General features: G+C 60.0%; 55 protein-coding genes and 1 pseudogene (1 of these 56 cut by a window edge). 31 read left to right on the forward strand and 25 right to left on the reverse strand.

Going from position 1 to position 56,878, the window contains the following annotated elements; translation table 11 throughout:
- Window positions 1-178 (reverse strand): annotated as a pseudogene (locus tag BMY38_RS18700) (IS256 family transposase); the annotation flags it as partial.
- 59 nt (window positions 179-237) lie between these two features.
- Here BMY38_RS18700 and BMY38_RS07035 point away from each other — a divergent pair.
- On the forward strand, window positions 238-831 hold the full coding sequence (locus tag BMY38_RS07035) for a recombinase family protein (RefSeq protein WP_245737537.1): 594 nt from the start codon (window positions 238-240) through the stop codon (window positions 829-831).
- Between the two features lie 58 nt (window positions 832-889).
- On the opposite strand, the gene BMY38_RS07040 is transcribed toward BMY38_RS07035, so the two are convergent.
- From BMY38_RS07040 to BMY38_RS07050, 3 genes are read right to left on the reverse strand one after another with little or no spacing between them, the layout of a single operon-like run.
- Window positions 890-2,320 carry an exonuclease domain-containing protein gene (locus BMY38_RS07040; protein WP_092761315.1) on the reverse strand — a complete coding sequence of 477 codons (1,431 nt, stop codon included), beginning with the start codon at window positions 2,318-2,320 and terminating at the stop codon, window positions 890-892.
- A 12-nt stretch (window positions 2,321-2,332) separates the two neighbouring features.
- Entirely contained in the window at window positions 2,333-2,854 is a 522-nt protein-coding gene (locus BMY38_RS07045) for an ImmA/IrrE family metallo-endopeptidase (protein WP_092761317.1), read from the reverse strand.
- Window positions 2,851-3,207 (reverse strand): helix-turn-helix domain-containing protein, encoded by a 357-nt coding sequence (locus BMY38_RS07050; RefSeq protein WP_092761977.1) that lies wholly within the window; start codon window positions 3,205-3,207, stop codon window positions 2,851-2,853. Before BMY38_RS07050 ends, BMY38_RS07045 begins: the two co-directional genes overlap by 4 nt.
- Window positions 3,208-4,216: 1,009 nt before the next feature.
- On the opposite strand from BMY38_RS07050, the gene BMY38_RS07065 reads away from it, so the two are divergent.
- From BMY38_RS07065 to BMY38_RS07080, 4 genes are all read left to right on the forward strand, one after another.
- Window positions 4,217-4,696, forward strand: coding sequence for a toll/interleukin-1 receptor domain-containing protein (locus BMY38_RS07065; RefSeq protein ID WP_245737538.1), 480 nt, complete (start codon window positions 4,217-4,219; stop codon window positions 4,694-4,696).
- 191 nt (window positions 4,697-4,887) lie between these two features.
- Window positions 4,888-8,166 carry a histidine kinase gene (locus tag BMY38_RS07070; RefSeq protein WP_092761325.1) on the forward strand — a complete coding sequence of 1,093 codons (3,279 nt, stop codon included), beginning with the start codon at window positions 4,888-4,890 and terminating at the stop codon, window positions 8,164-8,166.
- Window positions 8,163-8,627 (forward strand): response regulator transcription factor, encoded by a 465-nt coding sequence (locus BMY38_RS07075; RefSeq protein WP_139204674.1) that lies wholly within the window; start codon window positions 8,163-8,165, stop codon window positions 8,625-8,627. The genes BMY38_RS07070 and BMY38_RS07075 overlap by 4 nt, the downstream gene beginning before the upstream one ends.
- Window positions 8,624-9,844 (forward strand): phosphorylase family protein, encoded by a 1,221-nt coding sequence (locus BMY38_RS07080; RefSeq protein ID WP_092761329.1) that lies wholly within the window; start codon window positions 8,624-8,626, stop codon window positions 9,842-9,844. The genes BMY38_RS07075 and BMY38_RS07080 overlap by 4 nt, the downstream gene beginning before the upstream one ends.
- A gap of 301 nt (window positions 9,845-10,145) precedes the next feature.
- On the opposite strand, the gene BMY38_RS07085 is transcribed toward BMY38_RS07080, so the two are convergent.
- Window positions 10,146-11,306: a site-specific integrase gene (locus BMY38_RS07085; protein ID WP_092761331.1), complete on the reverse strand. Its 1,161-nt coding sequence runs from the start codon at window positions 11,304-11,306 to the stop codon at window positions 10,146-10,148.
- Window positions 11,307-11,474: 168 nt separating this feature from the next.
- Between BMY38_RS07085 and dusA the strand changes: the two genes are divergently transcribed.
- A complete protein-coding gene (gene dusA / locus BMY38_RS07090) occupies window positions 11,475-12,425 on the forward strand; it encodes a tRNA dihydrouridine(20/20a) synthase DusA (RefSeq protein ID WP_245737539.1) in 951 nt (316 codons plus the stop codon).
- Here dusA and BMY38_RS07095 read toward each other — a convergent pair.
- Window positions 12,401-13,591 carry a multidrug effflux MFS transporter gene (locus tag BMY38_RS07095; RefSeq protein ID WP_342707746.1) on the reverse strand — a complete coding sequence of 397 codons (1,191 nt, stop codon included), beginning with the start codon at window positions 13,589-13,591 and terminating at the stop codon, window positions 12,401-12,403. The genes dusA and BMY38_RS07095 overlap by 25 nt on opposite strands.
- Window positions 13,592-13,738: 147 nt before the next feature.
- Between BMY38_RS07095 and BMY38_RS07100 the strand changes: the two genes are divergently transcribed.
- Entirely contained in the window at window positions 13,739-14,560 is an 822-nt protein-coding gene (locus BMY38_RS07100) for a sulfite exporter TauE/SafE family protein (protein ID WP_092761335.1), read from the forward strand.
- Between the two features lie 68 nt (window positions 14,561-14,628).
- The gene (locus BMY38_RS07105) at window positions 14,629-15,639 is read left to right on the forward strand and encodes a sterol desaturase family protein (protein WP_092761337.1); all 1,011 of its coding nucleotides are present in this window, start codon (window positions 14,629-14,631) and stop codon (window positions 15,637-15,639) included.
- A gap of 3 nt (window positions 15,640-15,642) precedes the next feature.
- Here the strand turns inward: BMY38_RS07105 and BMY38_RS07110 are convergent, their stop codons facing one another.
- The 3 genes from BMY38_RS07110 to ccmI are packed head-to-tail and all read right to left on the reverse strand — an operon-like array spanning window position 15,643 to window position 17,563.
- Entirely contained in the window at window positions 15,643-15,897 is a 255-nt protein-coding gene (locus BMY38_RS07110; protein WP_092761339.1) for a DUF1289 domain-containing protein, read from the reverse strand.
- Window positions 15,894-16,370 (reverse strand): Holliday junction resolvase RuvX, encoded by a 477-nt coding sequence (gene ruvX, locus BMY38_RS07115; RefSeq protein ID WP_092761341.1) that lies wholly within the window; start codon window positions 16,368-16,370, stop codon window positions 15,894-15,896. Before ruvX ends, BMY38_RS07110 begins: the two co-directional genes overlap by 4 nt.
- Window positions 16,367-17,563: a c-type cytochrome biogenesis protein CcmI gene (gene ccmI / locus BMY38_RS07120; protein WP_092761343.1), complete on the reverse strand. Its 1,197-nt coding sequence runs from the start codon at window positions 17,561-17,563 to the stop codon at window positions 16,367-16,369. Before ccmI ends, ruvX begins: the two co-directional genes overlap by 4 nt.
- A 217-nt stretch (window positions 17,564-17,780) precedes the next feature.
- Here ccmI and BMY38_RS07125 point away from each other — a divergent pair, with 217 nt between their 5' ends.
- The 8 genes from BMY38_RS07125 (at window position 17,781) to BMY38_RS07155 (ending at window position 24,590) form a co-directional block, all read left to right on the forward strand.
- Window positions 17,781-19,025: a sarcosine oxidase subunit beta family protein gene (locus BMY38_RS07125; RefSeq protein ID WP_092761345.1), complete on the forward strand. Its 1,245-nt coding sequence runs from the start codon at window positions 17,781-17,783 to the stop codon at window positions 19,023-19,025.
- 130 nt (window positions 19,026-19,155) lie between these two features.
- Window positions 19,156-19,323 (forward strand): hypothetical protein, encoded by a 168-nt coding sequence (locus BMY38_RS18070; RefSeq protein WP_175495799.1) that lies wholly within the window; start codon window positions 19,156-19,158, stop codon window positions 19,321-19,323.
- A 45-nt stretch (window positions 19,324-19,368) separates the two neighbouring features.
- On the forward strand, window positions 19,369-19,677 hold the full coding sequence (locus BMY38_RS07130) for a sarcosine oxidase subunit delta (protein WP_092761347.1): 309 nt from the start codon (window positions 19,369-19,371) through the stop codon (window positions 19,675-19,677).
- Window positions 19,674-22,649 carry a sarcosine oxidase subunit alpha family protein gene (locus BMY38_RS07135; protein WP_092761349.1) on the forward strand — a complete coding sequence of 992 codons (2,976 nt, stop codon included), beginning with the start codon at window positions 19,674-19,676 and terminating at the stop codon, window positions 22,647-22,649. The genes BMY38_RS07130 and BMY38_RS07135 overlap by 4 nt, the downstream gene beginning before the upstream one ends.
- Window positions 22,642-23,139 (forward strand): sarcosine oxidase subunit gamma, encoded by a 498-nt coding sequence (locus tag BMY38_RS07140; RefSeq protein ID WP_092761351.1) that lies wholly within the window; start codon window positions 22,642-22,644, stop codon window positions 23,137-23,139. Before BMY38_RS07135 ends, BMY38_RS07140 begins: the two co-directional genes overlap by 8 nt.
- Window positions 23,140-23,193: 54 nt before the next feature.
- Window positions 23,194-23,793: a superoxide dismutase gene (locus tag BMY38_RS07145; RefSeq protein WP_092761353.1), complete on the forward strand. Its 600-nt coding sequence runs from the start codon at window positions 23,194-23,196 to the stop codon at window positions 23,791-23,793.
- Between the two features lie 114 nt (window positions 23,794-23,907).
- Complete coding sequence (locus BMY38_RS07150; RefSeq protein WP_092761355.1) at window positions 23,908-24,123, forward strand: hypothetical protein; 216 nt, start codon at window positions 23,908-23,910, stop codon at window positions 24,121-24,123.
- A complete protein-coding gene (locus BMY38_RS07155) occupies window positions 24,123-24,590 on the forward strand; it encodes a host attachment family protein (RefSeq protein WP_092761356.1) in 468 nt (155 codons plus the stop codon). Before BMY38_RS07150 ends, BMY38_RS07155 begins: the two co-directional genes overlap by 1 nt.
- Window positions 24,591-24,593: 3 nt before the next feature.
- Here BMY38_RS07155 and BMY38_RS07160 read toward each other — a convergent pair whose 3' ends face one another.
- Window positions 24,594-25,130: an LOG family protein gene (locus BMY38_RS07160; RefSeq protein WP_092761981.1), complete on the reverse strand. Its 537-nt coding sequence runs from the start codon at window positions 25,128-25,130 to the stop codon at window positions 24,594-24,596.
- Window positions 25,131-25,220: 90 nt separating this feature from the next.
- On the opposite strand from BMY38_RS07160, the gene BMY38_RS07165 reads away from it, so the two are divergent.
- Together BMY38_RS07165 and BMY38_RS07170 are read left to right on the forward strand one after the other, a co-directional pair.
- Window positions 25,221-26,726: a LysM peptidoglycan-binding domain-containing protein gene (locus BMY38_RS07165; RefSeq protein WP_092761358.1), complete on the forward strand. Its 1,506-nt coding sequence runs from the start codon at window positions 25,221-25,223 to the stop codon at window positions 26,724-26,726.
- A gap of 73 nt (window positions 26,727-26,799) precedes the next feature.
- Window positions 26,800-28,614, forward strand: a complete 1,815-nt coding sequence (locus BMY38_RS07170) for an ABCB family ABC transporter ATP-binding protein/permease (protein ID WP_092761360.1) — start codon at window positions 26,800-26,802, stop codon at window positions 28,612-28,614.
- Between the two features lie 288 nt (window positions 28,615-28,902).
- On the opposite strand, the gene BMY38_RS07175 is transcribed toward BMY38_RS07170, so the two are convergent.
- The 10 genes from BMY38_RS07175 to BMY38_RS07220 all read right to left on the reverse strand — a co-directional run bounded on the left by BMY38_RS07175 (window position 28,903) and on the right by BMY38_RS07220 (window position 37,279).
- A complete protein-coding gene (locus tag BMY38_RS07175) occupies window positions 28,903-29,226 on the reverse strand; it encodes a hypothetical protein (RefSeq protein ID WP_092761362.1) in 324 nt (107 codons plus the stop codon).
- Complete coding sequence (locus tag BMY38_RS07180) at window positions 29,227-29,613, reverse strand: response regulator (protein ID WP_092761364.1); 387 nt, start codon at window positions 29,611-29,613, stop codon at window positions 29,227-29,229.
- Window positions 29,604-30,473: a CheR family methyltransferase gene (locus BMY38_RS07185; RefSeq protein ID WP_092761366.1), complete on the reverse strand. Its 870-nt coding sequence runs from the start codon at window positions 30,471-30,473 to the stop codon at window positions 29,604-29,606. The genes BMY38_RS07180 and BMY38_RS07185 overlap by 10 nt, the downstream gene beginning before the upstream one ends.
- Window positions 30,470-30,982: a chemotaxis protein CheW gene (locus BMY38_RS07190; protein WP_092761368.1), complete on the reverse strand. Its 513-nt coding sequence runs from the start codon at window positions 30,980-30,982 to the stop codon at window positions 30,470-30,472. The genes BMY38_RS07185 and BMY38_RS07190 overlap by 4 nt, the downstream gene beginning before the upstream one ends.
- Window positions 30,979-33,180, reverse strand: coding sequence for a chemotaxis protein CheA (locus BMY38_RS07195; protein WP_217638792.1), 2,202 nt, complete (start codon window positions 33,178-33,180; stop codon window positions 30,979-30,981). Before BMY38_RS07195 ends, BMY38_RS07190 begins: the two co-directional genes overlap by 4 nt.
- Window positions 33,180-33,551, reverse strand: a complete 372-nt coding sequence (locus BMY38_RS07200; RefSeq protein WP_092761372.1) for a response regulator — start codon at window positions 33,549-33,551, stop codon at window positions 33,180-33,182. Before BMY38_RS07200 ends, BMY38_RS07195 begins: the two co-directional genes overlap by 1 nt.
- On the reverse strand, window positions 33,548-33,859 hold the full coding sequence (locus BMY38_RS07205; protein WP_092761373.1) for an STAS domain-containing protein: 312 nt from the start codon (window positions 33,857-33,859) through the stop codon (window positions 33,548-33,550). Before BMY38_RS07205 ends, BMY38_RS07200 begins: the two co-directional genes overlap by 4 nt.
- Window positions 33,860-33,961: 102 nt before the next feature.
- Window positions 33,962-34,924, reverse strand: a complete 963-nt coding sequence (locus BMY38_RS07210) for a glucokinase (RefSeq protein ID WP_092761374.1) — start codon at window positions 34,922-34,924, stop codon at window positions 33,962-33,964.
- A 13-nt stretch (window positions 34,925-34,937) separates the two neighbouring features.
- Complete coding sequence (locus tag BMY38_RS07215; protein WP_092761983.1) at window positions 34,938-36,257, reverse strand: GH1 family beta-glucosidase; 1,320 nt, start codon at window positions 36,255-36,257, stop codon at window positions 34,938-34,940.
- Window positions 36,254-37,279 (reverse strand): substrate-binding domain-containing protein, encoded by a 1,026-nt coding sequence (locus BMY38_RS07220; protein ID WP_092761376.1) that lies wholly within the window; start codon window positions 37,277-37,279, stop codon window positions 36,254-36,256. The genes BMY38_RS07215 and BMY38_RS07220 overlap by 4 nt, the downstream gene beginning before the upstream one ends.
- A 235-nt stretch (window positions 37,280-37,514) precedes the next feature.
- Here BMY38_RS07220 and BMY38_RS07225 point away from each other — a divergent pair, with 235 nt between their 5' ends.
- From BMY38_RS07225 to BMY38_RS07250, 6 genes are all read left to right on the forward strand, one after another.
- A complete protein-coding gene (locus BMY38_RS07225) occupies window positions 37,515-38,864 on the forward strand; it encodes an ABC transporter substrate-binding protein (RefSeq protein ID WP_092761377.1) in 1,350 nt (449 codons plus the stop codon).
- 64 nt (window positions 38,865-38,928) lie between these two features.
- On the forward strand, window positions 38,929-39,933 hold the full coding sequence (locus tag BMY38_RS07230) for a carbohydrate ABC transporter permease (RefSeq protein ID WP_092761379.1): 1,005 nt from the start codon (window positions 38,929-38,931) through the stop codon (window positions 39,931-39,933).
- Window positions 39,933-41,069, forward strand: coding sequence for a carbohydrate ABC transporter permease (locus BMY38_RS07235; protein WP_092761381.1), 1,137 nt, complete (start codon window positions 39,933-39,935; stop codon window positions 41,067-41,069). The genes BMY38_RS07230 and BMY38_RS07235 overlap by 1 nt, the downstream gene beginning before the upstream one ends.
- Before the next feature lie 8 nt (window positions 41,070-41,077).
- Entirely contained in the window at window positions 41,078-42,724 is a 1,647-nt protein-coding gene (locus BMY38_RS07240) for an alpha-glucosidase (protein ID WP_092761383.1), read from the forward strand.
- Window positions 42,725-42,745: 21 nt separating this feature from the next.
- Window positions 42,746-43,846, forward strand: coding sequence for an ABC transporter ATP-binding protein (locus BMY38_RS07245; protein WP_092761385.1), 1,101 nt, complete (start codon window positions 42,746-42,748; stop codon window positions 43,844-43,846).
- Between the two features lie 64 nt (window positions 43,847-43,910).
- A complete protein-coding gene (locus BMY38_RS07250; RefSeq protein WP_092761387.1) occupies window positions 43,911-44,972 on the forward strand; it encodes a hypothetical protein in 1,062 nt (353 codons plus the stop codon).
- On the opposite strand, the gene hpt is transcribed toward BMY38_RS07250, so the two are convergent.
- On the reverse strand, window positions 44,963-45,514 hold the full coding sequence (gene hpt, locus BMY38_RS07255) for a hypoxanthine phosphoribosyltransferase (protein WP_092761389.1): 552 nt from the start codon (window positions 45,512-45,514) through the stop codon (window positions 44,963-44,965). The two genes, BMY38_RS07250 and hpt, sit on opposite strands and share 10 nt — an antisense overlap.
- Window positions 45,515-45,584: 70 nt before the next feature.
- On the opposite strand from hpt, the gene BMY38_RS07260 reads away from it, so the two are divergent.
- A complete protein-coding gene (locus tag BMY38_RS07260; RefSeq protein WP_092761391.1) occupies window positions 45,585-46,052 on the forward strand; it encodes a type II toxin-antitoxin system RatA family toxin in 468 nt (155 codons plus the stop codon).
- On the opposite strand, the gene BMY38_RS07265 is transcribed toward BMY38_RS07260, so the two are convergent.
- The 3 genes from BMY38_RS07265 to BMY38_RS07275 are packed head-to-tail and all read right to left on the reverse strand — an operon-like array spanning window position 46,019 to window position 48,134.
- On the reverse strand, window positions 46,019-46,504 hold the full coding sequence (locus BMY38_RS07265; protein ID WP_245737540.1) for a CinA family protein: 486 nt from the start codon (window positions 46,502-46,504) through the stop codon (window positions 46,019-46,021). The two genes, BMY38_RS07260 and BMY38_RS07265, sit on opposite strands and share 34 nt — an antisense overlap.
- Window positions 46,501-47,007 (reverse strand): phosphatidylglycerophosphatase A family protein, encoded by a 507-nt coding sequence (locus tag BMY38_RS18375; RefSeq protein ID WP_092761395.1) that lies wholly within the window; start codon window positions 47,005-47,007, stop codon window positions 46,501-46,503. The genes BMY38_RS07265 and BMY38_RS18375 overlap by 4 nt, the downstream gene beginning before the upstream one ends.
- Window positions 47,004-48,134, reverse strand: a complete 1,131-nt coding sequence (locus BMY38_RS07275) for a bifunctional 2-C-methyl-D-erythritol 4-phosphate cytidylyltransferase/2-C-methyl-D-erythritol 2,4-cyclodiphosphate synthase (protein WP_092761397.1) — start codon at window positions 48,132-48,134, stop codon at window positions 47,004-47,006. Before BMY38_RS07275 ends, BMY38_RS18375 begins: the two co-directional genes overlap by 4 nt.
- A 205-nt stretch (window positions 48,135-48,339) precedes the next feature.
- On the opposite strand from BMY38_RS07275, the gene dusB reads away from it, so the two are divergent.
- The 5 genes from dusB (at window position 48,340) to ntrX (ending at window position 55,494) form a co-directional block, all read left to right on the forward strand.
- Window positions 48,340-49,344 carry a tRNA dihydrouridine synthase DusB gene (dusB, locus tag BMY38_RS07280; RefSeq protein ID WP_281243210.1) on the forward strand — a complete coding sequence of 335 codons (1,005 nt, stop codon included), beginning with the start codon at window positions 48,340-48,342 and terminating at the stop codon, window positions 49,342-49,344.
- Window positions 49,341-50,417: a two-component system sensor histidine kinase NtrB gene (locus BMY38_RS07285; RefSeq protein ID WP_092761399.1), complete on the forward strand. Its 1,077-nt coding sequence runs from the start codon at window positions 49,341-49,343 to the stop codon at window positions 50,415-50,417. Before dusB ends, BMY38_RS07285 begins: the two co-directional genes overlap by 4 nt.
- Before the next feature lie 5 nt (window positions 50,418-50,422).
- A complete protein-coding gene (locus tag BMY38_RS07290; RefSeq protein ID WP_092761401.1) occupies window positions 50,423-51,787 on the forward strand; it encodes a response regulator in 1,365 nt (454 codons plus the stop codon).
- A 173-nt stretch (window positions 51,788-51,960) separates the two neighbouring features.
- A complete protein-coding gene (locus BMY38_RS07295) occupies window positions 51,961-54,096 on the forward strand; it encodes a sensor histidine kinase NtrY-like (protein ID WP_092761403.1) in 2,136 nt (711 codons plus the stop codon).
- Between the two features lie 3 nt (window positions 54,097-54,099).
- Window positions 54,100-55,494, forward strand: a complete 1,395-nt coding sequence (ntrX, locus tag BMY38_RS07300; RefSeq protein WP_092761405.1) for a nitrogen assimilation response regulator NtrX — start codon at window positions 54,100-54,102, stop codon at window positions 55,492-55,494.
- Between the two features lie 10 nt (window positions 55,495-55,504).
- On the opposite strand, the gene BMY38_RS07305 is transcribed toward ntrX, so the two are convergent.
- Window positions 55,505-55,933: a hypothetical protein gene (locus BMY38_RS07305; RefSeq protein WP_092761407.1), complete on the reverse strand. Its 429-nt coding sequence runs from the start codon at window positions 55,931-55,933 to the stop codon at window positions 55,505-55,507.
- Between the two features lie 176 nt (window positions 55,934-56,109).
- Here BMY38_RS07305 and trkA point away from each other — a divergent pair, with 176 nt between their 5' ends.
- Window positions 56,110-56,878, forward strand: partial view of a Trk system potassium transporter TrkA gene (gene trkA / locus BMY38_RS07310; protein WP_092761409.1) — the 5' portion only. The gene runs 614 nt beyond the window's last position; 769 of the gene's 1,383 nt are visible here — the first part of the coding sequence; the start codon lies at window positions 56,110-56,112; its stop codon lies beyond the right edge, outside the window.

A 56,878-nucleotide genomic window follows, 5' to 3' on the forward strand; every position in this document is an offset into this window, starting at 1 on the left:
GGTGGTTAAGTCGTTCGGCCGCGCGTTCATGTGCCTGGGCACCGCACAGTTGGTCCACATCCAATGCCATCAGCCGGTCGGCCACAAACCCCAGCATCTCGGCCAGGATCTGATGATCGGCAGTCTCCGAAAGAAGCGCTTTCAACGCGGCTGTTTCTGATATCGTGCTCTTGGTCATGGGTGATCTCCTTGATCGGTAGGTCAGGTTTCCAACCCAAACCCTACCGGAGAACGTCCATGGCCGCCCGGCAACCCGCGTGGGCTTCGCCTGAGCTACGCGTGGCTCCGCTCAGCCCACGCTACCGTCGGAATTACACCACCACCCGGGGCACTACCCAGATCGGTGCCTTGAACACAGCCAAAGCGGACAAGATCTTTCGTGAAGTTGCGTCGGGCCGGACAGTGAAAGGTCGTCCTCAGTTGGAACGCGCGATCGATGCCTTGGGGATAGGGGACATCCTCGTCATTGCCGAGTGGGACAGGGCGACCAGATCGATGATGGATGGGATCAATATCATCCAACGCGTCGCGGACAGATCAGCGACCGTCAAAGTTTTGGACAAACCCTGGCTCGACCTAACGACCCCAATGGGCAAGGGTATCCTCGCCTTTCTTTCGGCCTTAGCGGAGGACGAGCGTGAACGTATCACTCGACGCGCTAACGAAGGCCGCAAGATAGCCGTTGCAAACGGAACCAAGTTCGGACGCAAACCGAAGCTTACAGAACACCAGCGTCGACTCGCCCGCGAGCGCATGGCCGACGGCGAAACTTGCCGAGCGATCGCACGAGACCTTGGTGTCGCTCACACTACGATTTCGAGATTGCGCTAATTTGAACGCAACCGTCAGAAATTCCAGCAGTCAGCGCAGATCCTCAACCGTTATTGGGTCACCCGCTACTGGTCGGAGCCCCTAAGGTTTCGAGGAATGCGGAGACTTTTGTCGTGCGGATGATGATGTAACCTTTAAGGGCATCCAAAAGTTCGGAGGTTTGCGGGTCGTCTATACCAGCCGCTTCCAACTTTTCGATTTCGTCTAAACATCGGACCAACGAAAAAGGCTTGCCGTCTGGGTCAATCAATCGTTCAGCGGTTTCGTAATCTAGCCTACTAACAACCTGCTTTGGCAAGCAGGAACGAGCTTCAAAAAAGATCAAGCGCGTTCCAAACTCCCGTAACCGCTCATCTTCCATGGTTTGAACTATCTCGAATCTGTCGAGCCATGGTGTCGTGTGGAACTGGCTTGCACGTGCATTGTCTTCATCGCTTAGAAAAGTGCCATGCAGTCTCTCTTCGATGTGCGTCGGTTCTACGAACGGCTCGCGACTATTTGTGTAGACGTCAACAAGGCGGCGCTTCAGCGCGTCATCCTCAGCAACCTTCCTTGCCCGATCTTCTAACGCGTCGATACTAAGGGGCTCTAGTAGGCTTGCAGATGCTTCCCAGAGCGGGGTCATCGTCGGGCCGGTGTTTGTTCGGATTTTTCGGACGGGGCAAGGTCTTAGGGATAGTGTCGAATGCAATTCCTGCGTGGTCAATGCTGCGATCTGATCAAAGTCCAGCCGCAAGTCTACGCAAAGCCGCCCGTTGCCAGGGATGGGGTCTTCACCAATATAGACGACCGGCGTGTGATAAGCTTGGTTTCTAAAAGTCTCTGTGAGTAGAAACCCTTCCTCTGTCGCAATAAACTCTGAAACAGCGGCCTTATTTGAGAAGCGTATGAAGCGTTGCCATAAATCGGGGCACCGTTGCTTGATCAGTTTGCATAGAGACAGTGTTGTCTCTGTGTCGGACATCGCGCTATGGACGTTGCTTGCAGATATACCGTTTGCTGCCGCTAGCTCCGCGAGGCGGAAGATTGGCGTTCCATCGTCGCGCTGTGACACTATGATGGCATCTTGACCGATGGCATCGGCGGCCAACGCTAAGGACAGGACATCATTTCTGCCATTGTTGTGAAAGCTGGTCAAATACGCTGGGTGTAGAGTTTGAAACAGCGCGTGACGGAGCATCTCTTCATCGAATTTGATCGAGTTATAACCAAGGAAAATGGACGGTGACCAACTGCGTAGTTGCGATTCCAGGTGCCGGACCATTTCGTAGTGAGACGGTAGTTCCTTATCGAGAAGCTGTTCTATTGGCAGCCCATTAATAGTCAACGCACTGGGGGATGGAACGATGTTCGGGTTCAGCCTTGAGCGCACCTCAAACCTGTCGATCTCGTCAAGGTTTTCATCAGTTTTGATCGCCGCAAAATGAACGATCTGATCAAAACCTTTGTGAAGTCCAGTTGTCTCAGTGTCGAAGAATACAAACGCCAAAAATAACTATCCTCAAATCAAACTGCCCAAGCGATACTTCATTGCCGAAACACTCACTCGGAATTTTTTTGCCAATTTTTCAACACTTGTATCGTCGTCTATGTCCAGGCCGTCTGGCCCGATTTCCTCGAGTAAGAATTTTTCTGGCATCAAGAGCTCTGAAGCAAATGTATTGGCGTCAATCTCCAACGGATCACTACCCAGAGAAGATATAGGATCACGACGCAAAGCTCGCAGCCCTTTTGAAACATGAACAGTTGCTTGGATTTCGGCAGGGTGTAGGACGTGATGGCCTAGTTCATGTGCCGCCGAAAACCGTTGGCGGTTTGGGTGATGCAGAGCATTAATGCCGATAATCGAAATGCCGTCTTGAGTGTATGCCATTCCGGAAAGCTCCTCATCAAGCGGGGCATATTCAAGCACTATTTTCTTAGATTTAATTATTCGCTCGATGGGGACGGGAATGCGTTTGATGTTAAATTCATCGAGCACTTCTTGCGCTGCTTCTCTTGCCCTAATCTTATCAGGGATCATCGTCCCTGTCTCTTTTGATCACCCTGTCTTAGGGCCTTTTTGATCAAGTCGTTTACGCTCGCTCTGCTTGTCTCTGACAAGGCTTCGCTTGTTTGCATCATATCATTTTCCTCCTGAAATTCTGTTCCAGCTTTCAAAGATGGCAACAAATCCGAAACACTTGCAACATTGAGGGCTGAGGCAATCGCATAAAGGTGATGAAGGGCTACGTTTTGGTGGCCGCGCTCCATATTTGCTATGGACGCACGAGAAAGGCCAGTTCGCGATGCAAGGTCACTTTGTGTCAACTTGAGCTGCTTTCGCCTGGAGGACATATTGCCTCCAAAGGCTGTATAGATGGTATTATTCGACATGGATACTGTTAGCCTTCTAAACGATAGCGTGTCAATGAAGTAAACAATTGTTTGAAATATAAACATGACAATGTTTACATTGACAACCTTTCGTTAACTATGCAGTTTACGACCATGAGATTCGGAGTATTCGGATCAAACCTTATAATGGAAAAAGGATATCAATCATGGCCGTAGAGCATACCCCCACAGGAGAAGTTCATTCAGGTTCAAAAGGTGGCACGACCGGATGTGGTTTCGATACTAAGGAACACTCCAGCCATTGGGTGAACACATCTAAGCGCATCACATGCGATAAGAATGGCTGCAAAAACTAGTGGAGCTGCGTGATGAGCGTGCGTCACTCAAGCTAATAATCGCCAGCTTTTTAAGCAACGGGATGCGCAGGCAGCAACGCATCTGCGCGTCTATTTTAAGCCCATTCTGGGCTTAGGACTCAAAAATTATCCAGTTAAGGAACAGAAAATGGCTACTAGACGTAACACAGAGGTAACTGGGAAACGCGCGGCATCAGCAGCGTCAAAAGTTTTGCGAAGCCCCACGGCCAGTAAAGCCGCCAAGAGCGCAGCTGGCTCGGCATTGACGCAAGTGCGGAGCAAAGCCGGTGTCAATGAAGTCACAAGCAAAAGGGCTGCTAGTGCTGCTTCCAAGACGCTTCGGAACCCCAGCGCTTCAAAAGCGGCAAAGTCCGCTGCAGGATCTGCATTGACTCAGCGTCCAGGCCGCAAGCGTTAACCATTATTACAAGTTTTCAAATCGTCCACATCGGTGAAGAAAGAAGATAAGAATGGCAAGATGTACTGCACCAAGAAATGGCCATCGCACAGCGAGCGGGCGAGAGAACTGCCCCGCATGTCGTAGCGGCTCTCGCGGCTATAGGTCGTACTCATCCCCATATTCTTCGCGATCTTACTCCAGCCCAGGTTACAGTGGTGGTGGGCGGAGCAGCGGCGGCGGTTCCAGTTCTGGTGGTAGCAGGCCTAGTTGGTCACCCTCTGGTTCGTCTGTCATGTACACGACTGCAGAGGTGAGGGCACTCACTCCAATCCGCCGCAGTGTCGAGGCACGAACACCTCCGCCTGATCCTCGTGACGTGTTTCTCTGTCATGCGTGGGACGATCGTGGAGGGGCTGCCAAAGAACTGCACGATTTGTTGGAGTCTCGGAATGTCTCAGTCTGGTTTAGCGAGAAGGATGTCCTCCTTGGTTCGACGTTGCTGCGGGAAATCGACAAGGGGCTCGTAAAATCGCGTGTCGGGGTCGTTCTGGTAACGCCTGCGTTGCTGGAACGCCTTCAAGGGGAAGGTATCGCCGACAAGGAGCTCTCGGTTCTTCTGGCGACCGACCTACTCGTTCCAATCGTGCACGACACAACATATGAAGCGCTTCGCGACGTCAGCCCTATGTTAGCCTCTCGAAGTGGTTTGAGCACTGCAGAAGGGACAATGACTAACGTTGCGGCTAAGCTTGCAGAGTTAATTTCCCTGTAACCTATGGGTTAATAATGCTCAGTTTTGATTTAGGTTAGCTTATTGCGTCGCATCCAAATCTGTATAGAGGTGAGTTGGTTTTGGGATTGAACGCCCAGTGCAATAAATGCGAGAGTTTGCACTCTGTGTTCGCCAAGTGGCTAGATTACGTTCTTGTTAGATGCTGAGCAAAGTGACCCCATTTACACAAGATGATTTTCAATGCCCCGCAGCCGAAAAACAACCAGATCCCGAAAATCAGCCTCAGAAACATCGTCCGTGGGTCGACTGGTGCAACCTATGCAATTGAGGCAATGAAGCAGGCCACCAACCCAACCGAAATGACCGAGATGGCGCTATGGTTAAGGCGTCACTTCCGATTATCTCCATATTTTAAATACCTAATGCCAAGGAACCCTTCAAATGTTGGGGGGCTAAGCCTCGGGTCCACACAAGACGTTTTGAACGAACTGATGTGGGCAATTGGCATACTTTCTGCTGAACAGAAAATATTGAAGGGATATATTCCCCAAAAGGCGTTGCTGGATAGTTTGATGGCTGACGGCGATTATGAAGCAGCCAGTGTTTGCCTTGATAATGTGGTGAAACTAACTGGTTGGTCCCATCTCGCCTTAGGGATGAAATGTTACTTGATTGGTCAAACCGAAGGTTTGGAGGCGCAAAAATCCTGGATTGCTAGTCAAGTCTTTGAACGTACGAGTGCGCCTGTAGTCTTCTTTGCCTACTGGATTGGTGTTAGAACCGAACCCGCGGGCGAACCTTTGGTTTTCGAGCGATCAATAAAGCAGTACATTGATAGCACCATGGACGAAGAAGAGCGTGTCTTTCTTCTGCATATCATGTTGGGAGAACCGGCTCCGGCAGCTTCTGAAGCCCTGCTGCTCAGACAACTCCAAAACCAGTCTGTTGTAGACCTATACGAAGGATTGGTTTCTCAATCCATCGCGGCCGCGTCAGACTTCCGAGATTCATCGCAGCATTTTTATGAAGCCTTCTTGCCGTTTATGTCAGAGATTGGTGACCCGCGTGCGGTAAGTATCGCAGCGGCGATGGGGGACGAGAGAGCATTTGCTAGTCTAAGGTCGATGTTGTCTGAATGGACACCATCCCAAGAACTCAACTTTGCCAGGACACTTGGACTAGAACCTATCAGTAAGGGGCCCGAAGCCTTCAAAAAATTGGTTCATTCTTTTTGCAATGACGCTTTGAATGACAGAGAGCTTCGATCATCGCTAGGAATGACGGCATATTCGGCAGTCTGGAGCACATTTAGTCAGTACGCTGCCACTGCTTATCGCCTTAAGTCGACCACATCGCTTGAAGAAGCTATATTTCAGTACCGTATTCGCTTTGTACACGACGGTGGCCTAGACCCGTTTCTTTGTGGCTTGTTGCATCCTGCTGTAGTTGCAGAGCATATCGATGAGGCTCAATTTGAAAGTAACGGCAGGCACGTCGAGCTTTTTGAGCTTGGGCGAGCTCTTGCTGCCCATGACCATTCCTCAATCCAAGGAAATTGCCGAAATCTTACCCACAGCATAGGGCGCGAAGACCCGGAACTGCTTAGGCTTGAGGTTATCTCGCATATTGAGGAAGGTTCATTACTTCCTTTGATCAAACGGCTTCATCCGTTGATCTCGACATCTCCTGAATTGATCCAATGGTTGCCGTATTCAAAGATCGCAGACGCGATGACAGACGATGTGATCCGTCAACTCGGACAGCATCCAGAAACAGCAGTTTTACTCGCGCACGTCGTACCCTTCACGGGTGAACAAATACGATCTCAGTTGATCTTTGCAATCGAACACTTTCTTTCCTCGATGGGGTGCGATCGGGCTTCAGAGCTTGATCCGGAATTCGTTCGATCTAACCCAGCGGTCAAGGAGTTGATCTTATTGGGTTGCAAGATGGATACTCTTGCTCTTTCGCTATGTTACGAAGATGGCGATGAAATGCAGTCTGAAAGGATTTCCGAGCTACAGTTGCTCGCCTCAGTCGATGATGAGCTGGCCACTCAATGCAGCGAGGAGATCGAAGAGATTGTCCGTTCTCAAGAGATTGCAAACGCAATCGATAAGCTTAAGACCGGCAAAATCAACTGCGACGAAAATCAAATTCAGGCATGGGCAAGAGAAAGCCTTTCTGGGAAGTTTGACGGGTTTCGAGCCTTCGTAGATGCGGGGATTCTGCCAACGACACCCGGACTGGCAAAGGAACTTTTGGTCGCCATTCGCGAGGGTAGCGCGTCAACGCTGATTTTCGAAGTACCTAAAAATGAAGCGGCTTCGATTGCTCAAGAGTTAGTGGGTGATTTGATAGCAGCTTACAGTTTTGACCCCGTTTTTGGTTTGAATAGTTACCTAAGTTTGAGAGTCCGCCATGGGACAGTGTCTGGGCAAATCAGGCGATCGTGGACTGAGGAACGGCTTCTTACAACAGCCGACAGTGATGGTGATCGCTATGAGTTGAATGAGCATTGGTTTGAGATACTTAGGGAGTCATTGCCTGTCGACCAGGCGGCTTTGATCGGCAGACTTTTAGGTGACTTTTCCCGCGATCTTGATCAAGCGATCACGGGATTAACGGACGAAAAAATTCAAATTCTTAGTAAGGCCAAACCAGACGGGATTATTGCTACTGGCTTGGCCGATATTGTAAAATTGAGCTTCTATGATGATGCGTCCAGTTTAGAGACATTTGATGAGTTTTTGGCCGGTTTCTCTTCGTTGTTTTGGTCGAATTTGGACACCACATTGGAGGGTACTAGAAAATACTTGGGGCAAGAATTCCGCTCCGAGCTCGAAGTGATGTTTGATCAGCTTGACCAAGAAATCTCACGCATCACGTCGATGGCTCGTGTTCCGCCACTTTCTGATGCCATTACAAGAGCTAGACTGACAACCAATCAGTCGGTGGACGAAATGTTGGATTGGTTTCGAGGCTCAAGGCCGGTTGATACAGACCCGTTCCCTATTCAAGATCTAGCGAGTATCAGTCTCGAAATCGTTAAACGACTAAACCCTGAGTTTGATCCCATCTTAGTGGTCACTGGGGATACGGACTTTGTGGCTGTGTCGGCATTATTCCTGTTTACCGACGTCTTTTTTGTTCTGTTTGACAACGCTCAAAAACACTCTGGCTTCCGAAGGCCATCGATATCGATAGATGTCGAAGTCACAGCGCAGAAGTTGCTCAGAGTTGTTTTCTCCTCCGATTGCTCTGAAATTGAAACGGCCGGGAGGGAAGCAACGAAAGCTAATACAATGATATCAAATCGAGAATACACTTCCGGCCTCGCGGCAGAAGGTGGCACCGGGCTAGCAAAAATCGCGAAAATTGTTGAAAACTCAAGATCACAAGTTCCGTTGCAGGTTTCAGTTACTGAGCAACCTGACAAATTTGTGGTAGCTATGGAGTTTTCGTACGTCGATCTTGGAGAGACCAAATCTATGGGGGAGCTAGAGTGACACAAGTCCTTTTGGTCGAAGACGATGAAAACAAGCGTTCAAGGATAACTGATTACTACTGCGAGCGATTTCCAAGAGACGCATTTACCTACGCCGATGCTATGGTAACGGGCCTTAGAGCAGCTCGCGAGATTAGGCCCGACTTGATAATTTTGGACATGACACTTCCCAACTATTCGATATCGGCAGCACAGGGCTACAATCCTATGCGGCCCTTTGGTGGACGTGATTTCCTTAGGCAGCTCTTGCGTCTTGACCTTGTTACTAAGGTAGTGATTGTGACTCAGTTCGAAACCTTTGGGTCACCACCCAATTTGGTGAACCTTTCCGGTCTGGATGACGAATTACGTCGGGAATTTGATCCCGTCTATTTAGGATCGATTTACTACCATGCCTCGAAAGCGTCCTGGCAAGCGGAGTTAAGTATGTATCGAGAAACGTTAAAGCCGGAGAGCGAATGAGAATCCTTATCGTTGATGATGACCAGAAGAAGGTCAGGGAGATTTTGAAGGTCTTTTCAAAGGCAGGCATATCTGAAGATGCTATTGATACTTCAGGGTGCGTTGTTGGTGCGGTGGAGCTGCTCAAAAAGCACGAGTATGGACTGTTAGTCTTAGATCTAGTTTTGCCCATTCGGCTGTCAGATGAGCCAAGTGAAACTGGAGGCAGCCGGCTTCTCACTGAACTCGACAGAAATGAGGGACTGAATCGTCCCGAACACATTGTTGGTCTGACGGTCAGCTCGGAAGCGCTCGCGAAGGCCGAACCTGAGTTCAGTAGAGGCCTTTGGAGTATTGCGAGATACGGCACAGATGCGATTGAGTGGAAGGACGCGCTTACGGAGAAGGCGCGATATCTACTGGCACGCAACGCTGCGGATGAAGCAGAAGTAATAACTGAATGTGACGTCCTCTTCATTTGCGCTTTGGCCCGGCCAGAACTAAGCCAACTCAAAGTCGCGGTATCTTCAAATTTTGAAGAACTTCAGATCGTAGGAGATCATACACGGTACTTTGAGGCGGAGGTTGAGATCGATTCAGGGAAATCCGGTCGGATTGTTGCCTGTTCAGCTCCGTCGATGGGCTTAACTGCTGCGGCGGCGTTAGCCACAAAGGCATGCGCACATTTCAAACCAAAAATTGTTGTCATGACCGGGATTTGTGCGGGAAGAAAAGGCGAAGTTCAATTTGGAGAGTGCATTGTGGCATCGACGACGTGGGATTATGGGAGCGGTAAATTTATCGGGTCTGAGATGGGTGTTCAATTTTTTGCAAATCCATATCAGTTACCAATCGATCCACGTGCTCAATCGGCGGCAGAAGCAGTTCTGGGCGACCAAGCCGGGCTTGATAGGATTCATGACAGTTTTCAGGGTGCAAAGCCAGATAGCAGGCTTAGGGGAACCTTGGCACCGTTAGCGAGCGGTGCGGCTGTCCAAGCCAACGGAGAATTTTTCGAAGCGCTGGCGCAAAAGCAAGTTAGAAAAGTTGCAGGAATTGACATGGAGGCATTTGCCGTTTGTTGGGCGGCACGAGAGGCTACGGAGCCTAAGCCGATTTGCATAATCGCGAAGAGTGTAGCTGATTTCGCTGACGAGGAGAAAGCGGATGGAATGCAAGAGTATTGTTCCTTCACCAGTGCTGCAATCGCTCTCAATATTGCTCGGCGTCTCCTCTAGAATTCAGCTTTCTGGAACCAAGGTTTGGTTGACCAGAATTTTTGGCAACTTTGGTCAATGTGGTGCACGGTTCATATACGGAGGCTTCTAAGCGTGAAAATTTGGGCTAAAGCAACTTTGCACGCCAAGGTGTACTGAATTTGGCGGCCTCGGTAACCGACGATAGTTTTGAGCGGGTAGGGTTGCTATTAGGTCGGAAAATCTCTCAAATTTTACTAGATGATCAAAATCGCATAATAGTCAGTATGGTTTATGTGGATTCATCCCAGCGCTGTAACTTGCACCTAGAACCTTACTTCGGCTAGACGCCTCTGTCTGAGCGACGTTTCCGTGGGAACTGGCCATTCCGAACCAATTTAAGCGCGTTGTCCCGCTTCGTGACTTCAGCCAGCCAAGTCCAATCAGCGTACTTGTCGCCAGTTTGACGTAGGTGCGTATAGCGCTTTAGTGACGTCCAAGACCGATGGCCTGAATTGGCGGCAACGTACGGAATATTGAGGCCAAGCTCGAACAGCCGTGAAACTCCGTCATGCCGCAGATCGTGAAAGTGCAGTCCCTCTATTTCCAGCAGTTTGCAGGCACGCGTGAACGCCGCGCTGATGGCATCCGTCGAGTATGGGAATATCTCGTCTTCTATCAATGGCATCGCTTCGATGATCGCCAGGGCCTGTTCTTGCAGATCACACCAGACGTCGTTGCCGATCTTTTCGCCAGGGTTCTTCATGTCCCGGACCAATATGCGTTTGCCTTCCACGTCGAGGTCCTTCCAGCGGATGCGGACGATCTCTTCCTGCCGTCGGGTGGAAAAGATGGCAAAAGCGATGATCCGGTGCATGGGGATTGACGTGGGGCGACGTCGCGAGCGGTCGAGGAAGTGTTGCATCAGTTGGTCTAGCTCATCGAGCGTGGGACGCCGATCTCGTTCGCGGCTCTTGCCGGTGATACCCAGTTTGTCCGCCACTTTCCGGGCGTCCTCCATAGCCTGCGCGTTTAGTGGAAAGCCCCATGCGGGTCTGGCGATGGAGAACACCGCGCCGAGATGCGAAAGGTAGTTGGAGACTGTTTGAGGCTGAACGCCACTATTGAGCTTTTCTTGCGCAAATTCGACGATGTCAGCGCTGGTTATCGCGTCACAATGTTGGTCCGCGATATCAAACGTCTTGATGCTCTTCAGGACCTGGGTCTTGGTCCGGCCGATCTGTTTGATGCTCTCTTGGACATACCTGTCGATGGCATCGCTCAGGGTCGGTGTCTTCTTGCTTTTCGGTTGAGTTTTGAGCGCATCAAGGGCGCCGGGTCGCGCCAGACTTTCTTCGCGATTTTCGATCCAAGCCGCAGCAGTTGATCTGCGCTCGAATGTCTGACTTTCGCGAAGTAAGACTTTACCTTGCCGCATCACTGAGATTTGAGCGAGCCAAGCTATGGTGCCATTCTTGCGACGACGCTTTATGATGGTTCCCATGATTTACAACATGGCCTTTCATTTTACAACACGTGTTGTAAATGTAGCAGATAATGGGCCTAAATGGCAATATATCGAACATAGACGAACTTGAACACTCGGAGATAAGTATTGGAAAAGGCGGTAAAATCGCAGCTTGGCGTAAGTAGCAGATTATCCGTGGCTCCGATGATGGATTGGACCGACAGGCACTGCCGGGCCTTCCACCGTGTCCTGTCGCGTGAAGTGTTGCTTTATACGGAAATGGTCACGGCTGCGGCGCTGGTGCGGGGCGGGGCGACGCATCTGCTGGCCTACGGCACGGAAGAACACCCGGTCGCGCTACAACTTGGCGGCAGCGATCCGGCGGAACTGGCCGAGGCGACCGCGATGGCCGTGGCATATGGCTATGCCGAGGTGAACCTGAACGTCGGTTGCCCGTCCGACCGGGTGCAATCTGGCTGCTTTGGCGCAATCCTGATGGAACGACCCGGTCTGGTGGCCGATTGCCTGTCGGCCATGGTGCAGGCGGCAGGCGATATTCCGGTCACGATGAAATGCCGTCTAGGCGTCGACGAGCAGGACCCGGCCACCGTGCTTCCGGACCTGTTGGCACGGATGGAGGATGCGGGGGTGGGTCGCGTCACTGTCCATGCGCGCAAGGCCTGGCTGCAAGGCCTCAGCCCCAGAGAGAACCGGGACATCCCGCCGCTTGACTATGATCTGGTCCATGCGATGAAGCTGCGCTTTCCGGCGCTGAATCTCTCGATCAACGGCGGCATCGCGACGCTGGATGACGCGCTGGAGCATTTGAAAGTCGTGGATGGTGTGATGATCGGGCGAGCGGCCTATCACGACCCTGGCGCGGTCCTGTTGCAGGCCGACAGCCGCATTTTCAATCGGCCCGACCCTTGCCCCGACCGGGTGACGGCAGCCTTGCGGATGATCCCGCACATCGAGGCGCATCTGTCCGACGGCGGCAAGCTGGGTCAGGTGACGCGACACATGCTGGGCCTGTTCGCCGGTCTGCCTGGCGCGCGCGGCTGGCGGCGGACCTTGTCGGAGGGCGCAGCGAAGCCCGGCGCCGGAGCGGACGTGGTGCGCACGGCGCTGGATCACGTGGCGACGGTGGCGGCCTGAACCGGGACCAGCCGTGCCAAACCCGCCGACAGCACCCCGCACAGGGCGATGACCGCGATCATCGGCACGGCGGTTCCGTCAAAAAACGGACCGGCGACGGCGACCATCGCGCCGCCCGTGACCATCTGCAACGTGCCGCCGAGCGACGACGCCAGCCCCGCGATTTCGCCCTGATCGTCCAGCGCCATGACCATCACCGACGGAATCACGAAACCCAGGCAGAAATTGCCCGCGACCAGCAGGCCGACAATCACGGGCAGGGGGGCCAGACCGGCTAGCGCCAGTCCCAGCAGCAGGACCGTGCTGGCCGCAAATCCGGTCGTCGCGCCGCGCACGACCCGGCCCATGCCCCAACGGTTGCCCGCATTCGAGGCCAACTGGCTGCCGGTGAAGAATCCGGCGGCGTTGATCGCGAAGGCCAGCGAAAAACCCGTCGGCGACAGGCCGAATTCGCCGGTATAGACAAAACTGGCCGAGGCGATGAAGACAAAGAAACTGGCCATGCCGAAGGCGCCCACGAAGGTCAGCACCATGAACCCGCGATGCCGCAGCAGATATCCGGCATCCGCCAATAACCGGGCGGGCGCGATGGGGCGGCGGCGCGCCGGGGTCAGCGTTTCCGGCAAAGCCAGCGCCGTGACCGTCAGGCTGATGGTCCCCGCGACGGCCATCACCCAGAAGATCGCGCGCCAGTCCGCCACCAATATCACCATCGATCCTGCCAACGGAGCCAGCATCGGGGATACGGAAATCACCAGCATGACCATCGCCATCAGCCGCGTCGCTTCCGTTCCGGTGGACCAGTCGCGGATGATCGCGCGGGGAATGACCATCACCGCCGCAGCACCCAGGCCCTGCATTGCTCGCGCCGCCGTCAGGTTCGTGATATCGGGCGCCAGCGCGGCCCAGACAGACGCCAGAAGATAGACGCCAAGACCGAAATACAGCGGCAGCTTGCGCCCCGCGGAGTCGGCCCAGGGACCATAGACCAGCTGCGCCAGACCGAAGCACAGGAAGAACGCAATCAGTGTTGTCTGTGTCCCGGCGATTGTGCTGGCCAGATCTTCTGCGATGGCGGGCATGGCAGGAAGATACATGTCGATGGCGAAGGGCCCGACGGCGGACAGCAGGCCAAGAATCGCGGCGCGGCGGAACATCTCGGACATCGGGAAACCTTTCGTGGGGGTGGCGTCCGGTTGAACCCGTAGCGCAGAGAGGTCAAGATCCGACGCGGACGCTGCCGATAATCGCCACTGGTAGCAGGCCGGGCTGGGTTGTAGACGCCGCGGGACACAAACCAACGGACCATGCCGATGCCAGACCTCGCCACCTTTCTTCCGCTCGTCGCGTTTCTGATGGTTGTGGGGGCCTTCGCGGGCGTCCTTGCCGGATTGCTGGGGGTCGGGGGCGGCATCGTTCTGGTGCCTTCTTTTTATTATGTCTTCCAGATTCTTGGCTATGACGGGCCCAATATCATGCAGGTTTGCGTTGCAACCTCGCTGGCCACAATCGTCGTGACCAGCCTGCGGTCTGTGCGCGCCCATCATGCCCGGGGCGCGGTCGAGGTTTCGATCCTGCGCGGCTGGGGCGCGGGCATCGTCGGGGGGGCTTTGGTCGGCTCTCTGGTGGCAACGCAGCTTCGGTCGGAAACGCTGACTGCTATCTTCGCGGGGCTGGCCCTGATCGTGGCATTCTACATGGCGTTTTCTCGCCCGCACTGGCGGCTGGCCGACACCATGCCGACGGGGGCAAAGCGATATCTGTATTCGCCTGCCGTCGGCTTCGCCTCGGTCCTGATGGGCATCGGCGGCGGCAGCTTCGGGGTGCCGCTGATGACGTTGCACGGCGTGCCGATCCACCGCGCGGTCGCCACCGCGGCGGGTTTCGGACTGCTGATCGCGGTGCCAGCCGTCCTGTTGTTTCTGATCCTGCCCACGTCTGGCCTGCGCCCGCCGATGACCATCGGTCTGGTCAACATACCGGCCTTCCTGATCGTAATTGCCATGACCCTGCTGACGGCCCCACTGGGCGCGAGACTGGCCCATTCGATGACCCCGGCCCCGCTCAAGCGCGTCTTCGCGGTCTTTCTGTTCCTCGTGGCGCTGAACATGCTGCGCAAGGTCTTTGCGGGCTGACGCTTATGGCTTGACTTCGGGTCACCTTGCGATCTGATGCACTGGCACAAGGGATCGGAGGGGGCCACATGGACGATACGCAAATCGGCGAGCGTGACCGGCGCGGCGATTGGGCCCCCAAGGCGCGCATCGCCTATCCCCCGGTGCTGACATGGCCAGCAAAACCGGTCGCCGCGCTGCGCTGGATCTTTGGCTGGCCGGGGTATTTCATGCCCTGGAACATGCTGTATTTCCTGGTCGCGCTGGTCGTCTGGGTGTACCTCAGCCCGCCGATGCAGGCGATGGCTGACCTCGACCCGCTGTGGATCGCGTATCTGCTGGCGCGCAACGCCGCCATTGTCGCCGTGTTTTTCGGGGCGTTCCATTTGCGGCTCTACGTCCAGCGGGCACAGGGCGACCGCTTCAAGTTCAATGCCCGCTGGCCGTCGCGCGACAGCGGGCAGTTCCTGTTCCGCAACCAGACGCTCGACAACCTGACATGGACCTTTGCCAGCGCCATTCCGATCTGGACCGCGTTCGAGGTGCTGATGCTCTGGGTCGCGGCGAACGGCTATGTGCCGCAGGTGACCTTCGTTGACAATCCAGTTTATTTTGTTGTCCTTCTGGTGCTTGTTCCGGTTCTGCGCGATCTGCATTTCTATGCCATCCACCGGGCAATCCACTGGCCACCGCTGTATCGGATGGCGCACAATGTGCATCATCGCAACGTCAATCCCGGTCCATGGTCCGGCCTGTCGATGCACCCGATCGAACACATACTTTATTTCTCCGGCGTGCTGGTCTTCCTGCTGATCCCGTTCCACCCGCTGCACGTGCTTTCTGTGCTGATCCACACCGCACTCAGCCCCGCGCCGGGCCATGCCGGGTTCGAACGTATCGAGGTCGGCGACAAGACGTCGATCAAGACGCATTGCTACGCCCATTACCTCCATCACAAATATTTCGAGTGCAATTACGCCGACGGAATGTTCCCGCTGGACCGCTGGTTCGGTACGTTCCACGACGGCTCACCCGAGGCGAAGGCCCGCATGAAAGAGCGTCTGCGCAATCGCAGCAGGGCCAGGACGCGCCCGACCTGACGGTCAGCCACCGCGTTTCAACCGGGCCGCACGACCGCCTCGCCGCACAGGGGCGGCGGCCTCGGCACGGGCGGGAAGGGCATCCATGATCGCGCGGCGGGCTTCGGACGTCATGCGGGACCATTCCCCGATTTCGTCCATGGTTCTATGACAGCCCATACATAACCGCGTTTGCGGATGGACCACGCAAAGTTTCACGCAGGGACTTTCGATTTCGGAACGGCTCCAGACGCCATCGGATGTCGGATCATGAGTCACAGGGCGGCTCCGATATGGCGCAGACGGTCCAGCGCGCCTTGCAGGATAAACCCGGCGGCGACGTGATCTATGACCTCTGCGCGACGCTTTCGAGACGTATCCGCCTCCAGCAGGATGCGTTCGGCAGCCACCGTCGACAGACGTTCGTCCCAGTATCCGATGGGTGTATCGATCCGCCGTGCCATGTTGCGGGCGAAGGCGCGGGTGGCTTGACCGCGCGGCCCCTCGCTGCCGTCCATGTTCAGTGGCAGGCCAAGGATGATGCCGACGACCGTTCGCGCCGTCAGCAGCGCCTCGATTGCGACGGCATCGGCGGTGAACTTGGTGCGGCGGATCGTCTGCAATGGCGTGGACACGCTGCGGAAGGTATCGCTGACGGCCACCCCGACGGTCTTGGTCCCAAGGTCCAGCCCCATCAGCGCTCCGTGCGGGGGCAGGGCGGCGGCGAACCCTTCGATGGTCTCGTGGATCAAGGGTTGATCCCGGCACGGTCTGCGGCGCGGGCCAGCGTGTCCAACGCCCCCCGGTCGGCGGCGAACACGGTCTTTGCCTCGGCATAGACGGTCGCGGCAGCATCGGTGCGTCCCAGCACGCCGTAGGAGGTGATCAGCCGCGCCCATTCCTCCGCCGTCCCGCCCTCGCTCGCCAACCGTTCGGACAGGCCCTGTACCATGTTGCCGATCATCTCGATCCGATCCTGCGGGGTCATGTCGCCCGCCGCCTCGATATCATCCACCGACGGTCCGCGCGGCTGCGGCAGCTCATCAAGCGGGGTCGGGTCGCCCGCCAGAACCGAAATTTCTTCGATCTGGGCATAGATCGGGTCCAGCCAGGGGTCACCCGGTGCGCTTTCGGCAATCAAGCCGCGCCAGATTCCAAAGGCGCGATCCGGGCGACCGCCCTGCGCATACATCAGCCCCGCATAATATCGCGCTGTGCCGTTTGCCCGGTCGCGGCGCACCGCCTCGGACAGCGCGGTCTCGGCCTGGGGCGAGACATAGCCGCCCGCTGCCAGAATCATCAGCTCGGCCAGCAGGGCGAATTCCTCGGCCCCGGCCTCCTCGCCCAGAATGGCGATTACCCGGTCCTGCGATTGCCAGGCCGCCTCCAGATCGCCAAGTCCCGCTTGTGTCTGCACCGCCAGCCGCCAGCCCCGCAGGTCGTCGGGACGGGCCGCCAAAACCTGCTTCAACTCCTCGGCCAGACGGGTCACGTCGGCGCGGCTGTCGTCGATCTCGTCGGGCACGGCAGCCTCGGCACGGGTCTGGTCGGGGCGCGCGGCACGCGCCTCCTCGATCCGCAGAATGCGCCCTTGCAGGGGGTAATCCGGCTTGCCCGGTGTGCCGATCCAGAAATAGATGCCCAGCGATACGGCGATCACCGGCACCCCGATCAGGCCCAGTCCCAGCCAGGAATTGCCGCTCCCGCGCACGCCGTCGTCGCGGACCCGGTCGGCGGCCAGAAGACGGCGCGCCACTTCGGTGCGGGCGGCCTCGGCCTCCTCCGGGTCCAGGGTTCCGCGCGCCGCGTCCCGCTCCAGCTCGCGGAGCTGATCGCGGTAGACATCCACGTCAGGACGAACGCCCGGTCCGGCACCGCCGCGCAGCGCAGCCGCCATCACAAGAATACAAGCCGCAAGAAGCAGCGCCACGACAATCCAGAACATCAGCAATCCACCCGGTCTATCATTTCGCTCCTCTAACGGTCTTGGAGCGGCGACAGAAGCCCCCCTTGCGGCTTCGTGATCGGACGGTCTAGGCCATGCGAAACGGCCTCGGAAAGGGACCGATGTCGCGGATGTTCACAAACATGCCGCTGTGCCCATATTGCCTGCGCCAAGATCGGGGCAAACCGGGCCAACGTATCGAGGGGAGCCTTTGCGCATGCGACGTTTTTCCGCCTTTGCCATCGCCCGCGAAGCCCTCCGCAACCACGAGGGCTGGGGCCGTACCTGGGCCAGGCGACCGCCGGGCAAACGCTATGACGTCATTATCGTCGGTGCGGGCGGGCACGGGCTGGCCACGGCGTACTATCTTGGCAAGAACCATGGCATCACCAATGTCGCGATCCTTGAAAAGGGCTGGCTGGGCGGCGGTAACACCGGGCGCAACACGACAATCATCCGCTCGAACTACCTTCAGGATCCGTCGGCGGCGATCTACGAAAAGGCGCGCTCGCTCTATGAGGGCCTGTCACAGGAACTGAACTACAACATCATGTTCTCGCCGCGCGGCGTCATCATGCTGGCCCAGACCCATCACGAGGTGCGGGGCTATAAGCGCACGGCCCATGCCAATTCGCTGCAAGGCGTGACCACCGAATGGATTGGACCGCAGCGCGTCAAACAGCTCTGCCCGATCATGAACATCGAAGGGCCGCGCTACCCCGTCCTTGGCGGTTTGTGGCAGGCCCGTGGCGGCACCGCACGCCACGACGCGGTGGCCTGGGGCTACGCCCGCGCCTGCACCGACATGGGCATGGACATCATTCAGAAATGCGAAGTCACCGGCATCGCGCAATCGGGCGGCAAGGTTACAGGTGTGCAGACGACGCAAGGCGATATCGCCTGTGGCAAGCTGGGCCTGGTGACGGCAGGTCATTCCGGCGTTCTGGCGCAGATGGCCGGGTTCCGCCTGCCGCTGGAGTCGGTCGCGCTGCAGGCCCTGGTGTCCGAGCCGATCAAGCCCTGCATGGATGTCGTCGTCATGGCCAACACCGTCCACGGCTACATGAGCCAGTCCGACAAGGGTGAAATGGTGATCGGCGGCGGAACCGACGGTTATAACAACTATACCCAACGCGGCAGCTTCCAGCATATCGAGGAGACGTTGCGCGCCCTGGTCGAAACCTTCCCGATGATATCGCGTCTGAAAATGCTGCGCCAATGGGGGGGAATCGTTGATGTGACGGGTGACCGCTCCCCGATCCTGTCGAAAACTCCGGTGGACGGTCTCTTTGTCAACTGCGGCTGGGGCACGGGCGGCTTCAAGGCGATCCCCGGATCGGGCTGGGGCATGGCCGAGTTGATGGCGAAGGGTCATTCCCCTCTGACAGCCGCCTTCGGCATGGAGCGATTCCGCGAGGGTCGGTTCATCGACGAATCTGTCGCCGCCGGGGTGGCGCACTGATGGCCGGTTCCTTGTGCGCCGTGCGCAATACTTCACGACACTTTGAAACACTGTGTCGCAGGACTAGGCGAAACCTATGGCAGACTCTATGTGTTAAGGATTACCTGTTTTCTTACTTAGGCCAACTGCCATGGCTCGCATTTTACCCAGACGCCTTCCGCGCGGTATCAACTTCCTTCTCGGCGGTATTGTCGTCGCCGTTGGTTTCATCATGTTCGCGCTTCTGGGCGGATCGTTCGACCTTGGAGTCGGCGGTGCGCCTGAAGTTCGGATCGAAGCCAGCTCCGCGACGCAATAACAGCCTGACACCGGGCACCTCCGCCCATTTTGACGGAAGTGTGCGATGCTGCTGCTGACCTGTCCGAACTGTGGCCTGTCGGTCGAAGAAACAGAGCTTGCGCCCGGTGGACAGGCGCATCTGAAACGCTTCGGGCCTGAATCTACCGACGAGCAATTCGAAGAGTACATGTTTCTGCGGGACAACGCTAAAGGTGTGCACTTCGAGCGCTGGCGCCACGCCTATGGCTGCGGCAAATGGTTCTTCGCCGCGCGCGATACTTCCAGTTTGCAGGTCTACGGCACCTATTGTGCACAGACGACCGAACCACCTGCCGACATCCTTGCCCTCATCGCCAAAGGACGCAGCGCATGAGCCGCCGCCTCAGGACCGGCGGCCGTCTGATCGACCGCAGCAAACCGATCGAGTTCACTTTCGACGGGCGAATCCTGCGTGGCTATATCGGCGATACGCTGGCCTCCGCCCTTCTGGCGGATGGCCAGATTGTGATGGGCCGCAGCTTCAAATATCACCGACCCCGGTCCGTCGTCGGCTCAGGCCCCGAAGAACCCAATGCCTTGATGCAGATCGGCGAGGGGGCGCATTTCGAGCCGAACCAGCGCGCCACGATGCAACCGCTTTATGACGGTCTGGTTGCACACAGCCAGAATGCCTGGCCGTCGCTGGCCTTCGATGTCGGACGGATCAACGACTTCGGGTCGCGTTTCCTGCCCGCCGGATTCTACTACAAGACGTTCATCCATCCGCGCGCCTTCTGGAAACATGTATTCGAGCCGGTAATCCGCCGCGCCGCCGGTCTGGGGGCCGCCCCGACCGAGGCAGACGGCGATCGCTACGAACATCAGTATGCCTTCTGCGACACCCTGATTGTCGGCGGCGGCATCGCGGGCCTGACGGCAGCCCTTGGATCCGCGAAGACGGGTGAGCGCGTCATCCTGGTCGAGCAGGGCGCGACCTGGGGCGGTCGCGCCGTGGTGGACGGAGCGACCATCGACGGGAAGACCGCAGCGGATTGGGTAAAGAACGCAATCGAAGAACTTGAAAAAAAAGATAATGTGACGATGATAAATCGTTGCGAAGGATCGGGCGTCTACGACCACGGATACGTCCTGTGCACGGAAAATCTAACCGGTCATCTGGCCGCTAAGACCGGTCCGCGTGAGCGGCTTTGGCGCATACGGGTCGGGCGTGTGATCACGGCAACGGGGGCCATCGAGCGCCCGCTCAGCTTCGCGGGCAACGATGTGCCCGGTGTCATGCTTGCATCGGCCCTGCGCGATTATGTCGTCAATCATGGCGTCTCGATGGGCGAGCGCACGGTCGTCGTGACCAACAACGATGATGCCTATCGCACAGCCAAGGTGTTGATCGAGGCGGGCCTCAGGGTACCGGCAATCATCGACACGCGCCAAGCTGTCGATAGTACAATGGTAAAAGAAATCAAAGCGCTCGGGGTCAGTGTTCACACGGGTCGCGCCATTGCCAAGGTGCATGGAAATGCCAAGGTTACGGCTGTGTCCATCTGTCTGCAATCCGGTGACGGCACCGTCCTGCAGGAAATTCGCTGCGATGCCGTGGCTATGTCCGGAGGTTGGTCGCCGGTCGTCCACCTCTGGTCGCACTGCGGGGGCAAGCTCTGGTGGGATGAGGAACGCGCCATGTTCCGCCCCGATCCCGATCAGCCGCCGAGGGGGGCAGACGGCAAGGGGTTTGTGATCACTGCCGGAATGGCATCGGGTGCGCTGACCACCGCCGAGGTGTTGGACGATGCCGCCGAAGCCGCCGGAATCGACGCCCCACCTTGCGAAAGCTCGCCCGAGGCGCCGATCCTGCCGGTCTGGATGATGCCCGAAGGCGCGGATCATGCGCTGCGGTCGAAGATGTGGCTCGACTATCAGAACGATGTGAAAGTCTCCGACGTCCGCCTCGCCGCGCAGGAAGGGTTCGAGTCGGTCGAACATGCAAAACGCTATACCACGCTGGGCATGGCGACGGACCAAGGAAAATTAAGTAACATCAACGGGCTGGCTATCCTTGCTGAAAGGCTGGATGCAACTATTCCGCAGGTTGGAACCACGACGTTTCGTCCGCCTTATACGCCGACGACAATCGGGACTCTGGCAGGCGAAGCACGCGGGGCTATTTTCCAACCGTTGCGCCGCACACCGATCCACGATTGGAACGAGGCCCACGGTGCGTTTTGGGAACCCGTCGGCCAATGGCGTCGCGCATATTGCTTTCCGCAGGGCAGTGAAACCCATGCGGAAGCCGTCTCGCGCGAGGTGAAGAATACCCGGCAAAGCCTTGGAATGCTTGACGCTTCAACTTTGGGTAAGCTCATCGTTCGCGGGCCGGATGCCGGGCGGCTGATGGATATGCTCTATACCAACATGATGTCCACGCTGAAGCCGGGACGATGCCGCTATGGTCTGATGTGCGACGAGAACGGTTTCCTGATCGACGATGGCGTCGTGGCGCGGATCGACGATCAGACATGGCTTTGCCACACCACGACCGGCGGAGCGGATCGCATCCATGGGTGGATCGAAGATTGGCTGCAATGCGAATGGTGGGACTGGAAGGTTCATGTCGTCAATGTCACCGAACAATTCGCGCAGATCGCCGTCGTCGGGCCGAATGCGCGCAAGGTGCTGGAAAAGCTGGGCGGTATGGACGTGTCTGCCGAGGCATTGCCTTTCATGGCCTGGACCGACGGGCGTTTGGGCGACTTTGCTGTCCGCGTTTTCCGCATCAGCTTTTCGGGCGAACTGTCCTATGAAATCGCCGTGCCCGCGTCGCAGGGTCTGGCCCTCTGGACGGCTTTGATGGAGGCCGGGGCCGAATTCGGCGCGACTCCCTATGGCACTGAAGCGTTGCATATCATGCGGGCCGAAAAGGGATTCATCATGATCGGGGATGAGACTGACGGCACAGTCATTCCGCAGGATCTGGGGCTGGACTGGGCGATTTCGAAGAAGAAGGACGATTATCTGGGCAAGCGCGGTCAGGCACGGTCCGAGTTTCAGAAACCGGACCGATGGAAACTGGTCGGACTGGAAACGCTGGACGGTTCGGCGTTGGAAGACGGGGCCTATGCGGTAGGCGAAGGCGTTAACGACAACGGGCAGGCGATCGTGCAGGGACGCGTCACCTCGACCTATATGTCGCCGACGCTGGACAGGGGTATCGCGATGGGTCTCGTCGAACGCGGCCCGGACCGAATGGGCGAGGTGATCCGCTTTACCCGTATCGGCCAGTCGCCGGTCGAAGCCAGGATCGTCGATCCTGTCTTCTTTGATCGGGAGGGAGAGAAATCAAATGTCTGACATTTCGATTACCGTGCGCCCGCCGGTCGGCATGATCACCCTTCGCGGCGACATGACAGCACTTGGCAAGGCCACGAAGAAAGTAGCGGCCTGCGCTTTGCCGCCGATGCGGATGTCGACGGCGTCCGACACCGGACGCCTGATGTGGATGTCGCCGGATGAACTGATGCTGGTATGTGATCACAGCGATGCGGATCGCCTGGTCGCCGATATGACACAGGTGCTCGGCACGGCGTTCACCACCGTCATCAACGTGAGCGACGCACGGCAGATTTTTGATATTAAAGGAATAGATACCGAAAATCTTCTGTCAAAACTGATGCCCGTCAATTTCGACACTTTTGCTGAAACCGAGGTGCGCCGCACCCGAATGGCGCAAATTCCCGCCGCGATCTGGCGCGAGGGCGACCGCTGGCGGGTCATGTGCTTCCGCTCCGTCGCCCTCTATGCCGAGGATGTGCTGCGCAACGCGATGCCTGTCGGGGCTTGACCCGGACAGGTTCAGACCGACATGTCCCTAAGTGAACCCAACAGGAGAGATATCATGGCCTTTGAGCTTCCCGACCTTCCCTATGCCCACGACGCCCTGGCCTCCAAGGGGATGTCGAAAGAGACTTTGGAATATCACCACGACCTGCACCACAAGGCCTATGTCGACAACGGCAACAAGCTGATTGCCGGGACCGAGTGGGAGGGGAAGTCCCTTGAGGATATCATCACCGGCACCTATCAGTCCGGGTCAGTTGCCCAGAGCGGTATATTCAACAACATCAGCCAATTGTGGAACCATAACCAGTTTTGGGAAATGATGGGACCGGGCGACAGCAAGATACCGGGCGAAGTCGAAAAGGCGCTGACTGACAGCTTTGGATCGGTCGACGATTTCCATTCGGAGTTCGCCGCCGCCGGTGCCGGGCAGTTTGGCTCGGGCTGGGCCTGGCTGGTCAAGGACAAGGACGGCGGCCTGAAAGTCACCAAGACCGAGAATGGCGTGAACCCCGTTTGTTTCGGTCAGACCGCGCTTCTGGGCTGCGATGTCTGGGAACATTCCTACTACATCGATTACCGCAACAAGCGGCCCGCTTATCTGGACAACTTCCTGAAAAACCTTGTGAATTGGGAAAACGTCGCTTCGCGTATGTGAAGCCCCATCAAATGTCAGACATATGAAAAGGGGCCAACAGGCCCCTTTTTTCACACCTGGAACCGGCCTACGTGATGGAACGTTGATTAGCGAACTTGCAACGGAGGACCAACCATGGCCGAGCGACATCGCTCCAGCGACGGAACCCGCGAGACGGATCAATTCATCAAGGACATGCCCGACACGCCAAGCCAGCAAGGTCGCACGGGTGGGGAACTTGCTCGTGATATTGGCACCGAAGACGCGCTCAAGCGGTCAACCAGACAAGGTGTGTCCGGTGTGACGCGCGTTACGAAGTCCAAAGAAGATCAAGATTTGGAGGACAAATGATGCCCAGTCTGAAAAACGGCACGATGGTCGTTGTCGCCGACAGTGAAAAGGTCCTGTTCCTCGTGAACCTGACGGACGCCGAGGATCCGAACCTTGAAGTCGTACGCAAGGACGAGGAAGACAATCCGCCCGATCGCGAGCAGACCGAGAACCGTCGCGGCCGGGTGCAGGAAAGCGCCGGATCCGGAGTATCCGCATACGAAGAAACGGATTTTCATGAGCTGCAAAAGGAGCGGTTTGCGAGCGATCTGGCCGAGAAGCTTTACATGATGGCCCACAAGGGTCGGTTCACATCGCTGGTGATCGTCGCGTCGCCGCAGGTGCTGGGCGTCTTGCGCGCCGAGATGCACAAGGAAGTCGCCGACAAGGTGGTCGCCGAAATTCCCAAGACGTTGACCAATCACCCGCTGAACGAAATCGAGAAGCTGGTGAAACACGATTTGGCCGAAATGAATTCTGCCGCCTGACAGTCATTCCAGCATGGACAGGGCGGTCTCTGCATCAGGGGCCGTTCTGAAGAAAGACAGAATCGACGCGTCCGCGAATCCGCGTGCGACGATGGTATCCAGCAACGTCAGAAGCGGGTCCCAGTATCCCGCGATATTCAGCAGAACGATGGGCTTTTCGTGCAGCCCGAGCTGGCGCCAGGTCAGCACTTCGAAGAATTCGTCCAGCGTACCCGCACCCCCGGGAAGAACGATGATGGCGTCGGCGTTCATGAACATGACCTTTTTTCGTTCGTGCATGGTTTCGGTGACGACGAAGGCCGTCAGGTCCAGCTTGCCGACCTCCAGCGTCATCAGATGCACGGGAATGACGCCAAAGGTTGTGCCGTCCGTCGCCTGGACGCTGCGGGCGACCCGGCCCATCAAGCCAACGTCGCCCGCGCCATAAACCAACCGCCAGTTCCGATCCGAGATGCCGCGACCCAAAGCGTCGGCCGCCGTGGCGAAGGATGGATCGTTGCCATCGCGCGAGCCGCAATAGACACAAACCGATTTCGTCATGGCATACATCCTTTTGTCGTTTTGACCGAAGCCTATGCCGTTGCTAGGGTCGCGGAAAGCCCGGCTACGGGTCCAAGGGGGATTAAGGAAATGACGAACGGCGTTTCAGCCGGGCGTAGGACCATCGGGGTCCTCGTCATTCTGGCAATCGGGTGGGCCGGGTTCGTCCTGCTGAAACCGCGCGACCTGCCGTCGATGCCGGAGATGGGGACCGGATCGCCCGACAAAGTCTCGGGGCCAAGCGAGGTTCTGGTCATGCCGGATACCGTACCGACGCCCGAAACTCCGGATGCGCCCAAGGTCCTGGCCGACATGACCCTGCCAAAGATGGACGTCGTGCGCGTCGACGGATTGGGCGCGACGGTCGTGGCCGGAAATGCCGCCCGCGACGTGGACGTCATATTACGCCTGGACGGGCAGGAGGTGGCCACGGCGCGCACCGATGCCGACGGTAATTTCGTATCGCTGTTCGATTTGCCCATAACCGACGCACCCCGCATTCTGACTGTCGAGACGCGGGGTGCGGACGGCGTGGTGGCGCGCGCCACCGACAGCATCATCGTTGCCCCGACCTTCCCGACGGCGCCCACGCAAGACGACATCCCCAGAACCGTGACGGAAACGGTCGCGTCGGAGGCCGACGTCCCGCGACCGCCGGACAACGGCGCACTCCCGCCCGTGGACAGCGATAACCTTCGCGTCGCGGCGGTGCCGCCCCCGCAGATCGCCCCCGCGCCGACTCGCCTCGATAGCGCTTCCACCGCAGAGGGCGGCGTGATTGCGGAGGACGTGAGCGTGGCGGATGCGACCGGGACGGGCGCAATCGTTAAAGACCAGACCGTGTCGGATGAGATCGGGACGGACGCGACTGCGGGCATCGCACCCTCGCAGACGTCCGATGCCCCGGAGATCGGAACAACCCGGATCGTGACGGCCGGGGATGTCCCCACCGTCCCCCCTCAGATCGACGTCGCGCCAGCCGCCCCCTCTTCGGTGTCGTCGATTACCGCGTCAGATGCGCCCTTGCCGCCTGTGCCGTCCCCGTCACCTGCACGCGCCGCGACGCCGCCGCGTCTGTTCCGTGCCGGGGCAGGTGGCGTAACGGTGTTGCCCGACAACACGTCCCCGCCGGACGTTCGACAGGATCTGGGCATCGACGCCATCAGCTATGACGCGGCGGGCGAAGTCCAGCTGGCCGGACGCGGTGTCGGCGACACGCAGATCCGCATCTATCTCGACAATCGGCCCATTCAGCAGGCCCGCGTCGATCGCGCAGGCACCTGGACCTCGCCACTGCCCAATGTCGACAGCGGAACCTATACCCTGCGCATCGACTCGCTGGCCGCCGATGGCACCGTCACCGGTCGTGTGGAAACACCGTTCCAGCGCACCGCCCCGGCAGTCGCCGCGGCCTCGCGCCGCGATGGCGTGACCGCGATCACCGTGCAGCCCGGCTATACGCTTTGGGCGATTTCCGAGGGGTATTTCGGCGAAGGCATTCGGTACGTTCAGATATTCGAGGAAAATCAGGATTTCATCCGCGATCCTGATCTGATTTACCCCGGTCAGGTTTTCAAACTCCCCGACGTGGAATAGGCACCGGCAGCACAGGTTTCCATTCTGGCCACCGCGCCATAGGTTGCAAGAAACCGATATATCCGGAACATCCATGGCCCCCACCACCCTGACCACGACAGAAGCGCCGGCGGACGCCTGGGGCATCATCCGCCGCGTCATGCCGTATCTGTGGCCCCCCGGCGACAGCGGGGTCAAAATTCGCGTTTCGGCGGCGCTGATCATGCTGGTGGTCGCAAAGGTCATCGCCGTGACGACACCGTTTTTCTACAAGGCCGCCGTCGACGCACTCGCACCCGATACGATGACACCGGCGTGGGCTCTCGGCCTGGGAGCGGTCGGCCTGACCGTCGTTTACGGCATTGCGCGGGCCTTCAACATCGGTTTCCAACAACTACGCGACGTGATTTTCGCCCCCGTGGGTCAGCGGGCACTGCGCCGTCTTGCCGCCGAAACCTTTACGCATATGCACCGCCTGTCGATGCGCTATCACATCAGCCGCAAGACCGGCGGTCTGTCCCGCATCATCGAACGGGGGGTCAAGGGTGTCGACTTCCTGTTGCGGTTCCTGCTGTTTTCCATCGGACCGCTGGTGCTGGAACTGGCGATGATCTGCGTCATCCTCTTTTTCGTGTTCGACGTCTGGTATCTGGTGATCGTGCTGGTCACCATCACGGCCTACGTCGCCTTCACATTCAAGGTCACCGAATGGCGGGTGAAAATCCGCAAGGTGATGAACGATCAGGATACCGACGCGAACCAGAAGGCCATCGACTCCCTGCTGAACTTCGAGACGGTCAAGTATTTCGGGGCCGAAGCGCGCGAAGCGGCCCGCTATGACGTTGCCATGGCACAATACGAGGGCGCGGCTCTCAAGACGGCCTATTCGCTCGCATTCCTGAACTTCGGTCAATCCGTTCTGATCACCGGGGGGTTGGTCGGTGTTATGGTTCTGGCCGCGATGGGGGTGCAGGCGGGCGATCTGACGGTCGGCGATTTCGTCATGGTGAATGCCTACATGATCCAGATTACGCTGCCGTTGAACTTCCTTGGTACAGTATATCGCGAAATCCGTCAGTCGTTGGTCGACATGGGCGAGATGTTCGGCCTGCTGGGGCAACCGGCCGAAGTGCGCGATGCGCCGTCTGCGCCGGAGTTGCGCGTTGATCGGGGCGAGGTCGTCTTTCGGGATATCCGGTTCGGCTATGATCCTGCGCGCCCGATTCTGAAAGGTGTATCGCTGACCGTCGGGGCCGGGCAGACGGTCGCCGTGGTCGGGCCGTCAGGGTCCGGAAAATCGACCGTCGGACGTCTGTTGTTCCGGTTCTACGACATCGACGCCGGTGCGATCGAGATCGACGGGGTCGACATCCGGTCCGTCTCGCAATCCAGCCTGCACCGCAAGATCGGCGTGGTGCCGCAGGATACCGTGCTGTTCAACGATACGATCCGCTACAATATCGCCTATGGTCGCCCCGATGCCAGTTTTGAGGAAATTCGCGAAGCCGCCCGCGCCGCCCGCATCGAGACGTTCATCGACATGTTGCCCGATGGCTATGAGACAACGGTGGGAGAACGGGGGCTTAAGCTGTCGGGCGGCGAGAAACAACGCGTCGGGATCGCGCGGACCTTACTGAAAGACCCGCCGATCCTGTTGCTGGATGAGGCGACGTCGGCTCTGGATACTGAAACCGAACGGTCCATTCAGTCCGAATTGCGGACCATGTCGCAGGGTCGGACGGTCATCACCATCGCGCACCGCCTGTCGACGGTTGTGGATGCCGATATGATTGTCGTGCTGGAAGACGGGCTGATCGTGGAGTGGGGCACGCACGATCAGCTTCTCCTGCACGACGGTCGATATGCCTCGATGTGGCAGCGGCAGTTGTCGGAAGACGAAGCAGCCTGACCAGACAAGCGCGCGATGGTCTGTCTGTCCCGCCCGCGATTGCGAACTCCGAGTTGTCGATCTTGCATTTGACCCCGTTCGCGGTGGAACCGTGCGGTTCGGACAGGGGGAAGAGCAGGGTGTCACCGCAATTTGCACAGGCGGTCGTACAGGCAGGGTATACGACAATGAAGGCTGTCGAACCTGGGACCGGCGGACCATCTGAACGTCGGACAGGAGCTAATTTCGGATAGCAGTACAATCGGTTGAACCGGATCTACCGCCGCAGATCTCTGTAGCGCGTGCCCGTCAGAACAATTCGTCGCCATCCGTTTCCCCGAGATCGGGCTGACCGCTGAGCCGTTGTCGAAGGCTCTTCTGCCGCGCGAGCGCGATAGTGGCGAGGGAAATCGGTTCCCCGTCGGCAACTGCCAGTTTTGCAAAGACCTCTCCCAGATCGGCGATCGTCTGGCTGACCTGATCCAGGACCTGAAGCTCAGCGATCATACGGCCGGATACATCCTGGGCCGCGATTTCTTCGCTGATGGCATCTTGCAGGCGCAGAAGACGAAACGCCGCCTCCCGGCATTCGCTCGCAACGCGGCCCGCGAAATCCCCGGAACAGACGGTCATCTACAGGCGACCCACCACCGCTTCGATACAGCTTTTCAACTGTGCCGCGGTGAAAGGCTTGGTCAGGAAATTGTTCATCCCGAGCCTCTGCCCCGTCTCGATGACCGTGGCATCGCCCCGCCCCGAGATCAGAATGAACCCGACCTTCTGGGTCAAGGGTTCCGCCCTGAGATGCTGCAAAAGCTGCAGCCCGTTCAGTTCCGGCATATAGAGATCGGACAGCACCAGATGCGGAACTTTCTCACGCGCGTAAAGCATGCCGGTTCTGCCGTTTTCAGCATAGCTCACGTTGCCTATCCCAAGCGTATCGAGAGCCTGCAGCAGGATCCCCCGGCTGGTCGACATGTCGTCGACGACAAGAACGCGCAACATGTCCCTCAACGGCATCGGATGGCCTTTCGGGCTAAAACATTTTCATCCGGTAAGGGACGTCGAAAGGTCGTGCGACCGGCAGATACCAGTTCGGGTCGGTCACCCAGCAGGCGCTCGGAGTGACCAAGTACCAGCATTCCGGCAGGAGCCAGGCGCGCCCGCAACCGTTCATGCACTGCTTTTTGTACGACCGCGCTGAAATAGATAGTCACGTTGCGGCAGAAAATGGCGTCGAACTGGCCGGGCAGGTCGAGATCATCCAGCAGGTTGTGATGCCGATATGTTATTCCCCCACGCAGCAGCGCAAGAAGGTGATCGGGAGCTTGCGGCAGATCTCGGGTGCGTCCTCCAGGCAAACTCGAAACCGCCGCCAGGGCAGGTCCAAGCGTGGCGCTGTCGTCGCGGGTGCGGGCCGTTTCCAACACGCTCAGATCTACATCGGTGGCGATGATCTGGGCATCATTTGTCCAGCTCGGCCCGAAGACATGCAGACAGACCGCGGCGATGGACAGTGGCTCCTCCCCCGTGGAACACCCCGCCGACCATATCCGCAATCCGCCGCCCGCCTCCACACCCTGCCGCCGACGGTCCAGCAGGTGCTGCGCCAGCAGATCGAAGTGATGTGGCTCGCGGTAGATTGCCGTGACATTGGTGGTCAGGGCCGATACGAGGTGCCGCCGCTCGGTCGTACCGGCCGCACCCGGATCGCCTATCAGCCGGACATAGGTCTCGAAATCGTTCAGCCCATGAAACCGCAGGCGTCGTTGCAAGCGGGACGCAAGAAAGGTCTTTTTCGTCTCGGGCATATATAGTCCGGCTTCGCGCTCAACGATCGCAGCGATTGCCCGATAAGATCGGTCGGCAAGCGCGATCACGTCATCGTCCCAGCGAATTGCGTTCCGATAGGTGGGAGGATGCGCGCGATGAGCAGGACCTGGATCATCACATCGTCGACCACAAACAGCCGGTCCGCCATCGCATTGTCATCACCGTCCCCGACCTGCGGCACGTCCTGCAACTGGTCCATCCGCGGATGCACGATGTCCGAAACCGCCTCCACCAAGAGGCCGTGAACGCGGGCCCGGTCCTGAATGACAATGATGACATTGCGCGGATCGTCATCTGTCGGAGGGCTGCCCAACCTATGGGCAAGATCCATGACAGGCAGGACCGAGCCGCGCAGATTGACCATGCCGCGCATGAAAGGCGGGGCATGGGGCAGGGGTGTCGGCTGACTCCAACTGCGAATTTCACGTACGGACATGATGTCGACAGCATAGCGCTGACCGCCGCAGCGGAATGTCAGCAATTCGCTGCGGTCCTCAAGCGGATCGACCGGACCAGCGGCAGCGACGGATGGGGCGATGGTGGCGGTCTGGTTCATTGAAGCGAACTCTCAGGAAAAAGGGCGGGTGTCGGACGTTTGGTCTGCAGACCAGATGTCGCGGCGATTCCGGCCGGATCGACAATCAGTGCGACATGACCGTCGCCAAGAATGGTGGCAGCGGAAACGCAGGGAACATGGCCGAAATCCTCGCCGAGGCCCTTGATGACCACCTGTCGCTGAGCCTCGATGGCATCGACCCGAATGGCGAAGGGGCCGCTGTCGTCGGATTGCACGAACAACAGGGCAGTGTCGTCATCATCGGCCGCATCGCAGTCGGCGCTGCCATCTGAACGGGAACGTAAGGCGGACGGAAAGCCCATGCCCTGCGCCAGATCGACCATCGGAACGAAGTGATCGTGGAGCTGAACGACCGTCTGCCGACTGCCTAACCGTTCGATCCGCGCGGCACTGATGGTTTGCGTTTCGATAATTGCAGAGAGCGGTATCACCATTCGCTGGCAGTTGCTGCGCACAATCATACCATCAAGGATTGCCAGGGTCAGCGGCAGGCTGATCGAAATCGCGCAACCGAGTCCTTCGGTCGATGTGATTGCGATAGTGCCGTTCAGATCGCGGATCGCACGCTGCACCACGTCCATTCCGACGCCACGGCCCGACAATGACGACACAGTCTCCGATGTCGAGAAACCCGGCAAGAACAGCAATCTGTCAATTTCGCCTGCGTCCAGTATTTTTCCTGCGGGCACCAGGCCGCGGGCGATGGCCCGTTCCAGAACGCGATCTCGATCAACGCCGCGACCGTCGTCCGATACCTCGATTACGACACGATCCGATTGCTGCCGGGCCGACAGGCGCACCACTCCGGTCGGTTGCTTTCCAGCCGCAGTACGTGCCTTGGGATCTTCCAGCCCATGGTCGATAGCGTTGCGGATCATGTGGGTCAGCGGATCACCAAGCCGTTCGACGACGGTCTTGTCGATTTCAGTACCTTCACCATCGGTTTCAAGGCGTACGTCTTTGCCGGTGGACTGCGCCGCCTCGCGGACGATGCGGGTCATCCGCTGGAACAACGATTTGACCGGCTGGGCGCGGATCGACATGACGCTGTCCTGCATGTCGCGCGTCAGCTGTTGCAGGTCGTCAAGGTTGGTTACCGCTTCCGAATGCTGATCCAGACCGGCTCGGATCATGCCCTGTGCCAGCATCGACTGACTGATGACGAGTTCGCCGACCAGATTCACCAGCCGGTCCACGCGCTCCAAGTCGACCCGAATGGTTGTCATCGGGGGCGGTTTAGGGAGCGGCGTCGCTGGCGCGTCGGGCGGGCGCGGGCTGCACGGCTCAGTGTCGGGCAGACTGTCGAGCCCCGGCTCATCGGGCTGTTGCCGCAATCCTTCCATGGGCGGGGTTACGGATTGATGGGTGACAGGAGCGGACGTCAGGGCGATGGTTGGGGCCGGGGCCAGGCAGATGTCGAGGACGCAAAGGTCGAGGGCAAACTCGAATATCGCCTCGATCTCGGTCTCGGTAAGATCTGGTGCACTTGGGATCAGCCGGATCATCCACCGCAGGCCAAGCACCTGCGGGTCCATGTTCCCGAGCGGGGGCAGGCCTTCGAGAAGAGCCTCGACCTCGATCCGGCCGAGGACTTCAAGAGCGCGAAACAGGAACAGCGGTTCATTCCCGCTGATCAGAAGATCAGGAAGCGGTTCAAATGTAACGATCCAGGTGCGATTATCAGGGACACCTGTCGCTTCCGGCATGTCCGTAAAGGCGTCATCGAACAGGGGCGCGACATCCAGATCCAGCATAACAGGTGCAAAATCCACCGCCGGATCGGAGCTGACAGCAGCATCGTCCGTCCCGGCGAGCAAGCCCATCAAATCCGCCGTATCTGGCACGGTTGGCGTATCGCCGTTGCGGCAGGTTTCGATAAGGTCGCCGAGTTGGTCTCCGGCTCGCAGAAATACACTGACGGCGGCGGCGTCCGGGGCGAGGCGGCCACTGCGAAGTGCATCGAGAGCCGTCTCGAATTCGTGCGAGAACGCGACCAGCGGCTTCAGGCCGAAGGCTCCAGCACCGCCCTTGATCGAATGCACGGCCCGGAAAACCGCATCGACGGTATCGGCATCCTGCGTCCCGGCGTGCAGCGCCAGCAGCCCGGCCTCCAGACTTTCCAGAAGCTCCGCGCATTCCTCGAAGAAAGTGACCCTGATCGCGTCCATCGGATCCATCAGGTCAGTCCGGTCACAGTCCGCAATGCCCCGACAAGTCGGGCGGGATCGAAAGGTTTGACGATCCAGCCCGTCGCCCCGGCGGCGCGCGCGCGCAATTTCAATTCGCGTGCATTTTCGGTTGTGAGGACAAGGATCGGTATCCCCGAATATTTCTCCTGCTTGCGTATCCTTTCAATGAATCCGAACCCATCGAGCCTTGGCATGTTCAGGTCCGTCAGGATGGCATCGGGGCGCTTTTCCAGCCCGTCCAGCACCTCGATCCCGTGGAGTCCGTCTTCGGCAAGGGTCGTCTCGATACCTTCGCGTTCCAGCGTCAGGCGCACCATGTCGCGGATTGTCCGGCTATCGTCTATGGCCAGAACCCTCATGTCGGACACTCCGCCGTCTGCATCCGCTCAAGCGACACGCCCAGTATCCGCGCCGATGCCATGAACGCCGCCGAGGGACGGTCGATCCGCAGACTGTGCTGTCCGGCCATCTGATGATCACGGGCCGCGGCAAGAACCTGAACTGCAGGTGCCGTCATGACCGAAACATGGCTCGCGTCCAGGACGATGTCGCAAGCCGCCGCCAGCACCGCCGTGCGCAGATCGCGTGCTGTCACGATGTCGAGCCGGTCGGCAAGGACGATCGTTTCGCCCCGACCTTCGGAGGCAGTCGTGCCGCCATCAGTCATGCTGTCGTCAGTTGCATCGCACACCGCCTCTCGCAATTGGATGAGGCATGCCTAATCGCAGGTCGCTAAGAAACCGTTACCGGACCAACCCTTGAATGCCGATCATTCCGAGTGTTCGATGATCTCGCGCAAATGCGCCGCGCATCCGGTCAGGGCGGCAAAGTCGTCGGTCACCAGATGCACCGGAAAATTCGCCATGAATCCGGCGAACCGGCCCTTGTCGCGGAAGGCCTCGGCAAAGCCCATCGCGGCCAGATGCGGGGCCATCGCGCGGGCTACGCCGCCGACCAGATACACACCGCCCAGCGGCAGGTGGATCAACGACAGATTACCCACCACGGTGCCCAGGATGCGGATGAACTGCTGCACGGCGGCTTGCGCCCGGGGATCGGATGTAACCCGCTGCATGATTTCGGCGGCCAGAAGTTCGTCGGTGCTGCCTGCCTCGGATGCCAGCCAGCGATAAACCTGTTCCAGACCGCGCCCCGATAACACATCCTCGACCGCCGGAAACCCGTGAGAGGTCGAGGCGAAGGTGCAGAGCCGCAGTTCGGCTTCGGTGCGGATCGGCAGATTGGCGTGACCGGCTTCGCAGGCCGGGACAAGACGGCCCTGCGCGGTCTGATGGACGGGGGCCGCATTGAACCCGGTGCCGACGCCGATGACCAGCCGGACGGCTTCCGGGACGCCATCAACAGCGATCACCGTCTGGCAGGCATCGGCCGACAGATGACCCAGGGCATGGCCCTGCGCCTGCAGGTCGTTGAGAATCGCGCCCTGTCGCGCAGAGGTCGCCTCGATCAGGCGTGCAGTGTCGATCGACCAGTCGAGATTGGTCAGCTCGGCCCGCCCTTCGGCCACAGGACCCGCGACGGCAACGCAGGCGCCCACCGGGTCGGGTCCGGGCAGGTCGACGCGGTATTGGCGCAGAACAGGCGCAAGATTGGCGAAGTCGCGATTGGAGTAGCGGCGGATCGTGTCAGGCAGGACGATGCCACCCTCGGCCATGGCCACGCGGGTATTGGTTCCGCCGACATCGGCCACGAGGAAGAGCGCATCTGACATGCCCAAGCCCGTATCAATCGGCCAGCGCGCGGGCAAGCGCGTGATAGCTTGCCTTGGGCGTGCGCGCCTGTGTCGCGAAGTCGACATGGACCAGACCGAACCGCTTGTCATAGCCCAGGGCCCATTCATAATTGTCCAGAAGCGACCAGAATGTATAACCTTTCAGCGGCAAGCCATCGGCAGTCAGATCACGGGCCACGGCAACATGGGCGTCCAGATATGCGATTCGTTCGACGTCGGCGCGGGTGGCGGTGTCACGATTGGCCATGCCGTTCTCGGTGATGAAAAGTGGCGTGTCGCCGGTGTAGTCGGCGACGGTCCGGCGCAGCAGCCAATCGAAACCCTCGGGGCAGATTTCCCATCCCATGTCCGTACGGGGGGGCGGTCCCTGAACCAGATCCATGTTTGGCCAGTCCCCGGTGCCAGCCGCGATCCGCTGGCACGTGTAATAGTTTATGCCAAACCAATCAATATCTTGCGATACAATCTTCATGTCGCCTTGCCAATCGTTCGGCAGATACGCCTGGAATCCCTCGAGAATATCGACGGGATAGCTCCCCTGCATCATCGCCCCGGCAAACCACCGATTGTAGATGCCGTCATATCGCTGTGCTGCGGCGCGATCTTCCGGGCTGTCGCTGGCCGGGATAGCATATTCCATGTTGCAGACGGCCCCCAGATTGGTCGCGCCAGCGCCGCGCAGGGCCTGAATGGCCAATCCGTGTGCCAGGCCGACATGGTGCATCGCGCGGACCGCCGCGCCAAGGTCGGTCAGGCCGGGGGCATGGACCCCCATGTAATGGCTGAGCCAGGCAACGCACCAAGGCTCGTTGATCGGTGCGACGGAAAACAGCCGGTCGCCCAGCCGGTCGCCGATCATCGCGGCGAAATCTGCAAACCGTTCAGGGATGTCGCGAACCGTCCAGCCGCCAAGATGTGCCAGCGTATCGGGCAGTTCCCAGTGATACAGGGTCGCCATTGGTTTCAGCCCGCGCTCCAGCATGCCATCAATCAGCCGATCATAAAAATCAATACCTTCCGCGTTGACGTTCACGCCGTCCGGCATCACCCGCGCCCATGACGTCGAGAACCGATAGGCGTCCAGCCCCAGATCGCGCATCAGATCGAGGTCTTCGGGCCAGCGGTGGTAATGATCGCAGGCGATATCGCCGTTTTCGCCGCCTTCGACCTTGCCGGGCGTGGCGGCGAAAGTGTCCCAATGGGTCCGTCCTGCACCGCCATATGCATGCCCCTCGATCTGATAGGCCGAGGTGGCGGCGGCGAACAGAAATCCGTCGGGAAAATCGCTGCGTCTGAAGGTGAAGTCTGTCATGTCGGTGCCGGCCCCGTGGACGCCCCGAGAACCAGTTCGCATTCCCATGTCTCCTGCACGGGCGGGGGGGTGTCGTCGCCGATCCGGTCCAGCAGGATCTCGGCGCAACGCCGTCCTGCAGCCCGGACCGAGGATCGCGTGGCCGTGAAGATCGGCACTTCGACCCCGTTGGCCAGATAGCTGAGCATATCGTCGTGGATCACGACAGAGACGTCGCGTCCCATCCGCAAGCCACGGTCCTCGATCGCCCGGCGCACACCGATTGCCATGATAAGTGACGAAACCAGAAACGCGGTCGGCGGATCAGGCAGAGCAAGCATCGACAAGGCTCCGGAATGGCCGCTGAGTTCCGTCATTTCGGACGATGCCATCAACTCCGGATCAAGTTCCACAGCCCGTGCCGTCAATGCTGACGTCATCCCGTCACGGCGTCGACGCGCGAAGTCCATCGTCTCGATCCCGTTGAGAAAGCCGATCCGCCGATGGCCAAGATCCAGCAGAAGATCGGTTGCCCGCTTGAACGCCCGCATATTGTCGATATCGACATAGCTGTAATCCTTCGGCTCGACCGGGGCGCGGCCATGGACGACGAACGGCAGGCCGGTGGTTTGCAACAGCGCGATCCGGGGGTCGCCTGTTCTTGGCCCATGAACGATCAGCCCATCCACCGATCCGGCGCTGGCCATCTGACGATAGGCGCGTTCCTCGTCGCCGTCCGACACCACTGACAACAGCATATCGTATCCGGCCTTTGCATAGACATCGCCGGCACCCGCAATGAAGTCGGCGAACACAGGGTTCACCATCTCGTGGTTGAAGGCAGTGGGGATCACATGGCCGATCGCCATGGCGCGCCCGGTCGCCAGGGCCGCGGCGCGTCGATTGGGACGATACCCATGGGCGATGGCGGCGTCGTGGACACGGCGACGGGTCTCCTCCTTCACTTCGGAGTAGCCACCGAGCGCCCGGCTGACCGTGGTAGGCGATAAACCCAAAACCTTCGAGAATTCCCTGAGGTTCACCCGAACCTCCCATATAAAGCGTTTTCAAATTTTCCGAGTATTATCCGGATGGTCATATTGGTGCCCCTCAAAGCAGGTTGCGCGCAAGCTCAAATTGCCGTTGCCAGCATGGCATCTGAGCCAATGTGATCGTTGACATAGATGTCACATTCGGACAATCTCGCAACATGAAAGCGGTTTGGTTATTACGCCGCAGCGCAGCGAGAACAGGCAGAAATGCCTACTGGGAGGAAAGATGAAAAATCTGTTGACCGGCACCGCCGTGGCGATGCTGACCGCGGGGATCGCATCCGCCGAAGGGCACCTGGCATTCACCCCCGGTGAGGGTGACTTCAACTGGGACAGCCTGACGGCATTCGGTGAAACCAATGACCTGACCGGCCAGACCGTGACGGTGTTCGGTCCGTGGCGCGGCGATGATCAGGCCCTGGTCGAGAATGTCATCGCCTATTTCGAGGATGCGACCGGCGCGACCGTGGAATATTCTTCATCCGAGAACTACGAGCAGCAGATCGTGATCGACGCCGAAGCGGGCAGTCCGCCGGATGTCGCCGTCCTGCCGCAGCCCGGCCTGATCGCCAACCTGGCCAGCCGTGGTTTCATCACACCGCTGGGCGACGAGACGCAAACGTGGCTTGAAGAAAACTACGCCGCTGGCGAAAGCTGGGTCAGTCTGGGCACCTATGCCGGGCCGGACGGCGAAGACCGCCTTTATGCCTTCCCCTATAAAATCGACGTGAAATCACTGGTCTGGTATTCGCCTGAGAACTTCGAGGACGCGGGCTATGAAGTCCCGACCTCGATGGAAGAGCTTAAGGCGCTGACCGAACAGATTGTCGCCGACGGCGGTACGCCCTGGTGTATCGGTCTGGGGTCGGGCGGTGCGACCGGCTGGCCCGCCACCGACTGGGTCGAAGACATGATGCTGCGCACGCAGCCACCGGAAACCTATGACGCATGGGTCAACCACGAGATTCCGTTCGACGACCCGGCCGTCATCGGCGCCATCGAGGAGTTCGGTTATTTCGCCCGTAACGACGATTTCGTCGCCGGTGGGGCGGGTGCTGTCGCCTCGACCGACTTCCGCGACAGCCCCAAAGGCCTGTTTGCAAGCCCGCCGCAGTGTTACATGCACCATCAGGCCAGCTTCATTCCGACGTTCTTCCCCGATGGGATCGAACTGGGTCTGGACGCCGACTTCTTCTACATGCCGTCCTACGCTGGCAAAGATCTGGGCAATCCGGTTCTGGGCGCAGGCACGCTGGCCTTCATTACCAAGGACGGCGACGGGGCCCGCGCATTTCTGGAGTTTCTCAAGACGCCCATCGCGCATGAAATCTGGATGGCTCAGTCGGGCTTCCTGACGCCGTTCAAATCGGTCAACACCGCCAATTATGCCAACGATACGCTGAAGAAGCAGGGCGATATCCTTCTGGATGCCACGACATTCCGCTTCGATGCGTCCGATCTGATGCCGGGCGCCGTGGGCGCAGGCAGCTTCTGGACCGGGATGGTCGACTATGCCGGGGGCAAGGACGCCGCCGAGGTCGCCGCAGAAATCGAGCAAAGCTGGCCCGCCAACTGAGGCGTGTCTTACCGGGCCGCCCGCAGACTGCGTGGGCGGCCCTTTCCATGATCGGAGGCCCGCCATGAACCCCGCGTTACTCGGACTGATTACCATAGTGCTGGGCGTGGGCGGGTGCATCGGCTATTTCTGGTTGTCCAACCTGCTGCTGGACACCGTGATTTTCCCGCCGCGCGGTCCCAATGCCGGGCGAAACATCAATCGGGCGAATGCGATCAGACCCTGGCTGTTCCTTGCCCCGGCGCTTCTGGCGCTTGGCCTCTACCTTGCCTACCCGGTGGTCGCGACCTTCTGGCTGTCCTTGAATGACCGTGTGGCCGGAGGCGGCAGCGAATTCGTCGGCCTCGACAATTATGTGCAGATGTTCGGGGAGTCGAAGTTCCGCGAAGCCATTCTGAACAACATGATGTGGCTGGTTGTCGTGCCCGCCGCCTCGACCGCCTTCGGTCTGATTGCCGCGCAGCTGACCGACCGGATTTCGTGGGGCAATATCGCCAAATCGCTGATCTTCATGCCGATGGCGATTTCCTTCGTCGGTGCGTCCGTCATCTGGAAACTGATCTATGACGCCCGCCCGCCAGGCACGGACCAGATCGGTGTTCTGAACGCGCTCTGGGTCGCCTTCGGGGGCGAGCCACAGCAATGGCTGACGATTCCGGGTTGGAACAACCTGCTGCTGATGATCGTTCTGATCTGGATTCAGACCGGCTTCGCCATGGTCATTCTGGGTGCGGCCCTGCGCGGCATTCCCGAAGAAACGGTCGAGGCGGCCATCGTAGACGGCGCATCGCCCTGGACGATCTTTTTCCGCATCAAGGTGCCACAGATCATGCCTACCATCGTCGTAGTCTGGACGACGATCACGCTGGTCGTGCTCAAGGTCTTCGACATCGTTCTGGCCATGACCAACGGCCAGTGGGAGACGCAGGTTCTGGCCAACTACATGTACGACAAGCTGTTCCGGTCGTTCGACTGGGGCGTCGGGTCGGCGGCGGCGATGATCATCATGCTGTTGGTGTCGCCGATCCTGATCTGGAACGTCTACAGCGCCAACAAGGAAATGCGCTGATGGATAACATCGCCGGGACCAGATCGTCCCTCCAGTGGGCCGTTCACATCTCCGTCGCCGTCCTTGTGGCGCTTTGGCTGTTTCCGACTGTCGGCCTGTTCGTGTCATCGTTCCGGACCGGCGACCAGATCAGCAGTTCCGGCTGGTGGCAGGCGCTGTCGACGCAGGAAAGCCAGCTTCCCGCCATCCGCATCGAAGGTGAGGAGGTTCCCGCAGACGGTGCTTTCACCATCGAGGGGCGTTTGATCGCGGGCGATACCACGGTCAGTGCCTGGGGCGCGTCGTCGCGCGCGCCCAAGGCCTATGCGCCGGGCGAGACTGTCGACATCGGCGACGGCCAGACCCTGACCGTCGCCGAGGACAGCAGTTTCTTCCTGACCAGTCCTGATACGACCGAGGGCACACGCCTGCCGCGTGTCTTCCTGACCGCCTCCAGCCCGCCCGAATTCACCTTCGACAATTACCGCAACGTTCTGTTCTCGGGCACGGCAGCGGCGGGCATCGGAAAGGCTTTCATCAACACGCTGACGGTCTCGATCCCGGCGACGGTCATCCCGATCCTGATCGCGGCCTTCGCGGCCTATGCCCTTGCCTGGATGGAATTTCCCGGCCGCGCACTGCTGATCGCGGCCATCGTCGGCCTTTTGGTGGTGCCACTGCAACTGGCGCTGATCCCACTGCTGCAGCTTCACAATAATATCGGAATCGGGAAGGGTTACCTGGGCGTCTGGATGGCGCACACCGGATTCGGCCTGCCGCTCGCCATCTACCTGTTGCGAAACTACATGGTCGGCCTGCCACGCGACATCATCGAAAATGCCAAGGTCGACGGCGCCAGCGATTTCCAGATCTTCACCAAGATCATCCTGCCGCTGTCGTTTCCGGCGCTGGCCAGTTTCGCGATCTTCCAGTTCCTGTGGACGTGGAACGACCTGCTGGTCGCGATCGTGTTTCTGGGCGCGGATGACGACAGTCTGGTCTTGACGGGGCGTCTGGTAAACCTGATGGGGTCGCGCGGCGGCGATTGGGAAATTCTGGCGACATCGGCCTTCATTTCCATCGCGGTTCCGCTTTTGGTGTTTTTCACCATGCAACGCTATCTGGTGCGCGGCCTGCTTGCCGGCTCCGTGAAATAGGATAACGCATGACTGCGATCTCGACCGCGCAATTCCCTGCGCCCGCGTCCGACCTCGACTGGTGGCGGGGCGGCGTCATCTACCAGATCTATCCCCGGTCCTTTCAGGATACCTCGGGCGATGGCATCGGCGATCTGAATGGCATCACCAACCGGCTGCCCTATGTCGCATCGCTGGGTGTGGATGCGATCTGGATCAGCCCGTTCTTCACCTCGCCGATGAAGGACTTCGGCTATGACGTCAGCGATTACCGGAATGTCGATCCGATGTTCGGCACGCTGGAGGATTTCGAGCGCCTGATCCAGGCCGCGCACCGCCTTGGCCTTCGGGTGATGATCGACCTCGTGCTATCGCACAGCAGCGATCAGCATCCCTGGTTTCAGGAAAGCCGCAGCAACCGCGTCAACGACCGCGCCAACTGGTATGTCTGGGCCGACCCGAAACCCGATGGCACCGTGCCCAACAACTGGCTGTCGATCTTCGGCGGTCCGGCCTGGCACTGGGACGCGCGGCGGCAGCAATACTACCTGCATAACTTCCTCGTCTCGCAGCCTGATCTGAACTTTCATGAACCTGCCGTTCAGGATGCCCTGCTGGACGCGACGCGGTTCTGGCTGGAGCGCGGCGTCGATGGCTTCCGACTGGATACAATCAACTTCTATTTCGCCGATGCGCAACTGCGCGACAATCCGGCCCTTCCGGCCGAACGGCGCAACGCCAAGATCGCGCCCCAGGTGAACCCCTACAACCATCAGGAACACCTGTTTTCGAAGAACCAGCCGGAAAATCTGGCCTTTCTGAAGCGCTTCCGCGATTTGCTGGACGAATTTCCCGGCACCGCCGCCGTGGGCGAGGTCGGCGATGCGCAGCTCGGGATGGAGCTTTTGGGCCAATATACGAAGGAGGGGCAGGGTGTGCAGATGTGCTACGCCTTCGACTTCCTGTCGCCGGATCGACTGACCGCCGAGCGGGTGGCCGAGGTGTTCGACCACCTCGACACCGCCGCGCCCGATGGCTGGGCCTGCTGGGCGTTTTCAAATCACGACGTCACGCGGCATGTCACCCGCTGGGGCCTGGGCGACAAGGGCGCGCGGCTTTATTCGACGCTGATCTGCTGCCTGCGCGGCTCCGTCTGTCTCTATCAGGGCGAGGAGCTGGGTCTGCCCGAGGCCAGCGTCGCCTTCGAGGATCTGCAAGACCCCTACGGCATCGAATTCTGGCCCGAGTTCAAGGGCCGCGATGGCTGCCGCACCCCCATGGTCTGGGAGGCGTCGAACCGGAATGGCGGGTTCACGGACGGCAAGCCATGGCTGCCGGTCGCGGTGGAACATCTGGCCGCATCCGTTGGCGTGCAGGAACATCTGGAGGATGCACTTCTTCACCATTACCGACGGATCATCGCCCTGCGATCCGTCAACCCGGCCTTGCGGCACGGCACGCAGGACAAGCTAACGGTCGATGGCGACCTGCTGACCTTCATCCGGTCGGAAGGCGGCGAAACGCTGTTCTGCGCGTTCAACATGGGTGATCAGCCTGCGCAGACGGCACTGCCCGACGGAACATGGCTGCCGGTCGAAGGCATCGGCGGGACCGCGCCGGACGCCTCAGGCCTGACGCTGAACGGATGGGGCTATACGCTGATGCGTGCAACCTGAACGGATGATGGAGGGACGATCATGGCGAACCTGAAGCTGACCGATGTGGCCAAGACCTACGGCGGCAAAGTCGAAGTCCTGAAAAACATCGATCTGGACATCAAGACGGGTGAGCTGATCGTCTTCGTCGGCCCGTCAGGTTGTGGCAAGTCGACCCTTCTGCGGATGATCGCGGGGCTGGAAAAGATTTCGGGCGGCACGCTGGAAATCGACGGGCAGATCGTCAACGACATCCCGCCATCGCAGCGTGGCATCGCCATGGTGTTCCAGTCCTACGCGCTCTACCCGCACATGACGGTGCGCGACAACATGGCCTTCGCCCTCGGGATCGCCAAGATGCCGAAGGACGAGATCAGGGCCGCGGTCGACGCCGCCGCCAGCAAGCTGCAACTGACGGAATACCTCGACCGCCTGCCCAAGGAGCTGTCGGGTGGTCAACGCCAGCGCGTCGCCATCGGGCGCGCCGTCGTGCGCAGCCCCAAGGTCTACCTGTTCGACGAGCCGCTCTCGAACCTCGACGCCGCGCTGCGCGTCGCCACCCGCATCGAGATCGCCCAGCTCAAGGAACAGATGCCCGACTCCACGATGGTCTACGTCACCCACGATCAGGTCGAGGCGATGACGCTGGCCACCCGCATCGTCGTGCTGGCCAACAAGGGCATCGCGCAGGTCGGCACCCCGCTTGATCTGTACGAGCGTCCCAATTCCGAATTCGTCGCGCAGTTCATCGGCTCGCCAGCGATGAACCTTGTCGCCGGTGAAATCGTCGGCACCGGGCCGGTCACGACGCTCAAGGTGCATGAAGGCGGCGGGACGATTACCTCGAACGTGCCGTCCGAGGCCGAGGACATGGGCGCGCAGGTCAATGTCGGCTTCCGCCCCGAAGACGTCGTGCAGACCGATGGCGACGCCTATGCCTATGAAGGTGAAGTCGAAATCCGCGAGTCGCTGGGCGAGGTCACCCTGATCTATTTCAAGCGCAGCGCCCCCGAAAACGATGCGGTCATCGCCAAGCTGCCCGGCATCCATACCGGGTTGCGCGGCAAAACCCTGCGCCTGACCGCAGATCCGGCGAAAGTGCATGTATTTCGAAACGGAGTGTCTCTGCTTTACCGACAATAGGCCCGATTTTGGCCTGATTGCAGAACCAGTATGGCGCGGAGTTTTCCGTCTGCCCGAGGTTCCGATGGCTGTTCTGCGTTTTATCTATGCCTTGTATCTGCGTCTGACCGGCCTGGGCCTGTTGTTCATGGTGTTCGTTTATTTCGGACTGAAAACGAATGCCGGCAACAACCTCGGCGTGACAATTCCTCCGGTTGAACTTTGGGTGCAGGCCACGCTGGCAGGGCTCGGTGTGTTCCTGTTGATCCCTTGGTGGCTGCCACGAGGCCTCCGCCGTCCGACGCAGGGCCGCGATCTGATCTGGCTCTCGGTGCATGGCATTATCGTTGTCGTCTACCCGCTTCTGTTAGAGCCGATGCTGGCCGCGATCCTCGCGCTTCCCGATATTCCGCTTACTGCCGCCCAGCAGAAGTCGGCCTCCCCGATGTGGTCACTCTTCATTCCATTCGGTCTGATGCTGCTGCTGGTCATGCCGGATATGCGTCGGCAGAAACCGCCGCGCCCCGACCCGAACGACCCAGCCCGTGCCATCCCGGTGGCCGAGCGCAAGCCGGTCCCGATCGCAGACTTCAACAAGAAGCTTCCTGCCATCGGCGGCGCGATGAAACTCTACGTTGCCGCAGACTGGCTGATCCTGCGCCTTCTGGGGCTGGGACTGATGGGCACGGCCTATCTGCTGTGGGACATGATTTCGACGGGTCGCACCTTTCAGGCCGGGCAATTGGCCTTCGGCAACGATCCGACCCGCGCCATGTATGCCTATGCCGCGGTCGGTGCGATCATTGCCCTGCCGTTTCTGCTGCCGCGCCGCATCGCGGCACCGCGACATGTCGGCTTTGGCCTCGTAAAGGCAGTAATCCTCGTGGCTGTGGCCTTCGTGCTGATCACACCGCTGAGCGTTGCAATCGAACTGTTCGCGCCCGAAGCCTATCGCCCGACGCTGATCGCGACCGTGCCCAACCTGTTCAAGGCCATTGCCGGCATCGCCGTCACCTCGGTCCTGCTGATCGCCTTCTTCCGACAGCTCAACACCCTGCCTGCGGTCGACTACAAGGGCGATCCGAAAGTCTCGCTCAGCCAGCAACAGCTCCATGATCTGCGACTGGCCCGCATGGGTCAGCCCTGAACCGCATCCCCGGTCATCCGCACCGCTCCGATATAGGGCAGGTTGCGGTTCCGCTGGGCATAATCGATGCCATACCCCACGACGAAGGCATCGGGAATCTCGAACCCTGTCCACGTCGCGCGAATGTCCACTTCACGCCGCGTCGGCTTGTCCAGCAGGGCGATTGTCTCCAGCCGGGCCGGATGACGGGACCGCAACATCTCCGTGACCTGGTTCAGCGTGTGGCCGGTATCGACGATATCCTCGACCACCAGCACGTCGCGCCCGCCGATCTCGCCGCGCAAGTCCTTCAGAATGCGCACCTCGCGGCTGGATTCCATTGCGTTGCCATAGCTCGACGCCTCCAGGAAATCGACTTCGACCGGCAGGTCCAGCTCCCGCACCAGATCGGCGATGAACACGAATGATCCGCGCAGCAACCCCACCACGATCAGTTTGTCGGTCCCCGCAAATCGCATCTCGATCTCGCGCGCCAACTCTTCGATCCGCGCGGCGATGGATTTCGCGCTGATCATCTGGTCGATCACATAGCTTTCGGTCATGTTGCTCCCCCCGGACCTTCCGGTCTAGACGCGCGTTAACACAAGGATGATCCCCAACCCAAGAGGCACGATGCCCCGCCATTCCGAGACCCGAGATCTGCCTTATTCCGCCCAGCAGATGTACAATCTGGTGGCAGATGTCGCCCGATACCCCGAATTTCTGCCCTGGACCGCTGCCGCCCGCATCCGGTCGCGCGATGGCGGACCCGAAGGCGAAGTGATGCTGGCCGACCTGGTGGTCAGCTTCAAGGTGTTCCGCGAAAGCTTCGGGTCCAGGGTCGTCCTGTGGCCATCGGAGTATCGGATCGAAACGGAATATCTGGACGGTCCTTTCAAGCGCATGGATTCCGAATGGCGCTTCGAGCCGATTGACGGCGGTTGCCGCGTGCATTTCTGGATCGATTACGAGTTTCGCAACGTCATCATCGGTCGGGTCGTCGGCGTCGTCTTCAACGAAGCGATGCTGCGGGTAGTCGCGGCCTTCGAAAAACGCGCGCGGGCGCTTTATGGCTCCGATCCGGGCACACCAACGGCCTGACCCAACAGCATCAACGCGTGATCCCGCGCCGCCAGGCGCACGGCATCCCGGCCCAGGGCGCCGAATTCCACCGTCTCCGTCCGTGTCTCGTCCGCCGTAGCTATTCCGAAACACACACGCCCCTCTGGCTTGAACTCCGATCCGCCGGGGCCCGCGATCCCGGTGATCGACACCGCGATATCCGCACCCGAGCGAGCGAGCGCACCCTGCGCCATTTCGCGCGCGACCTCCTCGGACACGGCGCCATGTGTGACCAGCGTCATCTGCGATACGCCCAGCATCGACCGCTTGGCCGGGTTGGAATATGTGACCGCCCCCCAAAGAAACATCTCCGACGATCCGGGCAAATCCGTCAGCGCGGCGGCGATCATCCCGCCGGTGCAGCTTTCGGCAGTCGCAATTGTCAGACATTTGACCCGTGCCGCCGCCAGCAGGTCCGCGACCCCACTCACAGATGCGCCAATGCAGCCAGCGCCACGACGCAAATGGCTGCCATTCCTCCGGCGATCGCATCGTCCAGCATCACACCCCAGGCATCCGTGCGCCGATCCATCCAGCCGACGGGACCGGGCTTCCAGATATCGAACAGCCGAAACAGCAGCAGTGCCGCAATCCATCCGGGCCAGAGACGTTCGACCGCAACCCCCGCATTCGCCGCGCCCCAGACCAGCGGCAGCAATGCGATCCATTGGCCCAGCACCTCGTCAATCACGATTTCCGATGGGTCATGGTCAGCCTGTCCGCGCGTTGCCGCAGCCGTCGCCCAATAGCCCAGCGGCAGGATCAATGCGGTCAGGACGGTGAACACCAGCGGCCCGCCCTGCATCGCCAGCCAGCCCAGCGGCAGGGCAGCCAGCGAGCCCCATGTGCCCGGGGCAGGGCGCAACAGACCGACGTATCCGACCGTCGCGACGGCCCTGGCGATCCTTTGATCACGCCCCACGTCGCCGCTCATGATTTCACCAGGGTTACAGTCGCCATGCAGGCGATCCCCTCGCCGCGCCCGGCAAACCCCAACCGCTCTGTCGTCGTGGCCTTGACCGAAACCCGGTCAAGTTCCAGTCCCATGATATCGCACAGTCTTTCGCGCATTGCCGTCGCGTGCGGCCCGATCTTGGGAACTTCGCAGATCAGCGTGGCATCGACATTTCCGATCCGATACCCCTGAGCGCGGGCCAGACCTGCCGCATGGGTCAGGAACACGGCGCTGTTCGTGCCCTTCCACTGCGGGTCCGAAGGCGGAAAATGCTTCCCGATATCGCCCATCGCCAGCGCCCCATAGATCGCGTCGCTGATCGTGTGCAGACCGACATCGGCGTCCGAATGGCCCTGCAGCCCACGCTCGTGCGGCACCCGCACACCGCACAGCGTCACGTGATCGCCCGGTCCGAACCGATGCACATCGAACCCGTTTCCGACCCTGATATCCATGTCCGTTCCGTGTCCCATAAGCCGCTTTGCCCGCGCGTAATCGCCCGGTGTGGTGATCTTGATGTTGTCCTCATCGCCCGCGACGATCGTGACGTCCAGCCCGGCGGCAAGCGCCACTTCCACATCGTCCGCAGCATCGCCATCGAAGGCATCATGCGCCGCACGCAAAGCTGCCGTATCGAACCCCTGCGGTGTCTGTGCGCGGTGCAACCCGGTGCGGTCCTGCACTGCCGCGACCCGGTCGTCCCCCAGCCACAGCGCATCCGTAACCGGCACCGCCGGAGCCGCCCCCGGCGCGTCGTTCAGGGCCGTCAGCACCCGACCGATCAACGCGGCCGACACCAGAGGCCGCGCCCCGTCATGGATCAACACACGACCCGTCTTCACCGCCGCAAGCCCCGCCCGGACCGAAGCGCCGCGTGTCGCACCGCCGTCAATCAACGTCGTGCCGGGCAGTATTGCGGCGACCCGCGCCCGATCTTCGGGCCGGATCACAACAATCACCTCGTCCACCAGCCCGCGGAAGGGCAGCACCGCCCGGGCCAGCACCGAAATACCGTCCAAATCGCCGAATTGCTTGGGGATATCGCCGCCGACCCGTGTGCCGGATCCAGCGGCGACAATCAGGGCGGTGGCGTCGGAGAAAGGCATGGGAATTCCGTTCAGTCGGTCGCGCCTTCCTATCCTTCGCCAGACAGACTCGGCAAGAAGATGGCGATCTGACAGGCATTCCTGTAACGTGTTGCCTAATTTTTGTGCATAGGGCATCGGTTCATCCGCAAGATGCAGGTCAGCCCTGCCAATAGGGACGTCCGTTTCGTAGCACTTCCCCTGGAACCGCCCGGAAAATCAGCACGTGCCTGAAAATACTGCAATCCCACTCGACCCCCGGCTGGCCGCTCTGGGCCTGACCTCGCCTGTCGCCTTGGCACCGATGGCCGGAATCACGGATTTGCCGACACGGCAGGTGGTCCAGAGCTTCGGGGCGGGTCTCGTCGTCTCGGAAATGGTCGCCAGCCGAGAGATGGTCGAGGCCAAGCCTTCGGTCCGTGACCGCGCCGAACTGGGCGCCGATGTCACCGGCACGGCGGTCCAGATCGCCGGCCGCGACGGCTATTGGATGGGCGAGGCGGCAAAGCTGCTGGCCGGGCAGGGCGCACGGATCATCGACATCAACATGGGATGCCCCGCCAAAAAGGTCACGGGCGGCCTGTCCGGATCGGCCCTGCTGCGCGATCATGACCACGCCCTGCGCCTGATCGAGGCAGTGGTCGGTGCCGTCGACCTGCCAGTCACGCTGAAGACCCGGCTGGGGTGGGACGACCACAGCCGCGATACCGCGGATCTGGCCCGCCGGGCCGAAGCGGCGGGCATCCGGATGCTGACAATTCACGGGCGCACACGGTGCCAGTTCTACAAGGGTGCCGCCGATTGGGGGGCCATCGCACCCATCGTGCGGGCCGTGGATATTCCGGTGCTGGCCAATGGCGACATCACCGACGCCGCCGCCGCCCGTTGCGCCATCGCGCAGTCCGGCGCGGCGGGCGTTATGGTCGGACGCGGCGCTCAGGGGCGGCCATGGGCACTGGCGCAGATCGCGCAGGCCCTGGGTCACGGGGCTGCACCGGATGTCCCGACCGGCTCCGGTCTGGTGCATCTCGTCACCGAGCATTACGCCGCGCTGATCGACTTCTACGGTGCCATTCTGGGCGGTCGCGTCGCGCGCAAGCATCTGGGCTGGTACATGGACGCGGCCGCGACGCCAGCGGATCTGCGCCGCCGCATCCTGACCGCGAATGCTACAGATGTTCCGGCCCTGCTGCCTGCCGCGCTGATCCCGGCGACCCGGTGCGCGGCATGACCGGCAGTCCCATCTGGCAGGCCCTGCCGATCCCGGCGCTTGTTCTGGACGCCGACGATCGGATCGACGCCGTCAACGGCCCGGCCGAGGGCTTCCTGAACCGGTCGGCCAAGCATCTGGCGGGCGCGGCCCTGCCGTCGCTGATGGACCTGGAAGACGGGCTGGCTGCCGCCACGACGCGGGTGCGCCGGACCTTCGCCCCGCTGACTCTGCACGATGCGACGGTGCGGCTGGGCCCGTCGCTTGCCGTGCGCTGCGACCTGCATCTGGCCCCGCTGGACAACGGTATTCTGATCCTGATCTCGCCTCAGGATATTGCCGGGCGGCTGGACCGGGCGCGCGATTCCCGCTCGGCGGCGCGCAGTGCCATTGGCATGGCCGAAATGCTGGCCCATGAAATCAAGAACCCGCTGGCCGGGATTACCGGCGCGGCTCAGCTTTTGGGGATGAACCTTACCGGAGAAGACGTTGAATTAACAGATCTTATAGTCGAGGAAAGCCGCCGCATCGTGAAACTCCTGGAACAGGTGGAGCAGTTCGGGAACCTGCGCCCGCCGCAATGCCGGGCCGTGAATATCCACGACATCCTCGACCGCGCGCGCCGCTCCGCCATGGTCGGATTTGCCGCCCACATGAACATTATCGAAGCCTACGACCCCTCGTTGCCATCGACTTGGGCGGACCCCGATCAATTGCAGCAAGTGTTTCTGAATCTTCTGAAGAACGCTGCTCAAGTGGCTGAACATGATGGTGAAATTACTATCAGAACCTTCTATGAACTGTCATTGCGTGTGCGTCGGCCGGATGGAAGCGGCGGATCGGTGCCGCTCCAGATCGAGATCATCGACAATGGTCCAGGCATCCCGCCGGAGCTGACCGGCAACCTGTTCGAACCTTTCGTATCCGGCCGCGAGAACGGCACCGGACTGGGCCTCGCGCTGGTCTCCAAGATCGTTCATGATCATGACGGCTGGATTTCGGTCGACAGTGTGCCAGGGCGGACGGTGTTTCGCCTGTCTCTGCCCTTGGCTCCAAAAGACATGAAGACCGACCTGCAAAGCACTGAGGAGTAACAAGAATGGACGGAACAATTCTGGTCGCCGACGACGACCGTACGATCCGCACCGTCCTGACGCAGGCACTGACCCGTGCCGGATGCAAGGTGCATGCCACGTCATCGCTGATGACGCTTCTTCGCTGGGTCGAGGAGGGCAAAGGCGATCTGGTTATTTCGGATGTTGTCATGCCGGATGGCAACGGTCTGGAAATGCTGCCAAAAATCAGTGCCGAACGACCCGGCCTGCCGGTGATCGTGATTTCGGCCCAGAACACGATCATGACCGCGATCCAGGCGACCGAGGCCGAGGCCTACGACTATCTGCCCAAGCCCTTCGATCTGCCCGACCTGATGAAACGCGCCGCCCGCGCCCTGGAACAGAAGCGTACCACCAGTCCCGCGACGGCCGAGCCGGAAAAGACCGACGACCTGCCGCTGGTTGGTCGCACGCCGCGGATGCAGGCGCTATATCGGATGGTCGCGCGGGTGATGAACAACGACCTTCCGGTTTTGATTACGGGTGAATCGGGAACTGGCAAATCTTTGATTTCCCATGCAATCCATGACTTCAGCGATCGCCGGACTCTGCCTTTCGTGATTGCGACCGGAGCGGATCTGGTCAGTTTCGATGGACCCTCGGACCTGTTGGCCAAGGCGCGTGGCGGCTCGATCCTGTTTGACGAAGTGGGCGATCTGGAACCTGAAATTCAGGCTCGCGTCGTGCGCCTGATCGACAGTCTTCCCAGCGACGGCCCCCGCATCATGGCGACCGCGCAACGCGATCTGACGCCCCGGCTGGACGTCGACGGGCCGGGTGGTTTCCGATCCGATCTCTATTATCGGTTGGCCGGGGCTCAGCTTGACGTGCCGGCCCTGCGTGAACGGGTCGACGATATTCCGCTTCTGGCGGCACATTTCCTGAGCCGTGCAGAACGCGACGGCGCCACCCTGCGCCGTTTCTCCGACGACGCCATGGCGCAGATTCGCGCGCATCCCTGGCCCGGCAATGTGCGGCAACTGGAGAATACGACACGCCGTCTGGTCGTGATGTCGCCCGCCGAGGAGATCACCCGCTCCGAGGTGGAACAGGTTCTGGGTACCTTCGCCGCCGGGCCGCGCGTCATTGCCGCGACCGACAAACTGAGCGAGGCGGTGGAAAAGCATCTCCGCCGTCACTTCGATCTGCAGGGCGGACAGCTTCCGGCCCCTGGCCTGTATCAGCGCATTCTGCGCGATGTCGAAGCCCCGCTGATCGAGATCGCGCTGGATGCGACCGGCGGTAATCAGGCGAAATGCGCCGATCTTCTGGGCATAAACCGCAATACGCTGCGCAAGAAGATCACCGATCTCGATATCCTCGTGACACGGCGGCGCAAATTGATGTAAAACCGCCACAGGCGTTGCAGATCGGGAACAACCCGGCAGGCAGTCGCGCGGTAAGACATTGAAATGAGGCTATTTTGCGGGCTTCTGCCAGCCACGTGAGCCCTGTGCCCCGCGCCATACTCTGGAGCGGTCGTCGGCAGGCACAGGCGATTCTGACGGTCTCCCTCGTGGTGATGGGGCCGGTTCTTGTCGTCCTGACGTTTCTGTCACTGGGTTTGCGGGGGCCTGATACGGGTGACCTGTCGTGGCTCCGCGCTGTCCTGCTGGCCGATCTGGTTTATATCCTGGCTGTCGCGGCACTGGTGGTCCGCCGTGTCACCCGGATGATCGCCGCCCGGCGCAACCGTTCTGCCGGGTCTCAGTTGCACCTGCGGCTGACCGGGGTGTTCACTGGCATCGCCCTGATCCCGACCATCCTGACCGCGGTTTTCGCCACGGTCACGATCAATATCGGTCTGGAAGGGTGGTTTTCCGACCGTGTCCGCAACGCGCTTGGCAATTCGGTTGAGGCCGCGCAGGCCTATGCGCAGGAACACCGCGATGGCCTGACCGAGGATGCACGCGCGTTGGCGGGGTATCTGAACGTCGCCAAGCGATCGCTGTTCTTCATGGCAGACGGCGATCTGCGACAGGTTCTTGCACAGGGACAGGAGCTGGTGCAGCGCGGCCTGGCCGAAGCCTTCGTCGTCGATGGTGCCGGCGAAATCCGCGCACGGGGCGACCGTTCCTATCTGTTCGACTTCGTACCGATCGACCCGCTGCGGTTGCAACAGGCTGCCGAAGGCTCTGTCATTCTGATGGAGGACAAGGATGTCAATGAGTTCCGCGCCCTTCTTAAACTGACAGCCTTCAATGATCGCTATCTTTACGTGTCGCGCACCGTCGACGGGGACATCCTGCAACTGCTGGATGAAACCCGCGAGACAGCCAAGCTCTATCAGCAGCTCGAACAGGATCGCGGTCGGCTGCTGTTCGAATTCGGGCTGCTCTATCTGGGCTTTGCGCTGATCCTGATCCTGGCGGCGACCTGGGCCGGAATGTGGTTCGCCGAACGCCTGTCGCGCCCGGTCGGGCGGCTGGCCGGCGCGGCACAGCGAGTCGGGCAGGGCGACCTCTCCGTTCGCGTCAAGGAGGAGGCGGGGGACGATGAAATCGCCATGCTGGGCCGTATCTTCAATCAGATGACCCGGCAACTGAAAGGGCAACGCGACGCGCTGGTCGAGACCAACATGCAGACCGAACGCCGCCGTCGCCTGTTCGACAGCGTGCTGGGATCAGTGACTGCGGGTGTCATCGGCTTGGACCCGGATGGCAAGATCGACTTCATGAACCGCTCGGCCCAGCGTTTGCTCGGCATCGACGGCGAACGCTATGGGGTGCTGCTGGATCAGGTCGTACCGGAATTCACACCGCTGTTCGAACGGCTGCGCGACGCCCGGTCCGAAACCATGCAGGAAGAGATCCGGCTGGCTCGGGGCGGACGGCTGGAGAACCTGCTGGTCCGGATCGCAACCCGCCCCGGTGCCGACGGTGCGGCCGAAGGTTACGTGGTGGCCTTCGACGACGTGACCGAACTGGTCTCGGCGCAGCGCATGGCGGCCTGGGGCGACGTGGCACGGCGCATCGCGCATGAGATCAAGAACCCGCTTACGCCGATCCAGTTGTCCGCCGAACGCCTCAAACGGCGCTTCACCCGCGAACTGGAGCCGGAAAGCGCCGAGAAACTGGGTGAGCTGACAGATGTGATCGTGCGCCAGACCAATGACTTGCGACGCATCGTTGACGAATTCAGTAAATTTGCACGCATGCCCGAACCCGAGCGCCGTCGCGGCGATCTGGCCGGGCTTCTGCGGGAGACCGTGATGTTGCAACGCGCCGCGCTGGACCCGGTGGAGATCGTCGAGGATATCCCCGCAGGCAAGCTGCAGGCGGAATTCGATCAGACGATGATGGGACAAGCCTTTACCAATCTCATCAAGAACGCGGGCGAGGCGATCGAGACGCGCGTGGAAAAGACGGGCGATGATTTCGACAAGCGGGTGGGTGTTTCACTGATCAACGACCCAAATGGCAGCCATTTGGAAATTCGCATCAGCGACAATGGCATAGGTCTTCCGGAAGACCGCGCGAAACTGTTCGAACCCTATGTGACGACGCGCGACAAGGGCACCGGGCTTGGCCTTCCGATCGTCAAGAAGATCATCGAGGAACACGGCGGCACGCTGGAACTGGCGGATGCCGCTCCGGATGCCACAGGTCATACAGGGGCGGAGGCCGTCATAAGGCTTCCCCGCATTGAGGAGAGTTAACACATGGGCGACATCCTGATCACGGACGACGAGGCAGATATCCGCAGTCTCATCGCGGATATCCTTGAAGATGAAGGATATTCCTGTCGAAAAGTGGGTACGGCAGATCAGTGCATGAGCGCGATCGAGGACGAGGCGCCCAGCCTGATGATCCTGGATATCTGGCTCAAGGGCAGCGACATGGACGGGATCGACATTCTGAAATCCGTGCGCCGCAGCCACCCGGATATTCCGATCATCATCATTTCGGGCCATGGCAACATCGAGATCGCGGTCGCCGCCATCAAGCAAGGGGCCTACGATTACATCGAAAAACCCTTCAACATCGACCAGTTGATGGTTGTCGTGGGCCGGGCGATGGAAACCTCGCGTCTGCGCCGGGAGAACAGTGAGTTGCGACGCAAGGATGCATCGTCCGCCGAGATGATCGGCCAGTCCGTCGCCTACAAGGGTCTGGTGGCGCAGCTTAAAAAGGTCATGAACTCGAATGGGCGCGTCATGCTGACCGGGCCTGCCGGTTCGGGCAAGGAGGTCGCCGCCCGTTACATTCACGCCAAGTCGAACCGCGCCTCGGCGCCGTTTGTCTCGGTCAGTTCCGCCTCGATCGAACCGGACCGGATGGAGACCGTGCTGTTCGGTCGTGAAAGCCCGGAAAAAGGCGTTGAACCCGGTCTTCTGGAACAGGCGCATGAAGGCGTCATCTATTTCGATGAAGTGGCCGATATGCCGCTTGGCACGCAGTCCAAGATCCTGCGGGTGCTGGTCGATCAGGCCTTCACACGGGTTGGCGGGACCGAGAAAGTCCGCGTTGACCTGCGGGTGATTTCATCGACCAACCGCGATCTGGATCATGAAATCCGCGCCGGTCGTTTCAGGGAAGAACTGTTTCATCGCCTCAATGTCGTCCCGATCCCGGTGCCCAGCCTGGAGGACCGCCGCGACGACATTCCCGTGCTGGCGGATCACTTCATCGCATCGCTGAACAAGGCGCAGGGCCTGCCGTTGCGGGAACTGGGCGAGGAGACCAAGGCCCTGCTGCAAACCATGCGCTGGCCCGGAAATGTCAGACAATTGCGCAACGTCATCGAGCGCGTGCTGATTCTGGGCGAGGGGACCGGCCCGATCGAGCCGACCGAACTGCCCAGTCCGAACAATGGCGGCGGCGATTCCGGCGACATGACACTATCGGGCAGCCTGGCGTCGGTGCCGCTGCGCGAGGCGCGCGAATTGTTCGAACGCCAATACCTGATGACGCAGATCAACCGTTTCGGTGGCAACATCAGCCGCACGGCAAGCTTCGTCGGGATGGAGCGCTCGGCGTTGCACCGCAAACTGAAGTCGCTGGGCGTGGTGACCAGCGCGCGCGGCGGATCACGGGTCGCGCGCGTCGACGACTAACAGCGGCGGATCATCGGGCGGGCGCGGCAATCCGGCCATTCGCGACACACAGGCCGGTCGTGTCGAACGGCTGACTTTGCAGTTGCGTTGCAGTGCGGGCCTTGCAGACGGGCAGGCTGCGCTGATTGTACCCGCGCCCGGCCATGCAGGCCGACACCGCGCGGTCGCGCAAACCGGCATTGGCATCGCGGTTGAATACGTCCGATCCGTTTTCGACACCGACGCAGATACCGCTGCGACAGCCACCCGCCCCGATGGTGACACGGGGCGAGGTGTCGATCCTGCGGTCAGCGGGAAAATCGCGACGGGCCTTGGCGGCGCAACTAAGGTAATCCTGCTCGGCGGTCAGGGCTGGCGTTCCGGGTTTGAGCCAGACGGGCTGCGTGGGACCGGCCCCGCAAGCGCTCAGCGCGATCAGGATGGGTAACGTGTACTTCATGGCTTCTTACCTAGCAGCCGCGACAAAGCTGGCAATCACTCGGGGCAGGCTTTCAAATGTCAGACATTTGATTTCGACCTGTTGACCAAATGTCAGACATCTGCTGGCCCCGTTGACCCGCACCGCCGGGCAGGCTTATCCATTGCCTTCTGTATCCGGGCCGCAAAGGGCGCACTATGAAGGTCATCATCTGTGGCGCAGGGCAGGTCGGTTGGCAGATCGCGCGCCATCTGGCGGGTGAACGCAATGACGTCACCGTGGTCGACAACAACCCCGAACTGGTGCGCCGGGCCACCGATACGCTGGACGTGCAGGGCATTACCGGCTTTGCCAGCTATCCGGACGTGTTGGAGCGGGCCGGGGCCGAGGACGCCGACATGCTGATCGCCGCGACCCATTCGGACGAGGTCAACATGGTGACCTGTCAGGTGGCGCATTCGATCTTTACCGTGCCGCGCAAGATCGCCCGCCTGCGGGCGCAATCCTACCTGTCGGCTGTGCGCGCGGATCTGTATCGCCGCGACCACCTGCCCATCGACGTCGTCATCAGCCCCGAGAGGGAGGTGGCGCAGGCCGCGCTGCGCCGCCTGCGCGCGCCCGCAGCCTTCGATGTCGAGGAATTCATGGACGGAAAGGTGCAATTCCTTGGTCTGCAACTTGATGAAGACTGTCCGGTTCTGGACACACCGCTGCGGCAATTGTCTGAACTTTTCAGCACGTTACGTGCCGTTGTTGTGGGTGTGCGTCGGCAAAACCGGCGCCTGTTCGCGCCCGATCCCGGCGATCAGCTCAAGGCGGGCGATCAGGTCTATATCCTGACGCATTCCGACGATCTGAACCGCACGCAGGAGATTTTTGGCAAGAAGGTCCGCAAGCAGGAACGCGTCGTCATCATCGGCGGCGGCAATGTCGGCCTGGCCGTGGCCGAGGCGCTGGAGGCGGCCC

This window comes from Jannaschia helgolandensis (assembly GCF_900109285.1).
In the GTDB taxonomy this organism is placed as follows: domain Bacteria; phylum Pseudomonadota; class Alphaproteobacteria; order Rhodobacterales; family Rhodobacteraceae; genus Jannaschia; species Jannaschia helgolandensis.

Coding starts and splice junctions, on each gene's coding strand:
- BMY38_RS07165 (WP_092761358.1), top strand. CDS start 25,221: ATGACGAACGGCGTTTCAGCCGGGCGTAGGACCATCGGGGTCCTCGTC.
- BMY38_RS07035 (WP_245737537.1), top strand. CDS start 238: ATGGCCGCCCGGCAACCCGCGTGGGCTTCGCCTGAGCTACGCGTGGCT.
- BMY38_RS07285 (WP_092761399.1), top strand. CDS start 49,341: ATGACCGGCAGTCCCATCTGGCAGGCCCTGCCGATCCCGGCGCTTGTT.
- BMY38_RS07235 (WP_092761381.1), top strand. CDS start 39,933: ATGGATAACATCGCCGGGACCAGATCGTCCCTCCAGTGGGCCGTTCAC.
- BMY38_RS07225 (WP_092761377.1), top strand. CDS start 37,515: ATGAAAAATCTGTTGACCGGCACCGCCGTGGCGATGCTGACCGCGGGG.
- BMY38_RS07130 (WP_092761347.1), top strand. CDS start 19,369: ATGCTGCTGCTGACCTGTCCGAACTGTGGCCTGTCGGTCGAAGAAACA.
- BMY38_RS07085 (WP_092761331.1), bottom strand. CDS start 11,306: ATGGGAACCATCATAAAGCGTCGTCGCAAGAATGGCACCATAGCTTGG.
- BMY38_RS07140 (WP_092761351.1), top strand. CDS start 22,642: ATGTCTGACATTTCGATTACCGTGCGCCCGCCGGTCGGCATGATCACC.
- BMY38_RS07190 (WP_092761368.1), bottom strand. CDS start 30,982: ATGAACCAGACCGCCACCATCGCCCCATCCGTCGCTGCCGCTGGTCCG.
- BMY38_RS07275 (WP_092761397.1), bottom strand. CDS start 48,134: ATGCCTTTCTCCGACGCCACCGCCCTGATTGTCGCCGCTGGATCCGGC.
- BMY38_RS07145 (WP_092761353.1), top strand. CDS start 23,194: ATGGCCTTTGAGCTTCCCGACCTTCCCTATGCCCACGACGCCCTGGCC.
- BMY38_RS18070 (WP_175495799.1), top strand. CDS start 19,156: ATGGCTCGCATTTTACCCAGACGCCTTCCGCGCGGTATCAACTTCCTT.
- BMY38_RS07150 (WP_092761355.1), top strand. CDS start 23,908: ATGGCCGAGCGACATCGCTCCAGCGACGGAACCCGCGAGACGGATCAA.
- BMY38_RS07205 (WP_092761373.1), bottom strand. CDS start 33,859: ATGACTGATGGCGGCACGACTGCCTCCGAAGGTCGGGGCGAAACGATC.
- BMY38_RS07175 (WP_092761362.1), bottom strand. CDS start 29,226: ATGACCGTCTGTTCCGGGGATTTCGCGGGCCGCGTTGCGAGCGAATGC.
- BMY38_RS07245 (WP_092761385.1), top strand. CDS start 42,746: ATGGCGAACCTGAAGCTGACCGATGTGGCCAAGACCTACGGCGGCAAA.
- BMY38_RS07135 (WP_092761349.1), top strand. CDS start 19,674: ATGAGCCGCCGCCTCAGGACCGGCGGCCGTCTGATCGACCGCAGCAAA.
- ntrX (WP_092761405.1), top strand. CDS start 54,100: ATGGGCGACATCCTGATCACGGACGACGAGGCAGATATCCGCAGTCTC.
- BMY38_RS07095 (WP_342707746.1), bottom strand. CDS start 13,591: ATGTCCGAGATGTTCCGCCGCGCCGCGATTCTTGGCCTGCTGTCCGCC.
- BMY38_RS07215 (WP_092761983.1), bottom strand. CDS start 36,257: ATGACAGACTTCACCTTCAGACGCAGCGATTTTCCCGACGGATTTCTG.
- BMY38_RS07155 (WP_092761356.1), top strand. CDS start 24,123: ATGCCCAGTCTGAAAAACGGCACGATGGTCGTTGTCGCCGACAGTGAA.
- BMY38_RS07100 (WP_092761335.1), top strand. CDS start 13,739: ATGCCAGACCTCGCCACCTTTCTTCCGCTCGTCGCGTTTCTGATGGTT.
- hpt (WP_092761389.1), bottom strand. CDS start 45,514: ATGACCGAAAGCTATGTGATCGACCAGATGATCAGCGCGAAATCCATC.
- BMY38_RS18375 (WP_092761395.1), bottom strand. CDS start 47,007: ATGAGCGGCGACGTGGGGCGTGATCAAAGGATCGCCAGGGCCGTCGCG.
- BMY38_RS07065 (WP_245737538.1), top strand. CDS start 4,217: ATGTACACGACTGCAGAGGTGAGGGCACTCACTCCAATCCGCCGCAGT.
- BMY38_RS07240 (WP_092761383.1), top strand. CDS start 41,078: ATGACTGCGATCTCGACCGCGCAATTCCCTGCGCCCGCGTCCGACCTC.
- BMY38_RS07070 (WP_092761325.1), top strand. CDS start 4,888: ATGATTTTCAATGCCCCGCAGCCGAAAAACAACCAGATCCCGAAAATC.
- BMY38_RS07290 (WP_092761401.1), top strand. CDS start 50,423: ATGGACGGAACAATTCTGGTCGCCGACGACGACCGTACGATCCGCACC.
- BMY38_RS07210 (WP_092761374.1), bottom strand. CDS start 34,924: ATGTCAGATGCGCTCTTCCTCGTGGCCGATGTCGGCGGAACCAATACC.
- BMY38_RS07180 (WP_092761364.1), bottom strand. CDS start 29,613: ATGCCGTTGAGGGACATGTTGCGCGTTCTTGTCGTCGACGACATGTCG.
- BMY38_RS07230 (WP_092761379.1), top strand. CDS start 38,929: ATGAACCCCGCGTTACTCGGACTGATTACCATAGTGCTGGGCGTGGGC.
- BMY38_RS07200 (WP_092761372.1), bottom strand. CDS start 33,551: ATGAGGGTTCTGGCCATAGACGATAGCCGGACAATCCGCGACATGGTG.
- BMY38_RS07260 (WP_092761391.1), top strand. CDS start 45,585: ATGCCCCGCCATTCCGAGACCCGAGATCTGCCTTATTCCGCCCAGCAG.
- BMY38_RS07125 (WP_092761345.1), top strand. CDS start 17,781: ATGCGACGTTTTTCCGCCTTTGCCATCGCCCGCGAAGCCCTCCGCAAC.
- BMY38_RS07045 (WP_092761317.1), bottom strand. CDS start 2,854: ATGATCCCTGATAAGATTAGGGCAAGAGAAGCAGCGCAAGAAGTGCTC.
- BMY38_RS07050 (WP_092761977.1), bottom strand. CDS start 3,207: ATGTCGAATAATACCATCTATACAGCCTTTGGAGGCAATATGTCCTCC.
- BMY38_RS07195 (WP_217638792.1), bottom strand. CDS start 33,180: ATGGATCCGATGGACGCGATCAGGGTCACTTTCTTCGAGGAATGCGCG.
- BMY38_RS07295 (WP_092761403.1), top strand. CDS start 51,961: ATGGGGCCGGTTCTTGTCGTCCTGACGTTTCTGTCACTGGGTTTGCGG.
- BMY38_RS07160 (WP_092761981.1), bottom strand. CDS start 25,130: ATGACGAAATCGGTTTGTGTCTATTGCGGCTCGCGCGATGGCAACGAT.
- BMY38_RS07105 (WP_092761337.1), top strand. CDS start 14,629: ATGGACGATACGCAAATCGGCGAGCGTGACCGGCGCGGCGATTGGGCC.
- BMY38_RS07305 (WP_092761407.1), bottom strand. CDS start 55,933: ATGAAGTACACGTTACCCATCCTGATCGCGCTGAGCGCTTGCGGGGCC.
- BMY38_RS07250 (WP_092761387.1), top strand. CDS start 43,911: ATGGCTGTTCTGCGTTTTATCTATGCCTTGTATCTGCGTCTGACCGGC.
- ccmI (WP_092761343.1), bottom strand. CDS start 17,563: ATGTTCTGGATTGTCGTGGCGCTGCTTCTTGCGGCTTGTATTCTTGTG.
- BMY38_RS07170 (WP_092761360.1), top strand. CDS start 26,800: ATGGCCCCCACCACCCTGACCACGACAGAAGCGCCGGCGGACGCCTGG.
- BMY38_RS07080 (WP_092761329.1), top strand. CDS start 8,624: ATGAGAATCCTTATCGTTGATGATGACCAGAAGAAGGTCAGGGAGATT.
- dusA (WP_245737539.1), top strand. CDS start 11,475: ATGATGGATTGGACCGACAGGCACTGCCGGGCCTTCCACCGTGTCCTG.